Here is a 56834-nt window from a genome sequence, read left to right as displayed (position 1 = left end):
CGAAGAGCGGAGGCGCCTAGGATGAAATGACCACGACGGTTCGCTTGGCGGCGGACCTGACTTATGAGGGAGCAAGGCGATACAGATGGTAAAGCAGCCCGTATCCGTAAACGGCGTTGTCCGCTGGAAGGATGTGGGCCTCGCCGATCAGGCTAAGAGCGAACAAAAGGAGCGCAAGATGGTTGTACTTCGTCACGAAATTGGTGATGTCCTGCGCGATGTCCGCCAGCGTCAGGGGCGTACGCTCCGTGAAGTCTCGCACAGCGCCCGTGTCTCCCTCGGCTACCTCAGCGAAGTTGAGCGCGGACAAAAGGAAGCATCGTCCGAACTGCTGTCCTCGATCTGCTCGGCCCTGGACGTTCCGTTGTCCAGCATGCTCCGCGAGGTCAGCGACCGGGTGGCAGTCGCCGAAGGCGTTGCCGTACCGGACACCGTTCCGCAGGAATTCTCCCAGCGTTACGGCCGCGACCTGAACACAGAACTCAACGACGAACTGTCCACCGGCCTCCTCTCCGGCGCCCGCTAACAGTTCACCCGCCCGGTATCGGGTCTAGGGACACACGGAACCCCCGGCCACCGGCCGGGGGTTCCGTCGTTTCAGTCCTGGGGCGGCTCCTAGGCCCGGGGGCCTTCGGAATCACTGTCCTGCGGGAAGCCATCGCGTTCATAGGTGGCATTGAGCTTCGCCATATAGCGCGCCAGTTCCTGGAGGTCGCCCAGCGGCCATTCGCCCAGCCGTTCCCGGAATACCTGCCGGCGGGCGTCCTGCACTTCGTGCATCTTCTCCTCGCCCTTGGGGGTCAGCCTGATGGCCTGCGCCCGGCCGTCCAACGGATCGGCTTCCTTCGACACCAGGCCCAGGCCTTCCAGGAAGGCGATCTGCCGGCTGACCGACGGCTTGCCCACGCCGATGTTGATGGCGAGGTCCGTGAGCCGGATGGTGCCCTCTTTCCGTATGACGGAAAGCAGTCCGTAGGCGGCCGGTTCCATGTCCGGATGCACCTCGCGGGACAATTGATTGGAGATTGCCCGTGCCCGCCGCCAGAACAGGCTGATCTGGTGTTCCACGTTCTGCAGCGCGGAGTCCACGGTGTCCTCGGTCGGAGTGCTGCCCGGCAGGGCGTCGGGGGAGTTGCTCATGGCAACAATTCTAGGGTCCGGCGCATGAGAGAATCTTCCGATGCGATTGAGCGACTATTGGCGGCTGATGGATGACGAGTTCGGGGCGGGCTATTCCCGGGTCCTGAGCAGCACCCTGGTTCTGTCCGGCGTTGGCGGCAGGACAGCAGACCAGGCCCTGGCCGCCGGCGTGGAGCCCCGCAAAGTGTGGCTTGCCCTGTGCGACGTCCAGGATGTGCCGGCGGAACGGCGCCTGGGCAGGGATATCAAGCCGCGACGCGACTAGCAGCCCCACCCGGCTTTTTCGGCTGACACGCCGGGCAGCTGTTCGAATACCTGTTCGGATATGACTATGATTTTTACAGCGGGTTATCCACATAGCCGTTGTCATCCGGCCGGAATGTCAGTGGGTCCCCTTAGCGTCAGAGATGACCAATAAACGGCCGCGAAGGCCACCATCGAGAAAGCATTAGAGGTGTCAACCATGGCGGCAGCCCCGGATCGTGCAAAAGCGCTGGAAGCAGCACTGGCCCAGATTGACAAGCAGTTCGGCAAGGGCTCGGTCATGCGCCTGGGCGACGAAGTCCGTGCCCCCATCGAAGTCATTCCCACGGGCTCCATCGCCCTGGACGTCGCCCTGGGAATTGGCGGCCTTCCGCGCGGCAGGGTCATCGAGATCTACGGTCCGGAATCCTCCGGTAAGACCACCGTTGCCCTGCACGCTGTGGCCAACGCCCAGCGTGCCGGCGGAATCGCTGCCTTCATCGACGCCGAACACGCCCTGGACCCGGACTACGCCGCCAAGCTGGGCGTGGACACGGACGCCCTCCTCGTTTCGCAGCCGGACACCGGTGAGCAGGCATTGGAGATCATGGACATGCTGGTCGGTTCGGGCTCTCTGGACATCGTGGTCATCGACTCCGTGGCAGCCCTGGTACCCCGCGCGGAAATCGAAGGCGACATGGGAGACAGCCACGTCGGCCTGCAGGCCCGCCTGATGAGCCAGGCACTGCGTAAGATCACCGGCCGCCTGAGCCAGACCAAAACCACTGCCATCTTCATCAACCAGCTGCGTGAAAAGATCGGCGTCTTCTTCGGCTCGCCCGAAACCACCACCGGCGGTAAGGCCTTGAAGTTCTACGCGTCGGTCCGCATCGACGTCCGTCGGATCCAGACCCTCAAAGAGGGCGCCGATTCTGTTGGTAACCGGACCAAGGCGAAGATCGTCAAGAACAAGATGGCCCCGCCCTTCAAGATTGCCGAGTTTGACATCATCTACGGCCAGGGCATCTCCCGTGAGGGCGGAATCATCGATATGGGCGTGGAGCACGGCATCATCAAGAAGTCCGGTTCCTGGTTTACCTATGACGGTGACCAGCTGGGCCAGGGCATGGAGAACTCACGCCGGTTCCTGCGCGACAACCCCGAGCTTGCGGCCGAACTGGAGCGGCTGATCAAGGAAAAGCTCGGCGTCGGAGTCAAACCTGCCGACGCGGAATCCAAAGAGGATTCACCCAAGCTGAAGGCCGTCGACGGGTTCTAGCAGTTGACTGGCTTTGAAAAACGCCGGGGCGGGTCCGCAGGGTCCCGCCGCCGGCGAACCAGCGGCTCTTCGGCCGGCGCGGAGGAAAGGGAGCCTTCCGCTGATCCTGGCTCCCCGGGGTTCGGTGACCGCGAACCGGACCCCGTTACGGTGGCGCAGACCATCGTCTACCGGCAGCTCACGGTGTCGGCCAAGAGCCGGCTCCAGCTGGCCCGCAAGCTCGCCGAACGGAATGTCCCGGAGGACGTTGCCGAATCGGTTCTGGACAAATTCGAGGATGCCCGGCTGATCGATGACGCCGAGTTCGCCAATATGTGGGTCCGCAGCCGCTCGCAATCACGCAAGCTGGCGAAGGGTGCTCTGCGCCGGGAACTGGCAGAGAAGGGCATCGACGAGGAATCCGCTGCTGCGGCACTGGAACAGCTCTCTGACCAGGATGAGGAGGATGCTGCCCGGGCCCTCGTCGAACGCAAGCTTCGCCCCGGCACGGACCTCGAGGACCGTGCAGAACGGGACAAGGCCACCCGGCGGCTGGCATCGATGCTGGCCCGGAAGGGATACCAGCCGTCCCAGGCTTTCCGCATCGTCGGCGAGGTCCTTGACTCCCGGGCCGGCCAATCCTTCGATGACTGACAGGCAGTACCGCCAACACGCTGGGCAATCCGGCATAGCAGGGTCAAGCGGCCCACCCATTCACGAGGCGGTACCCACGAACCAGCCCCAACCTTGCGCAGCCGGTACCCTTAACAGGTGAGTTTGACCATTCCTTCCCCCTTGTCCGGCGCCCCCACCGAAGAACCGGTGACAGGCCTGCCACGTGAAGCCACGGCGCGTACCTACCAGGTGCGCACGTTCGGCTGCCAGATGAACGTCCACGATTCCGAGCGGATGGCCGGAATGCTCGAGGACGCCGGGTACGTCCCCGCAGAGGGTGACCGGGCCGACGTCGTTGTGTTTAACACGTGCGCCGTGCGTGAAAACGCGGACAACAAACTCTATGGAAACCTTGGCATCCTGGCGCCCGTCAAGGCCGCCAACCCGGGCATGCAGATCGCAGTGGGCGGCTGCCTGGCACAGAAGGACCGCGAAACCATCCTGAAGAAGGCCCCGTGGGTGGATGCCGTTTTTGGCACCCACAACGTCGGTGCACTCCCTGCCCTGCTGGAACGGGCCCGGCACAACGACGAAGCACAGCTGGAAATCCTGGAATCCCTGGACGTGTTCCCCTCCACTCTTCCCACCAAGCGCGACTCCGTCTACGCCGGCTGGGTTTCCATTTCCGTCGGCTGCAACAACACCTGTACCTTCTGCATCGTGCCGGCGCTGCGTGGCAAGGAAAAGGACCGCAGGCCGGGGGACATCCTGGCAGAAATCCAGGCTCTGGTGGACGACGGCGCCATTGAGGTCACCCTCCTGGGCCAGAACGTGAACTCGTACGGCGTGGAATTCGGGGACCGCCAGGCGTTCTCCAAACTCCTGCGCGCCTGTGGCGATATCGACGGCCTGGAGCGCGTCCGCTTCACCAGCCCGCATCCGGCAGCCTTCACGGACGACGTCATCGACGCCATGGCGGAGACCCCCAACGTCATGCCGCAGCTGCACATGCCGCTGCAGTCAGGGTCGGACGGCATCCTGAAGGCCATGAAGCGGTCGTACCGGTCCACGAAGTTCCTGGGCATCCTGGACAAGGTCCGGGAAAAGATCCCGCACGCTGCGATCTCCACCGACATCATTGTCGGCTTCCCGGGTGAGACCGAGGAGGACTTCCAGGCCACGCTGGACGTCGTAGAAAAATCGCGTTTCGCCACCGCCTTCACCTTCCAGTACTCCAAGCGTCCCGGCACACCCGCCGCGGACCTGCCGGACCAGCTGCCCAAGGCAGTGGTCCAGGAACGCTTTGAACGACTGACCGCACTGCAGGACAGGATCGCCGCGGAAGAAAACAAAAAACAACTGGGCCGCCGCGTTGAGGTCATGGTCACCGCGCAGTCCGGGCGGAAGGCTGAAGAAACCCACCGCCTGTCCGGACGTTCACGGGACCAGCGGCTGGTGCACTTCTCCGTCCCGGAGGGCGCGCCGGCACCCCGGCCAGGCGACCTGGTCACCGTCACCATCACGGACGCCGGCGCCTTCCACCTCATCGCGGATCCCGCGCTGGGGGAGTACAGCCTGCGCCGCTCCCGCGCGGGCGACGCCTGGGACAGGTCCCAGGCCGAGTCCTGCGGCGTCCCGGCACCGGGCACCGGCGACGGCCGCAAGGGCGTTTCGCTCGGCATGCCGTCGCTGCCCGTGCGCACTTCCTGATCCGTGGGCACCCCGCCCGTCATCGCCGTCGTCGGTCCCACCGGGTCCGGAAAATCCGATCTTGCCGTTAATCTGGCACTCGAGCTGGACGGCGAGGTCATTAACGCCGACGCCATGCAGTTCTACCGCGGCATGGACATCGGAACCGCCAAGATCACCCCTGCCGAGCGCCTGGGCATACCGCACCACCTCCTGGACGTCCTTGATGTCACGCAGGAAGCCAGCGTCTCGGACTTCCAGCAGCAGGCACGGCAGCTGATCAGGGACATCCACACCCGCGGAAAGCGGGCCATCCTGGTGGGCGGCTCCGGGCTTTATGTCCGCGCCGCCCTCGACGTACTCGAGTTTCCCGGTACCGATCCGGGTCTGCGCCGCAGCCTGGAAGCCGAGCTGGCTGCGCACGGAACGGCATCCCTGCGGGCGCGCCTCCAGGACGTGGACCCGGCCTCGGCCGAACGGTTGAACGATGACCGGCGCATCATCCGTGCCCTGGAAGTCCATGAACTTACCGGGCGTCCCTTCAGTTCCTTCATGCCCCGGCGGGAGTACTTCCAGCCTGCTGTCCAGATTGGCTTGTCCGTGGACCGCCCGGCGCTGCATGAACGTCTGGCCGCCCGGGTGCATGCCATGGTGGACGCCGGCCTGCTGGCTGAAGTCCGCCGGCTTGACGCACTGGGCCTGCGCACCGGGAAGACTGCGTGCCGCGCCCTGGGCTATTCGCAGTTCCTGCAGGTTATTGACGGCTCCGCGTCGGTGGCCGAGGCTGCTGAAAGCACCATCGTCGCCACCCGGCAGTTCGCCCGCCGCCAGCTGACCTGGTTCCGCGCCGACCCTCGAATTACGTGGATCGACTGGCAGGACCAGGATCTACTGGTCCGGGCCGCAGGACTTTGCGGCCGGTAGCCTGACGGTTTCCGGTGTGATTGGGCCTGCCGGTAGGCTTGACGGCATGGATGCAACCCTGACAGAGACCACCGGAACCGCCTTTCAAACACTGGCAGGGCTGAGGTTCTCCAAGGGGCATGGAACGGGCAACGACTTCGTCCTGGTGGCCGATCCGGAGGGCGCGCACACCATCGAAGCCGGCCACGTGGCTGCCCTGTGCAACCGGCACCTCGGCATCGGCGGAGATGGCCTGATCCGGGCTGTTCCGTCACGGTTCCTTCCAGAGGGCCGTGAGATCCTCGCCGCCAACCCGGACGCCGAGTGGTTCATGGATTACCGCAACGGCGATGGTTCGCTGTCCGAAATGTGCGGCAACGGTGTCCGTGTCTTCGTCCACTTCCTCCGGGCTGAGGGGCTGATCGATCTCCCGGTGGGCGGCGCCGTTGCCATCGGAACCCGCGGCGGCCTGAAGACAGTGGTACGCACCGCCGACGGCTATGCAGTGGACATGGGCCCGTGGGAGTTCATTTTCCCGGGCGAGGCCACGGCCAAAGCCATGGACTCGCTGGTCACCGCCGAAGGCCTGGAGGTCCCGCGCCCGGCCCTGTCAGTCAGTATGGGCAACCCGCATACCGTGGTGGCCCTCGCCGAACTCGCGGAGCTCGAAGCAACCCGCCTCTACACCGCCCCGGCCGTGGAACCGCTCCCCGCCAATGGCACCAACGTGGAATTCGTGGTTCCGTCCGAGCCGCTGGTCCTTGACGGCATCGGCTCCGTCACGATGCGGGTACACGAACGAGGCGTGGGGGAGACGCAGTCCTGCGGTACGGGAGCCTGTGCCGCCGCCGTCGCAATCCGTCACTGGGCCGGGGCCGGCGCCCCGGACGCCTGGCGCGTCAACGTTCCGGGCGGAGTGGTGGGGGTTAAATTCTTCGCAGGCCCCGGCGGCCACGAGCATGTAGAGCTCAGCGGCCCTGCCGTCATTGTGGCGTCGGGGACGCTTTCCTGACTTTCAGTACGCGGAACGATTTCGACGTCGACTCCCGCGTCACCGTGAAAGACGCGTCGAGCTCTGCCGCCAGCCAGCGCTGCAACGAATCCGACCCCAGGTTTTTTTGGACCACCAGGTAGGCAGTGCCCCCGGGGGTGAGCCGCGGCAGCCACAGCTTCAGCAGGGAGTGCAGCTCATCCTTGCCGATCCGGATGGGCGGGTTAGACCAGATGGTGTCGAACCGGACCGTGGGATCCACGTCCTCCGGCGTGCTCGCTGAAACATTCGACAGGCCGAGTGCTGCGGCGTTCCCGTTGGTCAGGGCAATGCAGCGTTCGTTCACGTCCACGGCGTAAACCTGCGCATGGGGTGCCTTCAGGGCCATCGTCAGGGCGATGGGGCCCCAGCCGCAGCCAATATCCAAGAGGTTGCCGGTAGCTGCGGGGGCGGGAACCTCCGCGAGAAGAACCGCGGTTCCCTTATCGATTCCGTCCGGGCTGAAGATGCCGCTCGAGGTCTGCAGCGTCCGCGTTTCTCCGGCGAGTTCCACCGTCAGCGGCTTCCGGGTGAAGGGGCCGGCGGGCGATGCGCTGAAATAGTGTGCGGACTCCATAACAGGCCAGAGTAGTTCCCCCCGCAGCGTAAAGGGAAACCGCGCCATGGCGCCTCTGCTAGTCTTGACAGCATGTTCTTGATCTTCGAGTAGCCGGCCCGGGCGCTTGCCCGTCCCGCTCTCTTGTCCGCGGTGTCCATTCCCGCCAGCGATTCTGCCCACAGCGACGCAGGCTCTCCGCCTTCCGCTTGTGCACCGGAGCAAACTTCACCGTTTGCTGCGGACGCCGGACAACACTCGAAGCTTGATTCCTTTCATGCTTCCTGCCGTGACGCCGGTCCCCATCCGTTCCGCCGCCTTTTCCCTTGCGGCGCCCAGACTGCCGCGGCATTGTTGCCCGGCTGCCAGTACAGGAGACACTGCATGACCGCAGCCCCTCAGCCCAGCGCGAATACTTCACCACATTCCACCGAACGGCACTATTCTGGAACTGCCGAAACTTCGAAGGAGACCATGACCAGCCAGCCCAACACCGGATCCGATCCGGCAGCCCAGGATATGAGCCCAGCGGAAATCCAGGCTGTGATCGACAGGATCCTCGCCAAGGACGTACCGGCCGGCTCCGGAACGTCCGAGGGCGCCGGCGACGCGAAGGCGGTCCTCGGCAAGGCCCAGGCCATCTCCCGACTGGAAGCCGAGCACTCCGAATACGACGGCGACCAGCAGGACCTCGAAGAGCGGCGCGCCCTGCGCCGCACAGCAGGCCTTTCCACCGAACTCGAAGACGTCACCGAAGTCGAATACCGCCAGCTGCGGCTGGAGCGCGTGGTCCTCGCCGGACTTTGGTCCGAAGGCACCCTGGCCGACGCCGAGAACTCCTTGCGGGAACTCGCAGCCCTGGCCGAGACCGCCGGCTCGGAAGTGCTGGACGGCCTTGTGCAGCGCCGTGCTAAGCCGGACCCCGGCACGTTCCTGGGCTCGGGCAAAGCGCAGGAGCTCAAGGACATTGTCATGTCCACGGGAGCGGACACAGTGGTGGTCGACGCCGAACTGGCGCCTTCCCAGCGGCGCGGGCTGGAAGACATTGTCAAGGTCAAGGTCATCGACCGCACCGGGCTCATCCTGGACATTTTCGCGCAGCATGCGAAGAGCCGCGAGGGCAAGGCCCAGGTTGAGCTGGCGCAGCTGGAGTACCTGCTTCCCCGCCTCCGTGGCTGGGGCGAGTCGATGTCCCGCCAGGCCGGCGGCCAGGTTGGCGGTGCCGCCGCAGGCATGGGTTCGCGCGGCCCCGGTGAGACGAAGATCGAACTGGACCGCCGCCGGATCCGCACCCGGATGGCCAAGCTGCGGCGGGAAATCGCCGCGATGAAGCCTGCCCGGGAAACCAAGCGCGCCAACCGCCGTCGTAATGAAGTGCCGTCCGTAGCGATCGCGGGCTACACAAACGCCGGAAAGTCTTCGCTGCTCAACCGGTTGACGGACGCCGGGGTACTGGTGGAGAACGCCCTGTTCGCCACACTGGACCCCACTATCCGCAAGGCCGAGACCTCAGACGGCCTGGGCTACACCCTGGCCGACACCGTGGGCTTCGTCCGGTCCCTCCCCACCCAGCTGGTGGAGGCCTTCCGGTCCACGCTGGAGGAAGTAGCCGACTCCGACCTCATCCTGCACGTGGTGGACGTGTCCCACCCGGATCCTGAAGGCCAGATCGCCGCCGTGCGGAAGGTCTTCGGCGAGGTTGATGCACGCAAGATCCCGGAGATTATCGTCCTGAACAAGGCCGACGCCGCAGATCCGTTTGTGGTGGAGCGGCTGAAGCAGCGCGAACCGCGCCATGTGGTGGTTTCTGCCCGCACCGGCGAGGGAATCGCGGAACTGCTCAGGACCATCAGCGATTCGATTCCGCGCCCCGGCGTCGAACTTGAGCTGCTCATCCCGTACAACCGCGGCGACCTGATCAGCAAGCTGCATGACTCCGACGCGGAGATCATCAGCATGGACCATGTCGAGGCCGGAACCCGGGCGGTGGTGAAGGTCCGCGAGGGCCTGGCCGCCGAACTGGAATCCTTTGCCGACAATGCCTGAGGCTGTGGCAACTGAGTCCAGGGAAACGGCCGGCGGGCAGCTCGTCATCGAGCTGCTCGACCGGGCCGTTTCCGCCATGGGCGGCCAGAGCCGTTCCGGGCAGCATGAGATGGCGCGGCAGGTGGCGCAGGCCATCGAAACCGGCAACCACCTGCTGGTGCAGGCCGGGACCGGTACCGGAAAGTCGCTGGCGTACCTGATCCCGCTGATCGCCCATGCTCTTGAAAGCAACAAGCCGGCGCTGGTGTCCACGGCTACGCTCGCCCTGCAGACACAGATCGTCGGCAGGGACCTGCCCCGGCTCCTCAAAGCCATCACCCCGGCCCTCGACCGGCCGGTCAAAGTGGCGCTGGTCAAGGGCCGGTCCAATTACGTCTGCAGGCACAAGCTGGAAGGCGGGTTCCCGTCCGAGGAACCCTCCGAAGGGCAGCTCTTCTCGCTCGGTGAGGACACCAGCGTGCCGCATTTCGCCGCAGCCGCCGGCGGGCCGCAGTCCCAGCTCGGAAAGGAAGTGGTCCGGCTCCGGGAATGGGCGGAAAAGACATCCACAGGAGACCGGGACGAACTCCTGCCCGGCGTGACGGACCGGGCCTGGAAGCAGGTTTCGGTAACGTCCATGGAGTGCCTGGGCTCCCAGAAATGCCCCCTGGCCGAGGAATGCTTCAGCGAGCTGGCCCGCCAGGACGCTGCCGAAGCCGACGTCGTAGTGACCAACCACGCCATGCTCGCGGTCAGCGCGTTCGAGGGACTCGCGGTGCTGCCGGAGTACGACGTCGTGGTGGTGGATGAGGCCCACGAGCTGCAGGACCGGGTGACCGGAGCCGTGTCCGGCCAGCTGTCCGTCGCCATGGTCCACGCCGCTGCCTCAGGCGCCCGTAAACACACGGCCATCACCGTGGACGCGCTCAATGCCGCCGCGGCGAACCTGGAGCTGGCCCTTGCCGGCGTGCCGAGTGGGCTGCTCCCCAACGGACTGAACGACGAACAGCTCGACTGCGTGGACCAGCTTCGCGAAGCCTGCAGGGCGGCGCTGTCCGATTCCAAGGGAGACAGCAGCAACGCTGCCGACGGCGGCAGGCAGCTTGCGCGTTCACGCCTGATGCTCATCCTTGAACTGTCCGAGCGGCTTTTGGCTGCCAGGGAGAACCGCGAGGTCGTGTGGATCTCGCGCGCCGGAACCTTTGATCCGGGACAGGGCTATTCCCAACCGGACGACAACGCTCCCGCGCTGGTCAACATCGCGCCGCTGTCCGTGGCCGGAAGGCTGCGGGAGGGGCTCTTCGCCGGGCATACAGTAGTCCTGACCTCCGCAACCCTGGCCATCGGTTCTGCCTTCGAACCCGCGGCCGGGGGATTGGGCCTGGTGGGCGAAGGGGCACCTGCCTGGACCGGGATCGACGTCGGCTCGCCGTTCGACTACCCCAAGCAGGGCATCCTGTACGTGGCCGGGCACCTGCCCAAGCCAGGCCGTGGCGCGTCGCCGGAATCGCTGGCGGAGCTGGAGGCCCTCATCCGCGCCTCGAACGGCGGGGCGCTGTGCCTGTTCTCCTCACGGCGGGCAGCCGAAGAGGCAGCCGAAGCGCTCCGGCCCAAGCTGGGCATGACGGTCCTCTGCCAAGGCGATTCCACCATGACGGCACTCGTCAAGCAGTTCGCCGACGAACCGGACACGTGCCTGTTCGGCACCATGTCGCTGTGGCAGGGCGTTGACGTCCCCGGAGTTTCCTGCCGACTGGTCGTCATCGACCGCATCCCCTTTCCCCGCCCGGATGATCCCCTCATGACGGCCCGCTCCCGGGCCGTGGCGCAGGCTGGCGGCAACGGGTTCATGTCCGTCTCGGCGACGCATGCCGCCATCCGGCTGGCCCAGGGCGCCGGCAGGCTGATCCGCTCCACCGGCGACAAAGGGGTGGTGGCGGTCCTCGATTCCCGCCTGGCCACGGAACGCTATGCCGGGTTCCTGCGCGGCGCCCTGCCGCCGTTCTGGGCTACGACCGACCGTACGACGGCGATCGCGGCCTTGGAGAGGCTTGCCGGGGAAACGCCGTAGGCGCCACGGGGAGATGCCGATAAGGAAGGCGCCGTTCCAAGGGAACGGCGCCTTCCTTATCGGCTGGACTGCTGTGGCCTGTTGTTGACCGGCGGCCGCGTTACAGCGACCGGAGGACCGAAACCACCTTGCCCATAATGGTGGCGTGGTCGCCGAGGATCGGTTCGTACTGCGTGTTCTGTGGCAGCAGCCACGTGTGGCCGTCGCGCTGGCGAAACGTCTTGACTGTGGCTTCGTCGTCCAGGAGGGCAGCAACGATGTCTCCGTTCGCGGCGTCGGCCTGGCGCCGGACCACTACCCAGTCGCCGTCGCAGATGGCGGCGTCCACCATGGAATCACCGGCCACCTTCAGCATAAACAGTTCGCCCTGGCCCACCAGCTGGCGGGGGAGCGGCATAACGTCCTCCACCACCTGGTCAGCAAGGATGGGGCCGCCGGCGGCGATGCGGCCGACGAGGGGCACCATGGCCGTGTCCAGAGCCGTGGGCAACTCCGTGACGGAGGCCGTGATCCCCGGGGAGGCCGCCGCCGCGGGTTCCGCTGCCTGACTGGCCGTCCTGCCGGTTGCCCCGCCGTCCAGGGTCAGCGGCATCAGGACTTCCATGGCCCGGGGCCGCTTCGGATCACGCCGGAGGTAGCCCAGCTTTTCCAGCTGCGAGAGCTGGTGGGTGACGCTCGAGAGGCTCGCCAGCCCTACGGTGTCCCCGATCTCGCGCATGGACGGCGGGTAACCGTTGACGTTGACCGAACGCTGGATGGTCTCGAGGATTTTCTTCTGCCGCGGCGTCAAGCCTTTGGCTGTTCTTTTCGGCTGCGAGGTCGCCCTGCCCCCGGTGGCTGCTGCTGCCATGTTCGCCGTTGCCTTTCGGTTGCCACCGGGCTTTCAACTGCACCGGACTGAGTGTTCCCGCCGTCAATGTCAGACCCTGCTGATCAACTTCAGGAGTGGATGTTCCTGCCTCCAAACGTAGGTCAGCCACATTGCTTTTTCAAACATTTGTTCTAGCGAGTCTCGACATTGTTCGTCCATAGGTGCTAAAACTGAATCAAGCATTATTCGAATATGTGTTCTAACGAGGCGAGTAGCCTTTCGAACACGGAGCCGGTCAGGCAGCATCTTGGGGCGGCACCAGCAGGCAACACCAACAGACGCAGTACGGTCCAGGAGGGCTAAGGTCATGTCAGCTACATCCGCTTTCAGGTCACACGGTTTCGACGTTTACGGCAACGGTGCCCGGGATAAGCAGGCGCCACGGGAAGGCCGGGTGCCTGTCCAGCGGAAGTCGGCCAAGGGGCACAGCGGCCAGGCGCCGCTGCCACCACTGCGCCTCACGCGGCGCGGCAAGGTGGTACTGATCGGGATTCCCCTGGTGCTGGTGGCGGCGCTCCTGCTGTCCCTGGCAGGCTTCTTCAACTCTCCGGCCAAGGCCTCCGACTCCGCAGCAGACCTCACCGTGACCCCCACCGTCACGGTGACTGTGCAGCCGGGTGAGTCACTGTGGGGGATCGCCGCCGACCTCGCACCGGAGCGGGACGCCAGGGACGTTGTGGCGGATATTGTGCAGCTCAACAACCTGTCCGCCGGGAAGATTCTCCCGGGGCAGCAGCTGTACATTCCCACGCGCTAAACCTGGCGTGGAGCGGCCCTTTCCGGCTGAAACAGCGTCCGGGTGGGGCAGGCGTGCCGCCCGGAGCGGATTTGCGCGGGCCGGAGCGAACCGTCACATTTTCGGGCGACAGTCCCTCCCACTAAACTGTTCAGGTGAATGACCAGCTTGAACGCCTGAACCGGCTTCCCCTCCGCAGCAACCTCCGGGGCATCACGCCCTACGGTGCCCCGCAGCTGGATGTCCCCATCCTCCTCAACGTCAACGAGAACACCCATGGTGTCCCTGCCGATGTCACGGCCGCCATCACTGCGGCGGTCGCCGAGGCTGCCGCCGGACTGAACCGCTACCCCGACCGGGAATTCACCGAGCTCCGCAAGGCCCTTGCAGAGTATCTGGGCCACGGCCTGGATGAGTCCAACGTGTGGGCTGCCAACGGCTCCAACGAAGTCCTGCAGCAGATCCTTCAGGCATTCGGCGGTCCGGGCCGCACTGCGCTGGGCTTTCCCCCCACGTACTCCATGTACCCCCTGCTGGCCAGCGGCACCGACACCGGATACATCAAGGGCGAGCGTGAGGACGGGTACGGCCTCAGCGCCGAATCTGCCGCCCGCCAGGTCCGGGAGCTGAAGCCCAACATCGTCTTCCTGTGCTCACCGAACAATCCCACCGGCACCGGCCTCGGCCTGGACGTGGTGGAAGCGGTCTACGAAGCCGGCGCCGAAAGCCAGGCCATCGTGATTGTGGATGAGGCTTACCATGAGTTTGCCCACGACGGCACACCCAGCGCCCTGACGCTGCTGCCCGGCCGGGAGCGGCTGATCGTCTCCCGCACCATGAGCAAGGCATTCGCGCTGGCAGGCGCCCGGCTGGGCTATATGGCAGCCGCGCCGGAAGTAACCGACGCGCTGCGCCTGGTCCGGCTCCCATACCACCTGTCCGCCATCACCCAGGCAACCGCCCTGGCGGCCCTGCAGCACCGCGAAGCCCTCATGGCGGATGTCGAGGACATCAAGAAGCAGCGCGACCGCATCGTGGCCGAGCTGACCCGCATGGGCCTCAAGCCGGCGGCGTCAGACTCAAACTACGTCTTCTTCGGTGGGCTGGAGAACCCGCACGAGGTCTGGCAGGGGCTGCTGGACGCGGGTGTGCTGATCCGCGACGTCGGCATTCCTGGCCACCTGCGGGTCACTGCCGGCACTGAGACGGAAACCACAGCCTTCCTGACCTCCCTGGAAAGCATCCTTGCCAGCCAGCCGGCCCTTCCCGCCTAGACTTGAAGAACCGGCGCTGGACGCCCTGACCACCCCTTCCTGCCACAAAGGACACCTGACCATGACTTCCACCGGATCGAACGCGGCCGCAGCCCGGACCGCACGCATGGAGCGTGCCACCAGCGAGTCGTCCGTGCTCGTGGAAATCAATCTCGACGGTACCGGCGTCTCGGACATCGACACTTCCGTGCCGTTCTACGACCACATGCTCACGGCCCTGTGCAAGCACTCGCTGATCGACATGACGGTCAAGGCCACCGGGGACACCCACATCGACGTCCACCACACCGTGGAGGACGTCGCCATCACCTTCGGCGAGGTGCTGCGGACCGCCTTGGGCAACAAGGCAGGCATCCGACGGTTCGGGGAAGCCACCGTGCCGCTGGACGAGGCCCTGGCCAACGCAGTGGTGGACGTCTCCGGACGCCCCTACCTGGTGCACGGCGGCGAGCCCGCCGGCCAGGAATACCACCTGATCGGCGGCCACTTCACCGGCTCCCTCACCCGCCATGTCTTCGAGGCCATCACCCTGCACGCCGGCATCTGCCTGCACATGAATGTCATTGCGGGGCGGGACCCCCACCACATCGTGGAAGCCCAGTTCAAGGCGTTCGCCCGTGCCCTGCGTGCCGCCGTCGAACCCGATCCGCGGGTTGAGGGCATCCCGTCCACCAAGGGTGCCCTGTGAGCGGCCAGATCCTGAAGGACGGGGCCATCACCGACCCGTCCGCTTCACGCAAGCCCGCATCCCCGGAGGGGAAGCCCACCGTTACGGTGCTCGACTACGGTTCAGGTAACGTCCGTTCGGCAGTGCGCGCCCTCGAACGGGCCGGCGCTGAGGTCATCCTCAGCGCCAGGCCCGAGGATGTCCTGAATGCGGACGGCCTGGTGGTTCCCGGCGTCGGAGCCTTCGAGACGGTCATGCGCGAGCTCAAAGCCGTGGATGGCATCAGGCTCATCGGCCGCCGGGTGGCGGGCGGACGTCCCGTCCTGGGGATCTGCGTGGGCCTCCAGGTACTTTTCGAGGCCGGCGTCGAGCACGGCACCGAGGCTGAGGGCATCGGCGAATGGCCAGGAAAAGTGGAGCTGCTGCCGGCCGACGTTGTTCCGCACATGGGCTGGAACACCGTCAAGGTCCCGGAGGGTTCAAAACTCTTCGCCGGTGTGGAAGGCGAGCGGTTCTACTTCGTCCACTCCTACGGCGTGCAGGAATGGAACTTCGACGTCATCCAGCCACTGATGGCCCCTCCGCTGGTGACCTGGTCCGAACACGGCGCACCCTTCATTGCCGCCGTTGAAAACGGACCGCTGTGCGCCACTCAGTTCCACCCTGAGAAGTCAGGTGATGCCGGCGCGCGGCTGCTCCGCAACTGGGTGGACGCGTTGCGCCGGCCCGCTGAAACCGGCAGCGGCGACCCTGCTGGCGGCGCCTGAATGTGGTCCATCGTCCTGATGGGACTGGCCGGCCTGCTGGTGGGCGGTGCCCTCTCCTTCCGGCAGCAGCACAAGCCCCTGTGGACCCAGGTTTCGTTCTACGTCCTGGCAGCGATGTCCCTGCTCGCCGCCTACCTGCTGACCCTCCCGGCCAGCTGACCGGCGCCTGGCCAACGAGTCCGGCCACTGACGCGCCCCGGCACCGTGCCGGCAGCCCGACACACCCCACCCCACAACACCAAGGATGAAGATGACCACCGCAAACGATCTGCCGGTACTTGAACTGCTGCCCGCCGTCGACGTCGTCAACGGCCAGGCCGTGCGGCTGGTCCAGGGTGAGGCCGGCAGCGAAACCAGTTACGGAACCCCGCTGGAGGCTGCGCTGAACTGGCAGCAGCAGGGCGCCGAATGGGTGCATCTCGTGGACCTGGACGCAGCCTTCGGCCGCGGCTCCAACGCCGAACTCCTCCGCGAGGTGGTTGGGCAGCTGGACATCAAGGTGGAACTCTCCGGCGGACTCCGGGACGACGAAACCCTCGAAGCCGCCCTTGGCCTCGGCGTGGCCCGCGTCAACCTCGGCACTGCCGCGCTGGAAAACCCGGAGTGGACGCGCCGGGCCATTGAGCGCTTCGGTGACAAGATCGCCGTCGGACTCGATGTGCGCGGAACCACCCTGGCCGGCCGCGGCTGGACCAAGGAAGGCGGCGACCTTTGGGACGTGCTGGCCCGCCTCGAGGATGCCGGCTGCTCCCGGTACGTTGTCACCGATGTGACTAAGGACGGCACCTTGCAGGGACCCAACGTTGAACTGCTGCGCCAGATGGTGGAAAAGACCGGCAAGCCCGTCATCGCCTCCGGCGGCATCTCCAGCCTCGATGACCTCAAGGTCCTGCGGTCGCTGGTCCCGCTGGGCGTTGAAGGTGCCATTGTGGGGAAGGCCCTGTACGCCGGCGCCTTCACCCTGCCCGAAGCCCTCGACGTGGCCGGCCGCCGCTAGGCTGCCGGAAGCCGACGCGATGGCCAGCAACGATTCAGGCGCCCCCGCACCCCGCCACCTTCCCGGCCACATCGCCGCGGCGTTGGCAGGAGCCGGTGGCGCGACCGACTCCGCAGGCCAGCCCTGGGCGGGCCGCAGCCTCGCCGGCGACGACGCGAAGATCCACAATTTCGAGGACGACGACGGCACGGCCAATGCGGGTTACCGCGCTGCCCTGGCGGGGTTGCGTGGGGGAACCGGCGACGAAGCCGCCGTCGTGGCCTCGCTGGCCACGGCGCGGGTGTTCATCCCGATCGTGGCCCAGCTGGCAGAAGAGGCGGAGTCTGACCACGGCCTGCACGGCGACAAACAGGCAGACATGGCTCTGGTGACGCTCAAGGCCGCCGACGGCAGGACCGCGCTGCCGGCCTTCACGTCAACGGAGGCCCTGAGCGCCTGGCACCCCGAGGCCCGCCCCGTGGCCGTCTACGCAGCACGCGCTGCGCTGTCCGCCGTGGCGGAAGGTGCAGAACTCGTTGTCCTTGACCCGGGCGCAGATGTCACTTTCGTGGTTCGCCGGCCGGCCGTATGGGCGCTGGCCCAGCAGAAAACCTGGCTGCCGTCCTACGCAGACGAAGAACTGGCAGCCGGGATGGGTGCGGCCGCCGCTGCGTTCCCTGCTGTCCGCCGGATCGAGCTCCTGCCCGGCGGGGGAGTGGCAGCCCGCGCAGCGGACGGGACCGTACTGCCGGGCGGCGGTGCCGGACCCGAACTGCAAGTGGTGCTGTACCTTGAGGACGGGCTGGACGCCGCCGGCGTGCAGCACCTGGTGGCCGCGCTGCAGGCAGAGTGGTCCCGGAATGTATTGTTTGGGGAGCGGGTCGATTCGCTCGAGGTCAAGCTGCGGCGCGCAACCGGCTAGTTGTCAGGAGCGGGGCTGCCCCGGGTTCCTGAGGCATACGTAAGGAACTTTTTTCGTGAACTTCGCGCTGTACCGGGAATTGCTGGCCGTCCGGCCGATCCGGAGGCTCTTGCTGGTGGGCATGGTTGCCCGCATTCCACATTCTGCAGCGGGGGTGCTTCTGACCCTTCACATCGTCCTCACCCTGGGGCAGGGGTACGCCGCTGCCGGTGCTGCCGCCGCCGTGATGACGATCGGTATCGCGGTTGGAGCTCCTTGGCGCGGGCGCCGGGTGGACACCGTCGGCCTCCGCCGCGCGCTGGTCCCGTCCGTGATTTCCGAAGCGGTCATCTGGTCCATCGTCCCGCACGTGTCCTACCAGTGGCTCCTGCCGCTGGTATTCGTCGGTGGCCTGTTGACGCTGCCCATCTTCAGTGTTGTACGCCAGTCCCTGGGTGTCCTGGCCGACGGCAAGCAGCGGCGCACCGCATTTGCCCTCGATGCCATCAGCACCGAGATGGTGTTCATGATCGGCCCGGCCGCCGGCGCAGTGGTGGCAACGAGCGGGCATACGACGGCGGGCCTCACCGTGGTGGGCCTCTCCACCTCCCTGGCGGGGCTGTTCCTGATCTGGTTCAACCCGCCCACCCGCAGCCCGGACCAAACCGCGGAATGCTTCGAGGACGAGCAACACGCGGCTGAAGCAGCAGTGGTCTCCGCTGCGCCCGCCCACCTGCAGGAAGCCGCGGCGGAGTTGCTGCCTGCCGGGGCGGAGCATTCCCCAGGTGTCAGGGGCAGAGTGGCGCACAGCTTCTCCTGGTTTACGCCTGCGGTGGGTGCGGTCTTCGCCGTCGCCGCGGGAGCCGGCATGGTTCTCAGCGGCAGCGACGTGGGCATCGTGGCGGCCCTGGAGATCGGCGGGCACCAGGGCGAGATCGGAATTGTGTTCCTCTTCTGGTGTGCGGCATCCGTGGTGGGAGGCCTGGTCTACGGCGCCATGCACAGGCCTGTGCCGCCCTTACTGCTGCTGCTGGGCATGGCCGCGTTCACCATTCCCATGGGTTTCGCCTCCGGAACCTGGACGCTGGCACTGCTGTCCATCCTGCCCGGGCTCCTGTGCGCACCAGTGCTGTCCGCCGCCTCGGAGAAAGTTGCCGACCTTGTGTCCGAAGAGCGCCGCGGCGAAGCGATGGGTTGGTACGGTTCGGCGCTGACCGCCGGGGTGGCCCTGGGGTCACCACTGGCGGGCGTCTTCATAGACGGTATTGGCCCCTCCGGCGGCTTCGTGTCCGTAGGGGTGGCCGGCGTCCTCCTGTGCCTCGCGGGCATGCTCCTGCAGCAGCGCCGGCGGCGCCAGGTCAAAGCCTGACCGGACCGCCCCTCCCTGAAGAGTTTTGGGCAGATACGGGGACTTCGGGGCCCGTGAAATCCCGTTATCTGCCCAAAAACTCTGCGCCGGGGAGTTAACGCACGACGGCGGGACGACCACTTAAGGGTCGTCCCGCCGTCGCACGCTGCGTGGGGGAGTGCTGGGCTAGTTGACTGCGCCCGTGAACTTTTCGCCCGGTCCCTTGCCCGGAGCATCCGGGATCAGCGACTCTTCACGGAAGGCCAGCTGCAGGGAGCGGAGGCCGTCGCGCAAGGGACCTGCGTGCTGCGATCCGATTTCCGGGGCTGCCGCCGTCACCAGCCCGGCCAGGGCGGTGATGAGTTTACGGGCCTCGTCCAGGTCCTTCAGGTCGGCAGCGTTCTCTTCCGCGGCCAGGCCGAGCTTGACGGCGGCGGCGGACATCAGGTGGACGGCGGCGGTGGTGATGACCTCGATGGCCGGAACTTCGGAGATGTCCCGGACCTGCTGGGAAACGTCGGCGGAGTTGCCGGCGCTGTCCTGGGCAGGCTCGAAAACGTACGAATTACTGTCTGGGGTGCTCATACTGGTAAGCTTGACACAGACCGACTGAATGTCGTTATTTCAGAGATTGCCCTCAAAGGCCAGGTTCCCAGCAGTGCCATTACGCGCTGACGGGAATTTTCTCTGTAGAATGACATGCAGTTTGCAAGCGGAGTTCTCTCCCACCCGCGTCAGCCGTTGTTCCGAGGTTCCGTCAGGATCCCGTGGAACGCAAGGTTGCCGGGTACACGGTTGGGCATTGGTCCGGCAGTTCGCCGAACCAATGCATGCAGGCCCGTCCCGGGCCGGCAGCACCAACCCGATCTGAGGCCTTCGATTGCTCCGGCAATTGGGGGCCTTCTCTATTTGCCGGGATACAACAACAAAAACAGGAGCTTTAACATTAGCGAGCCAAGAATCAATGAGCGTATCCGCGTCCCCGAGGTGCGGCTGGTCGGCCCTGCAGGTGAACAGGTAGGAATCGTCCGTATTGAGGATGCCCTGCGTCTGGCTGCCGAGTCCGACCTTGATCTCGTTGAAGTTGCACCTCAGGCGAAGCCTCCGGTGTGCAAGCTGATGGACTTCGGCAAGTACAAGTACGAAGCCGCGGTCAAGGCACGCGAAGCCCGGAAGAACCAGACGAACACCGTTCTGAAAGAAATCCGCTTCCGCCTGAAGATCGACACCCACGACTACGAAACCAAGCGCGGGCACGCACTGCGCTTCCTCGGTGCCGGTGACAAGGTCAAGGCCATGATCCAGTTCCGCGGCCGTGAGCAGCAGCGTCCGGAGATGGGCATCCGCCTCCTCCAGCGCTTCGCCGACGACGTCGCTGAAGTCGGCGTGGTTGAGTCCAGCCCGCGCATCGACGGCCGCAACATGGTCATGGTGGTTGGTCCGCTGAAGAACAAGGCAGAAGCGAAGGCGGAGGCACGCCGTGCCACCCAGCGCGCCGAAGCCAAGGCCGAGAATGAAGCCAAGGCTGCGGGCAGGCTAGACACGTCCGGCAAGGACCAGGCTCCCATGACCCAGTCGCTGGCGGATCTGCTGCCGGAGGGCTTCACGGTCTCGACTGAGGCTGAAGCTCCGGCCAAGGCTGAGCAGGCAGCTGTGGAAGCTCCCGAAGCGGCCGTTGCCGAGGCTCCGGCCAAGGCAGCTGAAGTGGCTCCCAAGCAGGAGGCACCGAAGCAGGAAGCTCCCAAGCAGGAAGCCCCGAAGGCTGCGGCCCCGGCGCCCAAGCAGGAAGCCCCGAAGGCTGCGGCCCCGGCGCCCAAGCCGGTGGCGGCTCCCAAGCCTGCAGCTGTCCCGGCGCCGCCGAAGCCGGTGGCCCGGCCTGCTGCGCCGAAGCCGGCCGCACGCCCTGTTCCGAAGGCAGCACCCAAGCCCTCGGGTAAGAAGACCACTTAGTCCACAGCTGCCGACGGCTCCGGCCATCGGCAGACAGCAACCAGCAAGCCGCCCCGGGGCGGCTGCGCGATAGAGCTGCAGGCATAGCCTGCGGATACGTAAGGAGATCGGTTCCCATGCCGAAGATGAAGACCCACAGCGGTGCTAAGAAGCGCTTCAAGCTGACCGGCAGCGGCAAGCTGCGCCGCCAGCAGGCCAACCGCCGCCACTACCTCGAGCACAAGTCCTCCAGGCTGACCCGTCGCCTCGCCGGCGACAAGATCGTCTTCAAGGGCGACGCCAAGGTCATCCGGAAGATGCTCGGCATCTAATTTCCAAGTTTCCTGGCTGACTGCCGTCCGGCAGCCGGTCAATTGCCAAAAAGCCTTCTCAGGCCACCGGAACATCCGGTGACAGATGCTTGGGATCAGATTTTCGAAGGAGTACGCACGTGGCACGTGTGAAGAGGGCGGTCAACGCCCACAAGAAGCGCCGGGTTATCCTTGAACGCGCAAAGGGCTACCGTGGACAGCGTTCACGCCTGTACCGCAAGGCCAAAGAGCAGCTGCTGCACTCGTTTGTGTACAGCTACGGCGACCGCAAGAAGAAGAAGGGCGACTTCCGCCGCCTGTGGATCCAGCGCATCAACGCGGCTTCCCGCGCCAACGGCCTGACCTACAACCGCCTGATCCAGGGCCTGAAGGCCGCTGAGGTTGAGGTTGACCGCCGCATGCTGGCTGAACTGGCCGTCTCCGACGCCAACGCCTTCGCTGCACTGGTCAAGGTTGCCAAGGACTCCCTGCCTGCCGACACCTCCGCTCCCGCTGTTCAGGCTGCCCCCGCCGCCGCCCCCAAGGCTGCGAAGAAGCCGGCTACGCGCAAGAAGGCTGTCGCTGCCGAGGCTGCTGCCGAGTAAGCACCCCGCTGCCCCCAGGGGCGGTTCAGGAACCGGTGGCACCAGCCACTAGAGTTCTTGTATGAACAAAACCGGGCGCCCGCAAGATTCCCCACTGTCCAATCCCCGAGCCGATCGGGTCCGTGACGTGGCGAAACTTGCAGGGCGCCCGGCGCGTTTAAAGCGCGGCCACTTCCTGGCCGAAGGTCCGCAGTCGGTGCGCGAGGCCCTGAGGCTCCATCAGGAGCGGCTTGCAGCGGGTTCCCCCGGCGTAGTCACCGACGTATATGCCAGCGAGGCGTGCCTGGACCGCTTTCCGGAGTTCGAGGAACTTGCCGAGGGGACCAACGCCTGGTTGGCCACGGATGAAGTCCTGGCAGCGATGGCGGATACGGTCAATCCCCAGGGGATCATTGCCGTCTGCAGGTTCGTTGACGTGTCCCTTGAGGCCGTGCTCGACGCCGGGCCCCGCCTCATTGCCGTCCTGTGCCAGGTGCGGGACCCCGGCAACGCCGGAACTGTCCTCCGCGCCGCCGACTCGGCCGGTGCCGACGCCGTGGTGCTCACCGGGTCCAGCGTCGATATCTATAATCCGAAGGCGGTCCGCTCAACTGCCGGCTCGCTGTTCCACCTTCCCGTGGTCCTGGGCGCTGAAGCGGCTGATCTGGCGGCGGCATGCAAGGCACGCGGAATCGGTATCCTTGCAGCAGACGGGTACGGAGCCTTGAACCTGGACGCCCTGCAGGATGAAAGCGCGCGGCGCAGGCTCACCGGGGCGGGTCCCGAATCGGCGTACGACCTGGGTGGCCCGACTGCCTGGCTGTTCGGCAACGAGGCGCAGGGGCTGTCCGCGGAAGAACTGGAGCTGGCGGACCACCGGGTAGCTGTGCCGGTCTACGGTGGTGCCGAAAGCCTCAACCTGGGAACGGCGGCCACCGTCTGCCTTTACGCGAGTGCCAGGTCGCAGCACAACTGAGATCTCCTTGCCCCGGGGAAAGAGTATCTGCCGCTCAGTGCGCCGGGACAAAAGTAAAGGCCCCGGAAGATCCGGGGCCCTGGATAGCGGCAGATTCCGCTGACGGTGCCCTCTAGGGCGCGCGGGTTGCCTTGCCGCGGCCAGTGATTGCTCCGTAGATGCCGGCAACCACCAGGCCGCCAACAATAGCGAGAATCCAGGTTCCGAGGTCGAAGAAGCCAAGATCGCCCCGGTTGAACAGGAGGCTGCCAATCCAGCCGCCTACGATGGCGCCCACCACACCCAGAACCAGGCTGGTGACCCAACCGCCGCCGACCCTGCCGGGCATGACGGCTTTAACAATGGCCCCAACAATCAGGCCGAGAATAATCCAAGCAAGAAAACCCATGTTTCCTCCTCATATATTCACGGGAACGTGATGGTCCCGATGAGGCTCAAGCTAACATAACGGGCCCGCAAAGTCAGCAGGGGGCGGGCCTTGCGCCTGCTGCATACGGGGGCGCACCGTGGGTACGGTATGCATGGCCGGAAACGAAGCCGGACCGGTGATGCGACAATCCCGAACCTGGAGGGGCCACCGTGGCTGCACATGGCGGAAACAAAGCGATCATTGCGGCGCTGGCCGCAAACCTGTCCATCGCCGCATTGAAGTTCATCGCCTATTTCCTGACCAGGTCATCGTCAATGCTCGCCGAGGCGATCCACTCTGTAGCTGATTCCGGAAACCAGCTCCTGCTTCTGGTGGGCGGCAAGAAGTCGCAGCGGGCCGCCAGTCCCCAGCACCCCTTCGGGTACGTACGGGAGCGCTATATCTACGCCTTCATCGTCTCCATCGTGCTGTTCAGCCTCGGTGGCCTTTTCGCCCTCTTCGAAGCCTGGGAGAAGCTCCGCGATCCGCACGCAATCGAAGGGGAATTCTGGTGGGTTCCGCTGGCTGTCCTGGTGGGCGCCATCCTCGCCGAGGGCTTTTCCTTCCGGACGGCGATCCGCGAATCGAACCGCTCCCGCGGCTCCCAGTCCTGGGTGAAGTTCGTCCGCAGCGCCAAACAGCCGGAGCTCCCGGTGATCCTGCTCGAGGATTTCGGCGCCCTGCTGGGCCTGGCGTTCGCCCTGATCGGGGTCGGCATGACCCTCCTGACCGGCAACGGACTGTGGGACGCCGCGGGAACGGCCATGATCGGACTGCTGCTTGTTGCCATCGCCGTTGTGCTTGCGTTGGAAACCAAGTCACTGCTCGTGGGGGAGTCCGCCACACGGCGGGACGTCGAAAAGATCACGGCCGCCATCGAGTCCGACGGCGGCCGGCTGATCCACCTCAAGACGCTGCACCTTGGGCCGGAAGAACTCCTGGTAGCGGCCAAGATAGCCATCAGCAGGTCCTCCACGGGAGAGCAGATCGCCACGGAGATCGACGCCACGGAGGCAAGGATCCGCACCGCTGTCCCCATAGCGCGTGTGATCTATCTCGAGCCTGACCTGCAGCGGACGTCCGCGCTGGAAGACCGATAGCCAAAGAACTCCGCCGGCCGCCGCGCCCCAGCGGAAGTTCAGGCCGCCAGCGGCTTCCGGCGCTCCAACACGCCGCTGAGGACGGCGACGCCGAAGCCAAGGATGGCCAGGACGGCACCTACCAGCGCGGGCGCCACATAGCCCCACCCGAGGGCGATCACGAGGCCACCAAGGAAAGCGCCCAACGCGTTGGCGACATTGAGCGCCGCGTGGTTCAGCGAGGACGCCAGCGATGGGGCGTCCCGGGAAGCATCCAGTAGCCGGGTCTGCAGCGAGGGGATCAGCATGGACCCGGAGGCGCCCACCACGAACACCATGACCAGTGCCGACCACGGCCAATGCACTGCCACGGCGTAAACCACCAGGGCCACCGCAATGGCGGGCAGGACTTTGTACAGCGTTCCCATCACCGATTTGTCGGCGAGCCTCCCGCCCACGAAGTTGCCTGCCACCATGCCCAGGCCGTACAGGGCCACCACCAGGGGAATCATCGACGACGGGATCCCGGCCACCATGGTCATGGTGTGGGCGATGTAGGTGTATGTGGCAAAGAAGCCGCCAAAACCCACCACACCGATGAGGATGGCCAGCCACACCTGCAGCCGCTTCAAGGCGCCGAGCTCACGCCTGATGCTCGCGTCGGGGTGGGCAGCCTGGAAGGGCACAAAGCGCCAGACCATCACCAGGGTCAGCAGCCCGATGAAACCGACCAGGACGAACAGCAGCCGCCAGCCGTACGTCTGCCCCAGCCAGGTGGCGAACGGTACGCCCACTACGTTGGAGATGCTCAGGCCGGCCATCACCATCGAAATCGCCCAGCCGCGGCGGGTGGGCGGAACGAGGGACGCGGCGATAACCGCGGCAACACCGAAGAACGCGCCGTGCGGAAGGCCGGCGGCGAAGCGCGACACCAGCATGGTGCCGTAGTCGGGAGCCACGAACGACGTCAGGTTTGCCACAGTGAAGAACAACAGCAGGCCCAGGGCGAGCTGCTTGCGCGGCAGCCGCGCGCCGACGGCCGCCAGCAGCGGTGCTCCCACCACCACGCCCAGGGCGTAGGCGGAAATCAGGTGGCCAGCTTCCGGCGTGCTGATGCCCAGCCCTTGTTCCACCTCTTTCAGCAGGCCCATCATGGTGAACTCGGTTACCCCGATGCCGACGCCGCCCATGGCCAGCGAAAGGATCGCCAGGGCCAGGTTGCGGGAGGTCAGGGGACCCGCCGTGGACGTTTGGGTGGCGCTGCTCATAAGCCTGCTTTCCGAAGTGGATTGCTGATGGACGAAACACATGCCACGACGGTGGGGCTGCACGGCCCGGATGAACCACGGGCCCGGATTTGGTCAACTGCCTCCCGGGGACGGATATTCCCCGGGAAGCCCGGCCGGTGTTCCCATTGTCCCCCATAGACTGAAGCTGTGACTGAACTGATACAGGTGGTGGGCGGAGCCGTGGTGGACCGGCTGGCCCAGCCGACGCTGCTGCTCGTGGCAAGGCGGAATGCCCCCGAAAAACTGGCCGGCCTTTGGGAGTTCCCCGGTGGCAAGGTTGAACCCGGAGAGGAACCCGAGGCCGCACTCCGGCGGGAACTGCTGGAGGAACTGGGCGTTGTTGTCCGCCTGGGGGCGGAGCTTCCGGCCGACGGACCCGGCGGCTGGCCGCTGAACGACCGGGCCGCGATGCGCGTCTGGTCCGCAGAGGTTGTCTCCGGCGACCCCAGTCCGCTGGAGGACCATGATCAGTTGCGCTGGCTGCCCCTCAACGACCCGGATGCCGTCCTGGCGTTGCCGTGGATACCGGCGGACTTCCCGATTGTCCGTGCATTGCTCGCTGCCCTGGCCGTTCCGGCCGCGGGGCGCTGACCTAGAAGAGGGCCTGCTGAGTGCCCGCAGCACCACCGTGTGGGGCGGAACCGGCTGCACCGCGCACCGTCCGGGCTTCGGGGATGATGCCTGCAGGGTACACGGCTTCCTCATCACGGGGATCAAGGTCCCGGTGGCTGAACCCGGACGAGAAGGCAAAGCCGTGCCGTGCCTTGAAATAGCGCACCTTGCCCGCCAGCCAGGTCCTGTACTCCTTGGACGCGTAGGAGCCTGACCCGTAGAGGCGGCGGTAGCGGCCTGCCAGCCCGGGGTGGTTTGCGGCAATCCACTTCATGAACCATTCCCGGGTGCCGGGTTTGAGGTATAGGGCGCCCGCGCTGACGCCGGTGGCTCCGGCTGCGGCCAGCGAAGCGAAAAGTGCGTCCAGGGCTTCGTCGCTGTCCGAAAGCCACGGCAGGATGGGCATCGCCATGACCCCGCACGGAAGGCCCGCCTCCCGGAGCCTGGACACGAGCTTGAGCCGTGCCCGCGGACCCGGCGTTCCCGGTTCTATGGCCTCGGAGAGGGCCTCGTCCGTCATGGCCAGTGATATGCCCAGGCCAACAGGGACTTGTGCTGCGGCGCTCTTCAGCAACGGAATGTCCCGCGCCAGCAGCGTTCCCTTGGTCAGGATGGACAGGGGAGTGCCGGAATCAGCCAGCGCAGAAATGATGCCGGGCATCAGCCGGTACCTGCCCTCCGCACGCTGGTAGGGGTCGGTGTTGGTTCCCAGCGCAACCTGCGGCCGTGTCCAGGACGGCTTGGCCAACTCCTTGCGCAGGACCTCCGCCGCGTTGACCTTGACCACCACCTGGCTGTCGAAGTCCAGGCCGGCGTCAAAATCGAGATAGGTGTGGCTCTTGCGGGCAAAACAGTAAACGCAGGCGTGGCTGCAGCCGCGGTAGGGATTCACGGTCCACTCAAACGGCATTTTTGAACCGGCCGGCACCCTGTTCAGCACGGATTTTGCGGTGACCTCGTGAAAGGTGATGCCCGCAAACTCCGGTGTGGTGACGGAACGGACCAAGCCGGCAAGGGGAAGAAGTGCGGGAGCGGCAGCGGAACCGTCCCCGGGTGCCTGCAGCAGTGCCTGCGCGTCCCATCTCATGCATTTATTCGAAGACATGTTCGAATGAATGTCAAGGCAGCGCAGCCCGCTAGTGTCCGGCCTTAAGCTCCCACACCACGGTGACGGCCGCGTCCACCCGGCTTTCCCCCGGCTCCACGGACACGCTTTCCGCGGCAGCCATGCGTTGGATCCCCGCCACGGGGACGGGGCCCTGAGCCGCAGGGACCTCGGCCACTGACAGGACGCTGCCCAGCGTGGCAGAGGCAAGGGCGGCGTACTGCGAGGCAGCGGCCCTGGCGTCCTCCCACGCTGCTGCGCGGGCACGCTCTTTCACCGCTGAAGGATCCGAAATTGAGAAGGTCAGGCCGTTCAGCCGGACATCGTTGCCGCCAGCCGCCGTGGCGTCGGAAATCATCCGCGAAGCCGCCGCAACATCCCGCAACTGCACAGCAAGGGTGCTGGCAGCGACATACCCCGCCACCCGCTGGCCTTCGCCCTCGCGCCATACGAGGTCTGCCCTGACGTTCAGACCGGCCGTCCGCAGGTCCGCAGCGGCAACGCCGTGACCGCGGAAAGCTGCCGTGACGGCAGCCAGTGCGCTCCCTGCAGCAGAGTAGGCAGCCTCAACAGACTCGCGGCGGCATTCAACTCCAATGGAAACAACCGCCACGTCCGGGGCAGCATCCGCCCAGCCAGACCCGGTGACGGAAACGCTGCCCTCGTGCACGGGTACCGGAGTGTCCGCCGGCGTCATGCCCAGGCCCGCTTGCCCTGCGCCGGATAGCCACCCGCCAGCAGGCCCGCCTGCCGCTCGAAGACGTTACCCGTCCCCGGATTACCGGTCCGCAGCGTCGACCATCCCGCGGCCAGCAGGTACAGCGGGATGAAGGGAAGGCCCAGGCACCAGGCGTATTGGGAGCAGTGCTTCTCCTCGTGCCCCAACAGTTCCGGCCGGTCCAGCAAGGCCTCCGCAGAGCAGCGGGACAGCACCACGTTGCCCAGGGTGAATGCCCCGGCAACCGGCAACGGCCATCCATAACCAGCGGCCAGGAACAGCCCGCGCGGACCGCGATGCAGGCGGGTGCGGGCAGCGCGGGCCACGGCCAGGCCCAGCAGAGTGCTGCCGTTGGCCAGGTTGGCGGCCTGCCTGACCCGTTGGCCGGCCGTCAGGGAGCGCCGGCGCCGGCGGCAGCGGCGAAGGAGGACGTGGCGTAAGTGTTGCAGGCGCAGGTACTGCTTGCGCCCGGGGCGCTGCCGCAATGTCATGAGGCCATGGTAGCCGGAGCGTTCTACTAGACTGGAGGGCAGTGGCTGCCGGTTTTCCGGCTGGCCCTGCCCTGGTCATTGAATGCACGGGATTACTGAACTGAATCCACGGGCGTTCATCCATGACCTGCCAGTGACGGACGCGCCGCCGGGAAACCGTGCAGGCTGCCCTGTTCGCCGGCAGCCAACGAACTCGAAGCTAAGAACAGTAGATGACTGAAACTTTGCCGGGCGATGCCATCCCGAACCCCACGGATGAATCCGCCATCAACGCCGCTGTAGACCAGGCCGTCACCGCCATCGCCGGTGCGGCCACCCTTGACGAGCTGAAGGCGGTGAGGCTGGCACATACGGGGGAGAAGTCCCCGCTCAGCCTGGCCAACCGTGAAATCGGCAGGCTCCCCAAGGACCAGAAAGCGCTCGCCGGGAAGCTGATGGGCGCGTCCCGCGGCCGGGTCAACAATGCGCTCGCCGACCGTACCGCGGTGCTGGAAGCCGAAAACGACGCACGGATCCTCCTCGAAGAGACCGTGGACGTCACCGCCGCGCCCCGCCGCCGTCGTGCCGGTGCCCGGCACCCGCTGTCCACCCTGCAGGACCGCGTTGCGGACATCTTCGTCGGCATGGGCTGGGAAATCGCCGAAGGCCCGGAAGTTGAATCGGAGTGGTTCAACTTCGACGCCCTGAACTTCAAGCCGGACCACCCCGCACGGGAAATGCAGGACACGTTCTTCGTGGAGCCGCCCGAGGCACACCTCCTCATGCGCACGCACACGTCCCCGGTCCAGGTCCGCTCCATGCTGGAACGGGACCTGCCTATCTACGTCCTGTGCCCGGGCAAGGTGTTCCGCACCGATGAACTCGACGCCACGCACACGCCGGTATTCCACCAGTTCGAGGGCCTGGCCATCGACAAGGGCCTGTCCATGGCGGACCTGCTCGGCACCCTGGAGCACTTCACCCGGCAGATGTTCGGTGACGAGGCGAAGGTCCGGCTGCGGCCCAACTACTTCCCGTTCACCGAGCCGTCCGCGGAGTTGGACATCTTCCACCCGGGCGCCAAGGGCGGTCCGCGCTGGATCGAGTGGGGCGGCTGCGGCATGGTCAACCCCAACGTCCTCCGCGCGGCCGGCATCGACCCGGATGTCTATTCAGGTTTTGCCTTCGGCATGGGCATTGAGCGTGCCCTCATGTTCCGCAACGAAGTCAGCGACATGCGCGACATGATCGAAGGCGACGTACGTTTCAGCGAGCACTTCGGGATGGAGATCTAACAGTGCGTATCCCACTTTCCTGGCTGCGTGAATTCGCAGAAGTACCGGCCGGCGCCACGGCCGAAGATGTCATGGAAGAGCTGGTTAAGGTCGGCTTCGAGGAAGAGGACGTCCACCGTCCCACCGATGCCCTGCAGGGGCCGGTTGTGGTGGGCCAGGTCCTGAGCCTGGTCAAGGAACCGCAGACCAACGGCAAGACCATCAACTGGTGCCAGGTCCGCGTTGTCCCCGAAGGCGCGGAACAGACCCTCACCGGCGAGGGCATCGATCCTTCCGGCGTCCAGGGCATCATCTGCGGCGCCCACAACTTCGTGGAAGGCGACAAGGTAGTGGTCACCCTGCCGGGCGCCGTGCTGCCGGGCGATTTCCGCATCTCCGCCCGCAAGACCTACGGACACCTCTCCGCGGGCATGATCGCCTCCGTCCGTGAGCTTGGCATCGGAGAAGACCACGACGGCATCCTGGTCCTCTCCCGCATCGGCCTTGATCCTGAAATCGGCACGGACGCGATGGAACTGCTGGGCCTCTACGACCAGGCGGCCGAAATCAACGTCACCCCGGACCGCGGCTACGCCTTCTCCATCCGTGGCGCGGCCCGCGAGTACGCGCACGCCACGGGAACCACCTTCACGGACCCTGCCAGCAAGGTACAGGCCCCTGAGGTGCTGTCCGGCGGCTACGGCGTCAAGCTCAACGACGACACCCCCATCTACGGCAAGCCCGGCTGCGACCGCTTCGTGGCGCGCACCGTCCGCGGCGTGGACCCCAGCCGGCCCACCCCGCCATGGATGGCTTCCCGCCTGCGCCTCGCCGGCATCCGCTCCATATCCCTGCCGGTGGACATCTCCAACTACGTGATGCTCGAACTGGGCCAGCCCACGCACTGCTACGACCTGGACAAGCTCTCCGGCGACATCGTGGTGCGCCGTGCAGCCGCAGGCGAGAAGATCACCACCCTCGATGACAAGGAACGCACCCTCGATCCCGAGGACCTGCTCATCACCGACGACTCCGGTGCCATCGGCATCGCAGGCGTCATGGGCGGCGCGGCTACCGAGGTGGGCGGCACGACGTCGAACATCCTGGTCGAAGCGGCCCACTTCGATGACGTATCCATCGGCCGTTCCCGGCGCCGGCACAAGCTGCCGTCCGAAGCGTCCAAGCGCTTCGAACGCGGCGTCGACTGGCACGTGGCCGGCATCGCCGCGCAGCGGGTCGTGGACCTCCTCGTGGAACTGGCCGGCGGCACCGCGGACGAGGCGGGCACCGACGTCGGAACCGCCCCGGAAACTGTCACCATTGACCTGCCGGCAGGCTTCGCGGCCGCACGCATCGGCATCGACTTCACCGAAGAGCAGATCGTGACGTCGCTGGCGGACCTCGGTGCAGCGGTAGACAAGGTCGACGGCGGCTGGACGGTCACGGCGCCCAGCTGGCGGCACGACCTGGAGACCAAGGAAGACCTGACCGAGGAAATCGCCCGGCTGGTGGGCTACGACAAGATCCCCGCCACGCTGCCGGTTGCCCCTCCCGGACGTGGCCTGACGCGCGTCCAGCAGCAGCGCCGCCGGCTCATCCAGTCGCTGGCAGACGCCGGGCTGACCGAAGTCCTGTCCTACCCCTTCGTCTCGAAGGCGGCCAATGACACGTTCGGCGTGGCCGAACAAGGCGGCGACCGCCCCGCACTCAAGCTGGCCAACCCGATCAGCGAAGAGCAGGGGTTCCTGCGCACGTCCATCCTTCCGGGACTGATCGAGGTGGCCAAGCGCAACCACTCCCGCGGCTTCCGCGACCTCGCCATCTTCGAATCCGGCCAGGTGTTCCTGCCCGGCGAGACCATGGGAACCGAGTCGATCCCGCCGCTGGGCGCCAAGCCCGCCGATGAGGTGCTGGACGCGCTGTACGACGGCGTCCCGGACCAGCCGTTCCACGTCGCCGCGGTCCTGACCGGGCACGACTCCCCGGCGGCTGCAGCGCACGCCCCCAGGGTGTGGGACTGGGCGGATGCCCTGGACATCGCCCGCCTTGCCGGCGACGTCCTCGGCGTGGACCTGGTTGCCAGCCAGGGAACCCACCAGGCATTCCACCCGGGCCGGGCCGCGAAGTTGTCGCTCCGGACCGGGGAGACCGTGGGCTACGCCGGCGAACTGCACCCCAAGCTGCTGGCAGCGTCTGATATGCCCGCCCGCTCGGTAGCGCTGGAGCTCAACGCCGACGCCCTGTTCGAGGCCGCACCGGACGTGATCGTGGCCCGCCACATCTCCACGTTCCCGGTGGCGACCCAGGACGTGGCGCTGGTGGTCCCGGCCGAGGTTCCGGCAGACGACGTGCTCGACGCACTCCGCGAAGGCGCCGGCGAACTGCTGGAGGACGTCGCCCTGTTCGATGTGTACGCCGGCAAGGGCATCGAGGACGGCAAGAAGTCGCTGGCGTTCGGCCTGCGGTTCCGCGCCGCGGACCGCACCCTGACAGCTGACGAGGCGTCCGCCGCCCGCGAGGGTGCCGTGGCACTGGCAGCGGAGCGTTTCGGGGCTTTCCAGCGCTAGCCGCTGGTCCGGCTGGCAATTCAAAGGGCGGGGCGGCATGACTCCACATCTCGTGGTTCGTGCCGTCCCGCCCTTTTTGCTGCCCGGGCAAGACGGTTCAGCGGAGATGGAAAGCGCCTTCCTGGCAGAGGCAGAAGGGATCCTTGACGACGCCGAGCTGCAGCGCGGGCGCGCCATGGAGCCGGCTGCCGGCCTCCGTTTCCTGGTGTCACGAGTGGCCCAGCGCAGGTTCGCTGCCGGTCTGCTGGGGCTGCCGGAAGCCGGCCTCCGTGCTTCCTCCAGCTGCCCGCAGTGCGGAACCGGCGTGGACGTCAGCCACGGCCGGCCCGGTTACTCTTGCCGGGGCACCCGGCTGCCGCTGGCACTGAGCCTCTCCCGGGCCGCCGGCTGGACCTTGCTGGCCGCGGTACCGGACGCCGGACCGGAAGTCCGGCTGGGGGTGGACATCGAAGACCCGGACCGCACTGATTTCAAAGGATTCACCGAGCTTGCCCTGGCCCCGGCGGAGCGGGAAGCCATGAGGGACGTGGCGCCGAAGGCGCTGCCGGCGGAACATGCGAGGCTGTGGGCACGGAAGGAAGCCTGGCTGAAGATGACCGGAGCCGGACTCCGCACCGCCCCGTCCTCCCTGGACGTCCGGACATTGCCGGGCCTGAGGGACCTGGCCCCTGCCGAAACCGGGCTGCCCGCGCGCCTGGCGGCCGCCGTCGCGCTTTCCCCGTCCGGATAGTCCTTTAGCGACGTCAGCCGGCGGGCAGCGGCGGCAGCAGCTCCTCGTACAGCCACGGGTGGAGCAGCGCCTCCGTGTCGATGGCGGTGGCACGGTCCACGGCCATGATGAAGTCGTGGGTGCTGACCGAGCCGTGCCGGTGGGCGGATGTCCACTCCTGCAGCAGCGCGAAGAAGGCAAGGTCACCCACCGCAACGCGGACCGCGTGGACGGCCAAGGCGCCCCGCTTGTAAACCCGGTCATCAAACATGTGCTCTGGCCCGGGGTCGCCCACCAGGAGGTCCTGCGCTTCGGCCTTGAGGCGCCGCCACGCCGCGCCGGCGCGGGCGGCAACGGACATCACGCCGGCTTCCTCGGACCAGATCCACTCGGCGTAGCAGGCGAAGCCCTCGTGGAGCCAGATGTCCTGCCAGCTGGCCACCGTGAGGGAGTTACCGAACCACTGGTGCGAGAGCTCATGGGCAATCAGCCGCTGCGATTCCCAGTCGGCGTTCAAATGGTTTGGGCCCAGGATGGACATCCCCTGGGCTTCCAGGGGAATTTCCAGTTCGTCCTCGGTGACCACCACCGTATAGCCGGTAAAGGGATACGGTCCGAAGCAGCTGCTGAACGTCCGCATCATGGCCGGCTGCAGAGCCAGCCCGGCGCGTGCCTGGTCGGCGAGGGCGGGGGAGACCGCAACCGACTGCGGCACCTGAGTTCCGGACCGCCCGGCGTCGAGTTCCAGCAGCCCGTACCGGCCGATTTGCACCGTGGCCAGGTATGCGGGCATCGGCTCAGCCTGTTCGTAGGTCCAGGTTTCGCGGCTGGACCGGGTGGTCCTGGACTGCAGGGCCCCGTTGCAGACGGCGCGGTAGTTCGCGTCGGTGGTCACCGTGAACCTGTAGCTGGCCTTGTCGCGGGGATGGTCGTTGCACGGAAACCAGGATGGTGCGCCGTTGGGCTGCCCGGCCACCAGCACGCCGTCGGTCAGTTCTTCCCAGCCCACTTCGCCCCACAGGCCCCGCCGCGGCGACGGGCTGCCCCCGTAGCGGACGTCGAGGGTGAAGGGCTCGTCCGCCTGGAGGGGAGCAGGGGTTGAGACCACCAGCTGCTCGGCGCGCTGGTTGAACCGCGCTTGCCTCCCGTTGAGCTGGACCTTGGTGGCGCGAAGGCCCACCAGGTCGAGGACAATGGCCGACGTCGGCAGGCAGGCAACGCCGTGCAGCACCGCCCTGCCGCTCAGGCGGTTGCTGGCCACGCGGTAATCGAGGTCCAGTTCGTAGCGTTCCACCGTGTAGGCGTTGGTGCCCGCACCCGGCATGTAAGGATCGGGGGCAGCACCGCTGGACGCGGCCACGCTGCCGCGGGCGGCTGATGCTGGAGAACTCATGGCGACCTTCGGTTGCTAGGCAGACGGTGTTGCAGGGCCGTTCCATGGGCTGACCGGGTTGCCCATCCAGTACGTGGCGGCCGGGACGGACTCGCCGCGCATCACCAGGGACGCGGGACCCACCGTTCCGCCGGCACCCACGCTGGCCTGGGGCAGGATGACCCCGTGCGGGCCCATGGTGGCCCCGTCTTCGAGGGTAACAGCGTCAATGCTCATCACCCTGTCGTGGAACAGGTGCGTCTGGACCACGCAGCCCCGGTTCACGGTGGCGTTCCGGCCGAGGGTCACCAGGTCCGCCTCGGGCAGCCAGTAGCTTTCGCACCAGGTGCCCGTGCCGATCTTCGCTCCGAGCGCACGCAGCCACCAGACCAGCGCAGGGGTACCGGACGCGGCCCGGGCGAACCACGGTGCGCTGACCAGTTCGATGAAGCTGTCCACCACTTCGTTGCGCCAGATAAACGAGCTCCAGAGGGGGTGCTCGCCAGCCCGGATCCGTCCCACCAGGATCCACTTGGCGGCGACGGCGAAGAGCGCCGCGACAAAACCGGCCAGCAGCATGACGACCCCGCTGAGCAGTGCTGCCACTCCGTAGCTGAAGGTGGCGGCCAACCAGTCGAAGACCAGCATGGCGCCGCCGGCGATGCCCACCGTGAGCATGACGGGAACGAACCGGCAGAGCTCCCACAGCGTCCTGGCAACCTTGAGCTTCAGCGGAGGCTGGAAGGTCCGGGTGTCATCCGAGGCGATGGCTGTGCGGCGGAGGCGGACAGGCGGACTGCCCAGCCAGGAGGTGCCGGACTTGGCCTTGGCCGGCGTGGCGGACAGGACAGCCACCAGCGAGTTCTTGGGGACGTTCCGGCCCGCCGCGGTCATGCCGGAGTTGCCCAGGAAGGACCGTTTGCCGATCTTGGCCGGGGCAACGCGCAGCCACCCGCCATCCAGCTCGTAGGAGGCCACCATGGTGTCGTCCGCAAGGAAGGCGCCTTCCCCCACCGTGGTCATCGTGGGGATCAGCAGCACCGTGGAGGCTTCCACGTTCCTGCCGATTTTGGCTCCCAGCAGGCGCAGCCACACCGGTGTGAAAAGGCTGGCGTAGATGGGAAACAGCAGGTCCCTGGCAAGGTCGAGGACCCGTTCGGTGGCCCAGATTTGCCAGCCCACCCTGCTGCGGACCCGGTGGTAGCCCTCGGTGATGCCAACGCTGAGGAGCCGTGTCGCGGCCAGGATGAGGAGGGCGTTCGCGGCAAACCAGGTGAGCGCGGCCGGTGCCAGGGCCGGCAGGAGCCGGGGCAGTGAGCCGCTGAGGGACGCCCCGCCCTGGATGAACAGGTACGCCACCCAGGCTGCCGCCGCTGCGGACACGAAAGGGATAAGGGACAGTACTGCCGAGGCCAGCGCGAAGCCGCCGAACCAGGCTTTCGCGGCCACGGGGCCCAGGACCGGCGCTTCCGGAGCGGAATGCTTGGCTTTTCCCTGCCGGCGGGCCGGCGAGCCCGCCACCAGCTGCCCGGCCTTGACCTTCCCGGAGACCGCCGAGCCCGTTTCCACCTGCGCCCCGGCGCCGATGGACGTTCCAGGCATCAGCGTGCTGCGGGCCCCCACCGACGCGCCGGCGCCGATGCGGACGGCGCCGATGTGGACGTGGTCGCCGTCGATCCACCACCCGGACAGATCCACCTCCGGCTCCACGTTGGCGCCCCGGCCCAGCGTCAGCAGCCCGGTAACCGGCGGCAGCGAATGCAGCTGGACGTCCCGGCCAATCTTCGCGCCCAGCGCGCGGGCGTAATAGGGAACCCATGGTGCGCTGGCCAGGCTGATGGCTCCGGCAAGGTCCTGGATCTGCTCCGCCAGCCACAGCCGGAGGTGGACCCGCCCGGAACGCGGATACGTGCCGGGCCGAACACCGCGCAGCAGGAACCGTGCGGCGGCAACCGCCAGCAGCATCCGTCCTGCCGGGCTGACAAACACCAGCCAGGAGGCCGCCACCCACCACCACGAAACAGTTGGTGCTGCGGTGAACCCGGCCAGCGATGCCAGCAGGTTGTTGGCCGCCATCAGGTAGGTCAGCCAGCGCATGCCCACCAAAATGTGCAGCGGCACGCCCATCAGCGTCTGGAACACCTGGGATTTGCGTGCAGTGGGCCGCACGGTGCGGTCCCTGGCTGGGCCCAAGGAGCCATCGGGCTGCGACTGCCGTGCCAACTCCACCAGTGCTCCCACCCGGGGTGTGGCGTAAATATCGGCCACCGTAATGGTGGGATAGCGGACCCGGAGCGCGGAGACCAGCTGCGCGGCGGACAGGGATCCGCCGCCGTACGCAAAGAAGTCCGCGTCCAGCGATGTCACCGGACTGCCCAGGATGCTGCTCCATTGCTCCACGATCCAGGCGGCGTCCCCTGGCAGGTTCAGGGGTGCAGCGTCCGCCTCCGCTGCGCCGGCACCGGCGAGTGGCCAGGGCAGGGCGTGCCTGTCCACCTTGCCGCTGGTCTTGGTGGGCAGCGAATCCACCACCGTCAGGAGGGGCACCAGCGCAGCCGGCAGGCTTCCTGCAAGGTGCCCGCGTGCCTCAGCAAGGTCCAGGTCCGCTCCGGCAGCAGGAGCCAGGTAGCCCACCAGGATTTGGTTGCCGGCCGCCGTCGTCTGTACGGCGGCGGCCGCACCGGCAACCCCTGGCAGCGACTGCATGGCGGAGTCGATTTCGCCGAGCTCGATCCTGCGGCCGCCCAGTTTGACCTGTTCGTCGGCGCGGCCCTGGAAGATGAGGCCTGCCTGCTCGAAGCGGACGAGGTCACCGGAGCGGTACGCACGCTCCCAGCCCAGGCTGGGCATGGGAGCGTATTTTTCGGCGTCCTTGGCGGGGTCGAGGTAGCGGGCCAGCCCCACGCCGCTAATGATCAGCTCACCCGTCCCGCCTTCGGGCACCGGAACGCCAAGGGCGTCGACGACGGCGAGGTCCCAGCCGTCCAGGGGCAGGCCAATCCGCACGGGGCCGGAACCGCCCAAGGGGGCGGCGCAGGCAACCACGGTCGCTTCGGTGGGACCATAGGTGTTCCAGACCTCGCGGCCCTCCACTGCAAGGCGCTCCGCCAGTTCGGGTGGGCAGGCTTCGCCGCCGAAGATGAGCAGGCGGACGTTTTCCAGGGATTCAGCGGGCCACAGCGCCGCGAGGGTGGGGACTGTGGAAACGGCGGTGATGCCGTGATTGATCAGCCAGGGGCCAAGGTCCATGCCTGTACGGACCAGCGCGCGGGGTGCGGGTACCAGGCAGGCGCCATGCCGCCAGGCCAGCCACATCTCTTCGCAGGAAGCGTCGAAGGCCACGGAGAGCCCGGCCAGCACCCGGTCCTGGGGACCCAACGGCTCGCCCTGAAGGAAGATCCTTGCCTCGGCGTCCACGAACGCGGCGGCCGAGCGGTGCCGGACCGCCACTCCCTTGGGTGTTCCGGTGGAGCCGGAGGTGAAGATGATCCACGCATCGTCGTCCGGCACAGGCGGGCGGGCGCCCGCAAAGGGCCCTGGGCGGCGGCCTCCAGCCGTGCCGGGGCTGATCACCTGCCCGCCTTCCACCACGGCGGCGACCTTGGCTTCGTTAAAAACCAGCCGGGCCCGTTCGTCGGGATCGTCCGCGTCGACCGGGACGTAGGCCCCGCCCACCAGCAGGACGGCAAGGATCGACACATACAGCTCGTTGGTGCCCGAAGGAATCCGCACGCCGATGCGGTCGCCGGCACCCAGGCCCGCCCGGTGGAGGCGGCGGCCGGCGGACCGTACCTCGTCCATAAGCTGCGCGTAACTGAGCGACACACGGCCGTCGTCGAGCGCCGATGCGTCGGGAAAGCGGGCGGCGGAGTCCTGGAGGATATCAATCAGCGTCCGGATGGGCGGTGCGGCCGATGCACCCGGAAACTGCGGAGCGTGCGCGCCCTGAGGCTGGGCCGTACCCGGGGTTGAGGCGCCCGCGGGCACCGGTTCCGGGGACCCAGCGGGCTGGAAACCGCCGGACTGATGGGGCGTGGCCGGCACGGCGCCGGAATGGATATCCCCCAGAGGGACCTGCTGCTGAGTCACCCGGGCATTTTGCCCCGGCAAGGTGAACAACAGGTGTCCGGCGCGCCGGGTTCCGCCAGCCTGGCGGGACTGGCTGTTCACCGCACGTTCAGCCGTGGCGGCCCGGCCTCAGGGAACCAGGACTACCTTTCCGGTGGTGCGGCGGCCTTCGAGGTCCCGGTGCGCCTGCTCCGCCTGGGACAGCGGATAGCGTGCGCCGATGCGGACCTTCAGGGTGCCGTCCGCCGCCGCCGCAAAGATTTCGCCGGAACGCCAGCGCCTTTCGGCGGCATCCTGGAGGTAATGCCCCATGGTGGGCCGGGTCAGGAACAGCGAGCCGCCGGCGTTGAGGCGCTGCGGATCCACCGGCGGGACCGGGCCTGACGCGGCGCCGAAGAGAACCAGGGTTCCGCGGATCCGGAGAGCCTCCAGTGAGCCGTCGAACGTGTCCTTGCCGACGCCGTCATACACCACATCCGCGCCGGTGCCACCGGTGATTTCCCGGACCCTGGCGGAGAAGCCGTCATACCGCAGCACGTGGTCAGCACCGGCTTCACGTGCCAGCTGTTCCTTGTCGTCGGTGGAAACCGTGGTGATGACCTCAGCGCCGCGGGCCTTCAGCAGTTGGATGAGGAGCAGTCCCACGCCGCCGGCGCCGGCATGCAGCAGGACGGTGTGGCCGGGTTCCACCTTGAAAGTGGAGTTCATCAGGTAGTGCGCGGTCATGCCCTGCAGGGGGAGGGCTGCGGCCGTAAAGTCATCCAGCCCGGCTGGAACCGGGAGCGCGGCGTCCTCATCTACCAGCGCATACTCGGCGTAACAGTTGACGCCCTCGGCCGTGGCCACGCGGTCCCCTGCCGCGAACGCGGTCACACCCTCACCCACCGCTTCCACCGTGCCGGCGGCTTCGGAGCCGGGGATGAAAGGGTACTGGACCTTGTAGACACCGCCGCGCTTGTAGGTATCAATGAAGTTGACCCCGGCCGCCCCAACCCTGACCAGCAGCTGTCCTGGGCCCGGGACCGGGCGGTCAACCTCCGTGTACTCCAGGACTTCCGGTCCGCCTGCCTGGCGTGCGACGATTGCGTGCGTCATTGCTTCCCCTTCCCGGGCCGGCGTTTCCGGCCTCCGGCTGCTCCAACCATCCTAGGGATTCCCTTCATTCCCAGGTCTGCGAACGCTTACGGGAGCTGCATGCATAAGTATCGGTGACTATGCATAAATATTGTTGTATAGTCGGATCATGACTATTTCTGTTGCAGTGTCGGGCGCCAGCGGCTACGCGGGCGGGGAAGTGCTCCGCATCCTTGCCGGACACCCGGACGTCACGATCGGTGCCATCACCGCCCACAGCAACGCCGGATCGCGGCTTGGCGAGCTGCAGCCGCACCTGCACGGGCTGGCCAGCCGCATCCTTGAGGACACCACCGTGGAGAACCTCTCCGGCCACGACGTCGTCTTCCTTGCCCTGCCGCACGGTGCGTCCGCAGAAATCGCTGCGCAGCTGCCGGAAGGCACCGTGGTGATCGACGCCGGCGCAGACCACCGCCTCGAAGACCCCGCAGCCTGGGAGAAGTTTTACGGCTCGGCCCATGCCGGCACCTGGCCCTACGGCCTTCCCGAACTGCCCGGCCAGCGCGAGGCCCTCAAAGGCGCCACCCGGATCGCCGTGCCTGGGTGCTACCCCACGTCCGCGCTGCTTGCCCTGACCCCGGGGTTCGCCGCAAACCTCCTGGAGCCCGACGACGTCGTGATCGTTTCCGCGTCCGGCACCTCCGGCGCGGGCAAGGCCGCCAAGGTCAACCTGATCGGCGCCGAAGTCATGGGCTCCATGAGTCCCTACGGTGTGGGCGGCGGCCACCGGCACACACCGGAAATCGAGCAGGGCCTGTCCAATGCGGCGGGGGAGCAGGTCACCGTTTCCTTCACGCCCACCCTGGCTCCGATGAGCCGCGGCATCCTGACCACTGCCACAGCGAAGGTGAAAGCCGGTACAACGGCGGAGCAGCTGCGCCAGGCCTGGGCAGACGCCTACGACGACGAACCGTTCGTCCACCTGCTGCCCGAAGGCCAGTGGCCCGGTACGAAGTCCGTCCAGGGCTCCAACCACGCCGCCATGCAGCTGGCCTTCGATGCCCACACCGGCCGGGTGATCGTCACCTGCGTGATCGACAACCTCGCCAAAGGCACTGCCGGCGGAGCCGTCCAGTCCATGAACATCGCACTCGGCCTGCAGGAAACCGCCGGCCTCAACCTGCAGGGAGTAGCCCCGTGACCATTACCGCACCCCAGGGATTCCGGGCCGCCGGCGTCACTGCCGGGCTGAAGGCCTCGGGAAACCCGGACCTCGCCCTGGTGGTCAATGACGGCCCGTCCAAGGCCGCAGCCGCCGTCTTCACCAGCAACCGCGTTGCGGCGGCTCCGGTGCACTGGTCCCGCCAGGTTGTGTCCGACGGCCGCGTGGACGCTGTCATCCTCAACTCCGGCGGGGCCAACGCGTGCACCGGACCCACCGGTTTCCAGAACACCCACAGCACGGCCGAGAAGGTGGCGGAGGTGCTGAAGATTTCCGCGACGGATGTCTTTGTCTGCTCCACTGGCCTGATCGGCGAGCAGCTCCCCATGGACAAGATCCTCCCCGGCGTCGAGGCAGCCGCCGCTGCCCTCAGCGCCGACGGCGGCCCGGACGCCGGCACGGCCATCATGACCACTGACAGCGTCCCCAAGTCCGCGCTGTTCATCGGAACCGATGCGGACGGCCAGGAATTCACCATTGGCGGGATCGCCAAGGGCGCCGGCATGCTGGCCCCCGGCCTGGCCACCATGCTGGTGGTGCTCACCACGGATGCCGCCGTCGAGCCCGAAATGCTCGACGTCGTCCTCCGCGACGCCACCCGTGTCACCTTTGACCGCGCCGACTCCGACGGCTGCATGTCCACGAACGACACCGTGGTCCTGCTCGCCTCGGGCGCCTCCGGCGCGGTGCCGGGAGCGGAAGCGTTTGGTGCCGGCCTGACCCAGGTCTGCGCCGAGCTCGCCCGGAAGCTGATCGGCGACGCCGAAGGTGCCAGCCACGACATCGCCATCCGGACGTTTAATGCCGCGAGCGAAGCGGACGCTGAAACGGTCAGCCGCTCGGTGGCCCGGTCCAACCTGTTCAAGGCAGCCATTTTCGGCAAGGACCCCAACTGGGGCCGTGTGTTGTCCGCCGTTGGCACCACCGACGCCGTTTTCGAGGCTGACAAGCTCAATGTGGCCATGAACGGCATCCAGATCTGCCGCAACGGCAGCATCGGCGACGACCGGGGCCTGGTGGACCTGGAGCCGCGCGAAGTCCTGGTGGAAATCGACCTGCAGGCCGGCGACGCCGAGGCGACCATCTGGACCAACGACCTCACCCACGACTACGTGCACGAAAACAGCGCCTACTCGAGCTAGGCGCTCCACGTTTCCAGCACGTTTGCCTACTTTTGCGGAAGAGACAGCATGAACACCCAGACGCGTGAGACCACCAGCATGTCCGACGCCCAGGACAAGGCTGCAACCCTCATCGAGGCCCTGCCCTGGATCCAGCGGTTCGCCGGCACCACCATGGTGATCAAGTACGGCGGCAACGCCATGGTCAACGACGAACTCCGCCGGGCCTTCGCCGAGGACATTGTCTTCCTGCACCATGTGGGTATCCACCCCGTGGTGGTCCATGGCGGTGGCCCGCAGATCAACTCCATGCTGGGCCGGCTGGGCATCGAATCCGAATTCAAGGGCGGCCTCCGCGTCACCACCCCTGAGGCCATGGACGTGGTCCGCATGGTCCTCACCGGCCAGGTGGGCAGGGAACTTGTGGGCCTCATCAACTCCCACGGCCCCTACGCCGTGGGCATGTCCGGCGAGGACGGCGGCCTGCTGCGCGCCGTCCGCACCGGGACCGTGGTGGACGGCGAAGACGTGGACCTCGGGCTGGTAGGCGAGGTGGTCGGCGTCGACCCCGCAGGCATCGTGGACATCCTCGACGCCGGCCGCATCCCGGTCATCTCCACCGTTGCTCCGGAAATCGTCGACGGCGGTGACGGCGTTCCCGGCGCCGCCCGCTTCCAGCCCACCGGCCAGGTCCTGAACGTCAACGCGGACACTGCAGCTGCCGCGGTGGCGTCCGCACTGGGTGCCTCGAAACTGGTGATCCTGACCGACGTCGAAGGCCTCTACGCCAACTGGCCGGACAAGTCCTCCCTGATCTCATCCCTGACCGCATCCGAGTTGCGGGACATGCTGCCCCGGCTTGAATCCGGGATGATCCCCAAGATGGCTGCATGCCTGAAGGCCATCGACGAAGGCGTGGAACGTGCGCACATCGTCGACGGGCGCCTGGCGCACTCCATGCTTCTGGAAACATTTACGACGGCGGGCATCGGCACCCAGGTGGTCCCGGACGAGGAGACAAACGCATGAGCAAGCACACCGCGGCGGTTGAACCTGCTGCAACCCCCGTTTCCGAGCTGGTTGAAACTACCGGCCACGCCGGGTCCGAATGGCTCTCCCGCTACTCCTCGTCGCTGATGGGTGTGTTCGGCGCCCCGCAGCGCGTCCTGGTCCGCGGCGCCGGCTGCCTGGTGTGGGACGCCGACGGCAAGGAATACCTGGACCTTCTGGGTGGCATCGCCGTCAATGCCCTGGGCCACGCCCACCCATTCGTCACATCGGTCATTTCGAGCCAGCTGGCCACCCTGGGCCACGTGTCCAACTTCTTCACCAGCCCCACCCAGGTGGCTCTCGCGGAAAAGCTGCTGGAACTGGCGCAGGCGCCGGCCGGGTCCAAGGTGTTCTTCAGTAACTCCGGAACTGAAGCGAACGAGGCCGCCTTCAAGCTGGCCCGCCGCAACACCGGCACCGGCGACACCAAACGGACCAAGATCATCGCCCTTGAGGGAGCATTCCACGGTCGGACCATGGGCGCCCTCGCCCTGACAGCCAAAGAGGCGTACCGCACCCCGTTCGAGCCGCTGCCCGGCGGCGTGGTGCACATTCCCTTCGGCGATGTCGAAGCCCTCAAGGCAGCTATTGACGAGACCGTGGCAGCAGTGTTCCTGGAGCCCATCCAGGGCGAGGCCGGCGTGCGCCCGCTGCCACTGGGCTACCTGAAAGCTGCCCGGGAGCTGACCGCCCGGACGGGTGCGCTGCTCATCCTGGACGAGGTCCAGACCGGCATCGGCCGCACCGGCAAATGGCTTGCCAGCGAGGACGCCGGCATCATGCCCGACGCCGTCACGCTGGCCAAGGGACTGGGCGGCGGGTTCCCCATCGGAGCCCTGCTCACGTTCGGCGAGCAGACGTCATCGCTGTTGTCCGCGGGCCAGCACGGCACCACCTTCGGCGGCAATCCGGTGGCGACCGCGGCGGCCCTGGCCACGCTGCACGCGCTGGAAAGCCAGCACGTGCTGGCGAACGTTGCCGCGGTGGGGGAGCACCTGCGCTCCGCGCTGGCAGCCATTCCCGGCGTCACGGAGGTCCGGGGCGAAGGCCTGCTGATCGGCTTCGACCTCGACGCCGAGGTGGCACCCGGCGTCGTGCAGGCAGGACTTGACGCCGGCTTCATCGTCAACAGCCCCGGCCCGCGCACCATCCGCCTGGCGCCGCCGCTCATCCTCACCACGGCCCAGGCCGATACCTTCCTCGAAGCCTTCCCGGCCATCCTCCAAGCAGCTAAGGACGCATCGTGACCACCGCAACCCGGCACTTCCTCAAGGACACAGACCTCAGCCCCGCCGAGCAGGCGGAAGTACTGGAGCTCGCTGTCCGCATGAAGGCCGCGCCGTACAGTGTCCAGCCGTTCGCCGCAGAGGGCAGCGGACGCAAGACCGTTGCTGTCATCTTCGACAAGACCTCCACCCGCACCCGGGTTTCCTTCGCCACCGGCATCGCCGACATGGGCGGCAACGCCCTGATCATCAACCCGGGCGAGGCGCAGATCGGCCACAAGGAATCAGTGGAGGACACTGCCAAGGTCCTCGAACGGATGGTTTCCACCATCGTGTGGCGGACCGGAGCGCACGCAGGCCTGGTGGCCATGGCCGGGAATTCAAAGGTTCCGGTCATCAACGCCCTGTGCGACGACTACCACCCGTGCCAGCTGCTGGCAGACCTCCTCGCCGTCAAGGAGCACAAGGGCGAACTGAAGGGGCTCACCATGAGCTACCTGGGGGACGCCGCCAACAACATGGCCAACTCCTACTTGCTGGCGGGCGTCACCGCAGGCATGCACGTCCGCATCGCCGGACCGGAGGGGTACCTGCCGGCCGCGGAGATCGTGGCAGCCGCGGAGGAACGCGCGGCCGAAACGGGCGGCTCGGTACTCATCACCACGGATGCCAAGGAAGCCCTGCGGGGCGCCGACGTCGTGGCCACCGACACCTGGGTCTCGATGGGTCAGGAAGCCGAAAAGGAAGCCCGGCTCCAGCTGTTCCGCGACTACTCCGTGGACGAGTCCGCCCTGGCACTTGCCGCGGACGACGCCGTCGTACTCCACTGCCTGCCCGCCTACCGCGGCTACGAAATCTCCGCCGGCGTCATTGACGGCCCGCAGTCGATCGTCTGGGACGAGGCCGAGAACCGGCTGCACGCCCAGAAGGCGCTCATGGCGTGGCTGATGCACCGGTCAGGCCTGGCCTTCGTTGACGGACTGGCTCCCGTTGAAGGTACCGGGGAGAGCACGTTCTAGTGTCCACCAACCCGTCGGTTCCGGGCTCCAGCCCGGCCACCAAAACTGCCCGGCTGGCGCGCATCACTGCCATCCTCACGGGCCAGTCGGTGCGGTCACAGGCCGAGCTTGCGGCCCTGCTGGCGGACGACGGCGTCCAGGTCACCCAGGCGACGCTGTCGCGTGACCTGGTGGAACTGGGGGCCGTCCGCGTCCGCGGCAAGGAAGGCGCCCTGGTCTACGCTGTACCGGCTGAGGGCGGCGAGCGGTCGGCGCGAAGCGGCGTGAGCCAGGAGATCCTGGACGCCAGGCTCGCCCGGCTGTGCAGCGAACTGCTGGTGACGGCGGAAGCATCTGCCAACCTGGTGGTCCTGCGCACCCCGCCGGGCGCCGCGAACTTCCTGGCCCTGGCCATTGACCACTCGGTGATGCCGTCCATCCTGGGCACCATCGCCGGTGACGATACTGTCCTGCTGGTCTCCCGCGACCCGCTGGGCGGCCCGGACCTCGCAGCCCGCTTCCTGCAGCTGGCCGAAGACGCCGGGCAATAAGCTTGAAGACAATCAACCAACCAACCCCAACAAGGAGCATCTGAAGTGACTGAACGCATTGTGCTTGCCTACTCCGGCGGCCTGGACACGTCCGTAGCCATCGGCTGGATCGGTGAAGCCACCGGTGCAGAGGTCATCGCTGTGGCCGTCGACGTCGGACAGGGCGGCGAGTCCCTCGAGACCATCCGCCAGCGTGCCCTCGGCTGCGGCGCCGTGGAGGCCTACGTTGCCGACGCCCGTGACGAATTCGCCAACGAATACGCCATGCCCACGCTGAAGGCCAACGCCCTGTACCAGGGCCACTACCCCCTGGTCTCCGCCATCTCCCGCCCGGTCATCGTCAAGCACCTGGTCAAGGCCGCCCGCGAATTCGGCGCCACCACCGTTGCCCACGGCTGCACCGGCAAGGGCAACGACCAGGTCCGCTTCGAAGTGGGCATCCAGACCCTCGGCCCGGACCTGAAGTGCATCGCACCCGTCCGTGACCTCGCGCTCACCCGCGACAAGGCCATCGCCTTCGCCGAGGAAAAGGGCCTGCCGATCGAGACCACCAAGAAGAACCCGTACTCGATCGACCAGAACGTCTGGGGACGCGCCGTCGAAACCGGCTACCTTGAGGACATCTGGAACGCCCCCACCAAGGACATCTACGACTACACCGCCACGCCGGAATTCCCGCCGGCTCCGGACGAGGTCACCATCTCCTTCCAGGCCGGCGTGCCGGTGGCGATCGACGGCGTCAAGGTCACCCCGCTGCAGGCCATCCAGGAACTGAACCGCCGTGCAGGCGCCCAGGGCGTGGGCCGGATCGACGTCGTCGAGGACCGCCTCGTGGGCATCAAGTCCCGCGAAATCTACGAAGCCCCGGGTGCCATGGCCCTGATCACCGCCCACAAGCACCTCGAGGACATCACCATCGAGCGCGAGCAGGCCCGCTTCAAGGCAACAGTCGGCCAGCGCTGGGCCGAGCTGGTCTACGACGGACAGTGGTTCTCGCCGCTGAAGCGCTCCCTGGACGCCTTCATCGAGGACACCCAGAAGTACGTCTCCGGCGACATCCGCATGGTGCTGCACGGTGGCCAGGCCATCGTCAACGGCCGCCGCTCGGACACCTCGCTCTACGACTTCGACCTCGCCACCTACGACACCGGCGACACCTTCGACCAGTCGATGGCCCGCGGCTTCATCGAGCTGTGGGGCATGTCCTCCAAGGTCGCCTCCGGCCGCGACCTGCGGGTCGCAGGGGAGTAATCCCTGTGGCTGAGCAAAAAACCGAGGCAACTAACGCAGGTGCGCTGTGGGGCGGCCGGTTCGCCGGCGGCCCCGCCGACGCCCTGGCGGCGCTGAGCAAGTCCACGCACTTCGACTGGCGGCTGGCCCGCTACGACATCGCCGGCTCCAAGGCGCACGCCCGCGTGCTGCACAAGGCCGGGCTGCTGGATGACGCCGAGCTCGAGGGCATGCTCGCCGCGCTCACGCAACTGGACGAGGACGTGGCCTCCGGCGCCTACCTGCCGGCGGAATCCGACGAGGACGTCCACGGCTCGCTGGAACGCGGACTCATCGAACGCGCCGGCCCCCAACTGGGCGGCAAGCTCCGCGCCGGCCGCTCACGCAACGACCAGGTGGCAACGCTGGGCCGGATGTTCCTCCGGGACCACGCCCGGATCATCGCCCGCGGCGTTCTGGCCACCATCGATGCGCTTGTGGAACAGGCAAAGGCGCACCAGGGTGTGGCCATGCCCGGCCGCACCCACCTGCAGCATGCCCAGCCGGTCCTGCTCAGCCATCACCTGCTGGCCCACGCCTGGCCGTTGCTGCGCGACGTGCAGCGGCTCCAGGACTGGGACAAGCGGGCCGGCGTCTCCCCGTACGGCTCCGGTGCTCTGGCCGGTTCGTCCCTGGGGCTGGACCCGGAAGCGGTGGCAGCGGACCTCGGCTTCTTCTCCGCCGCGCACAACTCGATCGACGGCACCGCCGCCCGCGATGTCTTCGCCGAGTTCGCCTGGGTCTGCTCGATGATCGGCGTGGACCTGTCCCGGATCTCCGAGGAAGTCATCTTCTGGGCCACCAAGGAGTTTTCCTTCGTCACGCTGCATGATTCCTACTCCACGGGGTCCTCGATCATGCCGCAGAAGAAGAACCCGGACGTTGCCGAGCTGGCCCGCGGCAAGGCAGGGCGCCTCATCGGCAACCTGACCGGGCTGCTGGCCACGCTCAAGGGACTGCCGCTGGCATACAACCGCGACCTGCAGGAGGACAAGGAACCGGTGTTCGATGCCGCCGACACCCTGGAGCTGCTGCTCCCGGCCGTGTCCGGCATGGTCGCCACGCTGACGTTCAACCGGGAGCGGATGGAGTCGCTGGCTCCGCAGGGTTTCGCGCTGGCCACGGACATTGCCGAATGGCTGGTCCGCCAGGGTGTGCCGTTCCGCGAAGCACACGAGCTGTCCGGTGCCGCCGTCAAGCAGGCCGAATCCCGCGGCGTTGAGCTGTGGGACCTGACGGATGAGGAGTACGCCGCGATCTCGGCACACCTCACCCCGGAGGTCCGCACTGTGCTCTCCACCGAGGGGTCGCTGAACAGCCGCAACTCGCAGGGCGGAACGGCGCCGGCCGCCGTCGAACGCCAGCTGGCTGCCCTCGAAAGCGAGCTTGCCGGCGTGCGGGAGTACGCGGGGCGGTAGCCTTTCGTTTCGACAAGCTCAACCACCACCGCCGGTTGAGCTTGTCGAAACCTCTCCCCGGTTAGCATGGCGCCATGAGCGAATCCTTCCGCACGTTCCTCCGAGCCCTCCCGGATTTCCCGGCCAACCTTCCGGAGTTCGACCCCGCCACAGCGCCGCGGGACCCCGCCGAACTGTTCAGGCAGTGGCTGGATGAGGCCCTCGCAGCGGGCGAACCGCAGCCACACGCTTTCAGCCTCGCGACAGTCGGCGAGGATTCCGGCGGAAGGCAGCAGCCGTCGTCGCGCATGCTGATCCTGAAGAACATCGACGGCGACGGCTGGCACTTCGCCACATCCCGCACCTCCCGCAAAGGCAAGGAACTTACCGCCGAGCCGCAGGCGGCGATGAACTTCTATTGGCCGTCCCTGGGGCGGCAGGTCCGGGTGGCCGGTCCGGTGGCCGAACTGTCGGCTGAGGCATCCGCCCTGGACTGGGCGGAGCGCCCGCACAGCGATGGCAGCAGTAACCCGGGCTGGCAGCTGTACGCCGTCCAGCCGACGGAGTACGAGTTTTGGCAGGCCAGCAACGACCGCCAGCATGTGCGGCACAGGCTGGGGAGCAACGGCACACCCGCGGACTAGGATGAGCCCCATGACAGCTCCAGCACCGGATAACCTGCTTCCCGCACTCCACAAGGCCGCCGGCCACCTCACCACCGACGTCGCCAAACTCAAGGACGCGGACGTGAAGGCGCCGTCCGCGCTTCCCGGGTGGACCCGCGGCCACGTCCTGGCGCACCTCACCGGAATCTCCAACGCGATGGCCCGGCAGCTTGAGTTCGCGGCCCGCGGAGAGACGGTAGAACTTTACGACGGCGGCATGGACGGCAGGAACCGGGCCACCGACATGGCGTCGGGCCACGACGCCGCCACCCACCAGGCCGATCTGTCCACCGCCCTTGACCGGGCGCTGCGGGCATTCGATGCACTCCCCGGGGTCAAGGATTCGTCCGCCAACCGCAATGGATGGTGGGCTCCCATCGCCTACCGTGGGGGAGTGGTGCTCGACGGCGGGCTGGCCCTGTGGCGCGAACTCACCATCCACAACGCTGACCTGCTCACCGGCAGGGGACCCGAAACCTGGGGGAGGGACTTCTGCGGCCACCTCTTCGAATTCCTCGAACCGAGGGTGCAGCCCGGCGACAAACTCCTCCTGCAGCCCCTCGGACTGCCGCCGGTTTCCCTGGGCAGCGGGAACCACTCCACCGTGGTCAACGGCATGCTCACCGACCTCGCCGCCTGGCTGGCCGGCCGGGAACCCACCCTCGGCAGCCTCCGCGCATCGGCCAATGCCGACGGCACGGACCTTCCGGAGCTGCTGCCCTGGCCCGCCGCCACTCCGGCCACCAAGTAGATCCCCTCGTTGCCCTATCACTTTTGGTCCCTAAACCGGGGTTTTAGGAACCAAAAGTGATGGCGCAACGGGACGTGGAAGCTGTGTCAGGCAGCCTCGCGCGCCAGCAGGCTTTCCTTGACCTGCAGCCCCCAGCGGAACCCGCCGAGGCTGCCGTCCGTCCGGATCACCCGGTGGCACGGAACAAACAGGGCCGCCGCGTTGAACGCACAGGCACTGGCCGCGGCCCGGACGGCCCTGGGGTTGCCCGCCAGCGCCGCGTACTCGCTGTACGTCACCGGGAACCCGGGCTTGACCTGCCGCAGGACATCCCAGGCATGGGAGCGGAACGGCCCGGACTGCTGCTGGACGGGCACGGCCATCGCGGGTGCCGGATCTCCGCTGTAGAAAGCCTCCACGGCGTCCGATATGCCGCCCAGCGTTGTCACCTCTTCAAACGAGACAGGGAGCAGCGCGGGGTGGATCTGTCCGGTCAATGCGCCGGGACCGGCGGTCCACCCGGACGCCAGTACCACGCCGTCGCGGGCGAGGATGGTGAACGGTCCGTCCGGGGTGGACAGTTGCAGCAGTTGGGCTGTCATGGCATCACTTTCACGGGAGGATTTGTGTCACTTTTGGGTGTTGGCTTCTTGGGCGTAGCGGCCGCCCGCCACAGGTGCATGGTGGCGTAGGAGCGCCACGGGCTGACCTCGCGGAAGTCCGGGGCGGCGGCACCTCCGCCGGGGTCAAGGGCGCGTATTCCATTGCGGACGGCTGCGTCGTTGGCCAGGAAAATGTCCGGGGCGCCCAGGACGCGCATGGCCACGTAGCCTACCGTCCAGGGCCCGACGCCGGGCAGCGGCAACAGTGCCGCGGTGAGGCTTGCGAGGTCATCGCCGTAGCCGAACTGGAGCCTGCCGTCAGCCATGGCTGAGGCAGCGTGCAGGAGGGACTCGGTCCGCCGGCGGGGGCCGCGCAGCAGATGCCCTGCTGCCGCGGTTTCCGCGGGTGTGGGAAACATCCGGTCCAGCCCTTCTGCGGGGGAACTGCTGGGACTGCCCGCGGCGGCAAGCTGGGTCAGCGCCGTGCGGGCCGCGGCCACAGTGATCTGCTGGCCCACCATCGCGCGGACCAGCAGTTCCTGCGGATCGAGGGCGCCGGGCATCCGAATTCCCGGTATTTCGGCCACCGCCGCCGCGAGCCTCCGGTCCACGCCGAGGGTGCCGTCGATCGCCTCCGGGTCGGCGTCCAGGTCGAAAAGCCGCCGGACCCGGCTCAGCAGTGCGGGCAGGTCGCGCAGGTCCACCGCGCCGACGGTGAGTGTCAGCGGCCGCCCCCGGGCGCCGTCGTCGTACGCCACCGTAAACCGGGCATCGCCATGGGGAAGGCGCAGCGTGCGTGTGTAGGAGGTGGGCGTTCCCACCTCGATGCCGGGAATGGCGCGCACGGCCAGGAAGGAGAAGATACCCGGATCAAAGGGCCGCCGGTAAGGAAGGCTGAGGCTCAGGGCCGTGGTTCCGCCGGCAGCGGCGCCTGGCCGTGCGGTGGCACGGAGCGCGGAGGGAGTCATGGCGAAGACTTCAGCCACCGTTTCATTGAACTGCCGGACGCTGCTGAACCCTGCGGCAAACGCGATGTCGGCCAGCTTCATGCCCGTCGAGACCAGGAGCGTCCGGGCGGTCTGCGCACGGGCCGCCCGGGCCAGGGACAGGGGGCCCGCGCCCAGTTCCTGGGTCAGGATCCTGTTCAGCTGCCGCGACGAGTACCCCAACCGGGCGGCGAGGCCCTCCACGCCGTCCCTGTTGATCACGCCGTCGTTGATCAGGCGCATGGCCCGGCCGGCGACGTCCTGGCGGATATTCCAGGCCGGCGTGCCGGGCACAGCCTCCGGGAGGCAACGCTTGCAGGCCCGGTAGCCGGCGTCGTGCGCCGCGGCAGACGTTTCGTAGAACGTCACGTTCGACGCCTTGGGTGTGCGCGCCGGGCAAGACGGGCGGCAGTAAATCCCGGTGGTCCGGACAGCCGTGAAGAACTGCCCGTCGAACCGGGTGTCCCGTGCATCGATGGCACGGTAGCGCTGCCAAAAGTCCATTCCTCCATCCTGCCAGCCCCGGGCGGCCTTCACTAGCGGAAATCGGACACCTCCGTGCAGCCCGGTTGGCCGTGGTGTTCCGGTAAGTTCCGGGGGATATGGGTAGGGTCTGGCCATGACTGAATATCCTTCGACGGCGGGCCGTCCGCTGCGGGAGGTCCTCACCGGAGACGCGCGGGAGCTGGCCCCGCTCCTGCTGGGGGCCGTGCTGACCCACGAATCACGCGAGGGACCAGTAGCAGTCCGGCTCACCGAGGTGGAGGCCTACCTCGGCCCCGAGGACTCCCTGCACCCGGATCCGGGATCGCATACCTTCCGCGGCCAAACCCCGCGGAATGCCCCCATGTTCGGGCCGGCCGGGCACCTGTACGTCTACTTCACCTACGGCATGCACCACTGCACCAACATCGTCTGCGGGCCCGAAGGCGTTGCCTCCGCACTGTTGCTGAGGGCCGGCGAAATCGTGGAGGGCGTTGGCCTTGCGCGGCTAAGGCGGTCCACGTCGAAGACGCCCGCGGACCTTGCCCGCGGCCCGGCCCGGCTCGCCAAGGCATTGGGACTGACGACGGCGGACAGCGGCCGGGATGCCCTGGCCCCGCCGTTCCGGCTGGTGCTTCCGTCCGGGCCGGCGCCGGACATCAGTTCCGGTCCCCGGGTGGGTGTATCCGGCGCCGGCGGCTCCGAGGAGTACGCCTGGCGTTTCTGGCTTACCGGCGACCCCACAGTGTCCGCCTACAAGGCGGCCCAGCCGCGGTCCAGGCCGCGAAAGCCTCCCGTGTCCGGGAGCGCCGGGTTTCACCAGCGTTAACGGAAATGGTTGTAGAATGGACGGTCTGTCTTGCGCGATAGGGGAACGTTAAATGCTCGACGCCGATTTGGCCCACGAACGTGAGTATGTAGCCGGCCTGTATGCCCGGCTGGAAGAGCTCCGTGAGGAGAAACGCCGGCAGTTGGCGCAGGTGCGCCGGTCCGGTGCCGTGGGCACCATGCAGAACGTCTCCGAGCGCGACGCGTTCGCGGCACTGTACGAAGACCGCCTGGCGCAACTTGACGCCGTCGACGACCGCCTGGTCTTCGGACGCCTGGACCTGGACTCCGGCGAGGAACAGTACATCGGCCGGATCGGCCTCACCACCGAGGACCTGCAGCGGCTCATGGTGGACTGGCGTGCCCCCGAGGCCGGGCATTTCTACCAGGCCACCGCCTTCGACCGGCAGGGCGTCCGCCGGCGCCGCCACCTGATCCTGCAGGGCCGCGAAGTCAAGGCCATTGAAGACGATGTGCTGGATGCCTCGATGCTCTCGGATGATGAATCCCTGCAGGGCGAGGGCGCCCTGCTGGCCGCGCTGAACTCCAAACGGACCGGCCGGATGTCGGACATCGTCAGCACCATCCAGTCTGAACAGGACCGGATCATCCGTTCTTCCATCTCGGGCGCCCTGGTGGTGCAGGGCGGGCCCGGCACGGGCAAGACCGCCGTGGCGCTGCACCGTGCCGCCTACCTGCTGTACACCCACCGGGACCGGCTCAAGAGTGCAGGCGTGCTGCTGGTGGGCCCGTCGTCGTCGTTCATGAAGTACATCGAACGCGTGCTCCCCTCGCTGGGCGAGACCGGCGTCGTCATGGCCAGCGTGGGCCGCCTGATGCCCGGAATCCACGCGGTCCCCGAAGCCGACCCCGACGTCGCCGCCATCAAGGGCCGCCTGGACATGGCGAAGATCGTGGCCAACGCCGTCTCCAACCGCCAGCGGACTCCTGCTGCCAACCGCATCCTTGAGGTGGACGGCCGCAAGCTGACCCTGACGCCGCGGCAGGTCCGCCGCGCACGCGAGCGGGCGCGTTCCACCGGGAAGCCCCACAACGAGGCACGCGTGACGTTCGTCAAGATCCTGCTGCGTGAACTGACCGAACAGCTCACCGACATGATCGAAGCGGACAACATCGGCAACAACGCCGACCGCTCCTACCTTGCCGAAGACGTCCGCACCGCCCGGGACGTGCGGATCGCACTGAATCTGTGCTGGATGCCCATGACGCCGGAAAAGCTGATCTCAGAGCTGTTCAGCAAGCCCGCCATCCTGGAGTTCTGCACCCCGCTGCTCTCCCCGGCGGAGCGGGAGCTGCTGCGGCGGCCCGCGGACGCGCCGTGGACCGAAGCGGACGTGCCGCTGCTGGACGAGGCAGCGGAACTGCTTGGCGAACTGGACCCCGCCGCGGGGCGTGGGCTTGCCCAGCAGGAACACGACCGCGCCCGGGACCTCGCCAACGCCAAGCAGACCCTCGAAAACATGCAGATGGCGGGCGTGGACCCGCTGATGTCGGCGGAGGAGCTGGCCGAGCAGAACCGGGAGCAGGAAGCCCGGCAAACCGCTGCGGAGCGCGCCACCAGCGACCGCACCTGGGCCTTCGGGCACATCGTGGTGGACGAAGCCCAGGAACTCTCGCCCATGCAGTGGCGGCTCCTCGTCCGGCGCTGCCCGCTGAAGTCCTTCACCATTGTTGGGGACATTGCCCAGACCAGTTCCGTGGCCGGCGCCAACTCCTGGCAGGGCGCCCTGGCCCCGATGTTCGGTGAACGCTGGCAGCTTGAGGAGCTGACCGTCAACTACCGCACGCCGTCCCAGATCGCGGAGGCCGCGGTCCGGATGGCAAACGCCGCCGGCCTGGTGGTGTCCGCGCCCAAGGCCGTCCGCGAGGGCCGCTGGTCACCCATCGTTGACGAAGTGGACGCGGGACAGGTGGTCAGCCGCCTCGTCGAGGTCCTGCCCGAGGAACTGGAAGCTCTCGACGGCGGGCTGCTCGCCGTGATTGCCGACGGTGAGCTGCTGCCCGCCGCCACGTCCGCGTTGTGTTCGGCGTACGGGCGCCGCATCGGTACCGGTGCCGGCAGCTACGAGCAGGACATCGTGGTCATCAGCCCCCGCGAAGCGAAGGGCCTGGAGTTCGACGGCGTGGTGGTACTGGAGCCGTCCACCATGCTGAACCACGAGCACGGCAAGGTGGGCGACCTGTACGTGGCGATGACCCGCGCCACGCAGCGCCTGCGGCTGATCGCGGCGCAGCCTGTCCCGGCCGGCATCGTCCGCTGATCCAGGGCCTTCGATACTGCTAACTTAGAAGGCGTGCCAGACATCAACAGCCTCGAAACGCAACAGAACGACCCCACCTTCGCCAACGTTTGGCAGGAGCTGAAGTGGCGTGGCCTCGTCCACGTCTCCACCGACGAAGCCGAGCTTGAGAAGCTTCTCGCCGGCGGACCGGTCACGTACTATTGCGGCTTCGACCCCACCGCACCCAGCCTGCACCTGGGCAACCTGGTCCAGTTGCTGGTCATGCGGCGGCTGCAGCTCGCCGGGCACAAGCCCCTGGGCCTCGTGGGCGGTTCCACCGGCATGATCGGTGACCCGCGGCCGACGGCGGAACGCACCCTGAACACCAAGGACACCGTCGCGGAGTGGGTGGGGTACCTCCAGGCCCAGGTACGCCGTTTCCTCAGCTTCGAGGGTGACAACGCCGCCCGGATGGTGAACAACCTGGACTGGACTGCGCCGCTGAGTGCCATCGACTTCCTGCGCGAAGTGGGCAAGCACTTCCGCGTAGGCACCATGCTGCGCAAGGACGCCGTTGCGTCCCGCCTCAGCTCGGACGAGGGCATCAGCTACACGGAGTTCAGCTACCAGATCCTCCAGGGCATGGACTACCTGCAGCTCTACCGTGATTACGCGTGCATGCTGCAAACCGGCGGTTCGGACCAGTGGGGCAACCTGACCAGCGGCACTGAGCTCATCCGCAAGGTGGAAGGTAAGAGCGTCCACGCCTTGGGAACGCCGTTGATCACCAACTCCGACGGAACCAAATTCGGCAAGAGCGAAGGAAACGCCATCTGGCTCGATGCCGCCATGTGCAGCCCCTACGCCTTCTACCAGTTCTGGCTCAACACGGCAGATGCCGATGTTGTGGACCGGCTCAAGGTTTTCACCTTCCTCAGCCGCGCGGAGATCGAGGAGATTGCCACGTCCGTAGCCGAGCGCCCCTTCGCCCGTGAAGGCCAGCGGAAGCTCGCCTTCGAAGTGACGTCGCTGGTTCATGGCGTTGACGCCACCGAGAAAGTTATCGCCGCGTCCGCTGCCCTTTTTGGCAACGGTGACCTTGCCGCGCTGGACAAGCCGACGCTGCAGGCGGCCACCTCCGAGCTCCCCACCGCCACAGTGCAGGTGGACGCGCTGGGAATTGTGGACCTGCTGGTGGCGTCCGGCCTGTCGGAAAGCAAGTCGGCGGCCCGGCGCACTGTTGGTGAGGGCGGCGCCTACGTCAACAACGAAAAGGTGCTGGACCCGGAAGCGGTTATTGCTGAATCAGAACTCCTCCACGGCCAGTACCTGCTGCTCCGCCGGGGCAAAAAGAACCTGGCAACGGTGGAAGTCCTGGTCCCGTAACGGGGGAGCGAAACCTACCACCTGCACGCCCCTCTGCGGCCGATTTGCGCGGCCACGGAGGGGCGTGTATTGTTTTCTGAGTCGCCGCCGCTGAGTGGTGACAAACCCCCAACCGATATTGAGAAGCGATTCTTGGCCATGCGGTGCATGGAACGAAGAAATGCTTCACTTTTCGCTGGGCGGATTCAGTTCTGCAGAGTGAATTCTCGGGAAAACAGCCGGATTTGCAAAAGTGAAACTGAATGAAATAAGATTGAAACATCGCAGCGAAGAAATACGAAATAGATATTCATTGCTAAATGAATTGTTTCGGGAATATTCGAATGTGTCTGTTGTTTGAGAACTCAATAGTGTGCCAAGTTTGTTGATACCGATTATGTAATGTGATTGGTTGAATTTGCTGTGTTGTCCATCCCGTGGATGGCATGGTTTTTACAGCTGGTTTCAAATTTTGTGCAGCC

53 protein-coding genes are annotated in these 56834 nt (G+C 66.9%); 39 read left to right on the top strand and 14 right to left on the bottom strand.

Going from position 1 to position 56834, the window contains the following annotated elements:
* Nucleotides 1-85 precede the first annotated feature (85 nt).
* A complete protein-coding gene (locus tag UC32_RS05950; RefSeq protein ID WP_045730345.1) occupies nt 86-526 on the top strand; it encodes a helix-turn-helix domain-containing protein in 441 nt (146 codons plus the stop codon).
* A gap of 89 nt (nt 527-615) precedes the next feature.
* On the opposite strand, the gene UC32_RS05945 is transcribed toward UC32_RS05950, so the two are convergent.
* Entirely contained in the window at nt 616-1140 is a 525-nt protein-coding gene (locus UC32_RS05945) for a MarR family winged helix-turn-helix transcriptional regulator (RefSeq protein WP_045730344.1), read from the bottom strand.
* A 40-nt stretch (nt 1141-1180) separates the two neighbouring features.
* Here UC32_RS05945 and UC32_RS05940 point away from each other — a divergent pair, with 40 nt between their 5' ends.
* The 6 genes from UC32_RS05940 (at nt 1181) to dapF (ending at nt 6860) form a co-directional block, all read left to right on the top strand.
* The gene (locus UC32_RS05940; protein ID WP_045730343.1) at nt 1181-1405 is read left to right on the top strand and encodes a DUF3046 domain-containing protein; all 225 of its coding nucleotides are present in this window, start codon (nt 1181-1183) and stop codon (nt 1403-1405) included.
* A 198-nt stretch (nt 1406-1603) separates the two neighbouring features.
* Nucleotides 1604-2662: a recombinase RecA gene (gene recA, locus UC32_RS05935; protein ID WP_015936673.1), complete on the top strand. Its 1059-nt coding sequence runs from the start codon at nt 1604-1606 to the stop codon at nt 2660-2662.
* Nucleotides 2663-2812: 150 nt separating this feature from the next.
* Nucleotides 2813-3295 carry a regulatory protein RecX gene (locus UC32_RS05930; RefSeq protein WP_045730476.1) on the top strand — a complete coding sequence of 161 codons (483 nt, stop codon included), beginning with the start codon at nt 2813-2815 and terminating at the stop codon, nt 3293-3295.
* A 117-nt stretch (nt 3296-3412) separates the two neighbouring features.
* Complete coding sequence (miaB, locus tag UC32_RS05925) at nt 3413-4966, top strand: tRNA (N6-isopentenyl adenosine(37)-C2)-methylthiotransferase MiaB (protein WP_082071952.1); 1554 nt, start codon at nt 3413-3415, stop codon at nt 4964-4966.
* Nucleotides 4967-4969: 3 nt separating this feature from the next.
* Nucleotides 4970-5869, top strand: a complete 900-nt coding sequence (gene miaA / locus UC32_RS05920; RefSeq protein WP_045730342.1) for a tRNA (adenosine(37)-N6)-dimethylallyltransferase MiaA — start codon at nt 4970-4972, stop codon at nt 5867-5869.
* A 46-nt stretch (nt 5870-5915) separates the two neighbouring features.
* Nucleotides 5916-6860: a diaminopimelate epimerase gene (gene dapF / locus UC32_RS05915; RefSeq protein ID WP_045730341.1), complete on the top strand. Its 945-nt coding sequence runs from the start codon at nt 5916-5918 to the stop codon at nt 6858-6860.
* Here dapF and UC32_RS05910 read toward each other — a convergent pair.
* Nucleotides 6832-7455, bottom strand: a complete 624-nt coding sequence (locus UC32_RS05910; protein ID WP_045730340.1) for a class I SAM-dependent methyltransferase — start codon at nt 7453-7455, stop codon at nt 6832-6834. The two genes, dapF and UC32_RS05910, sit on opposite strands and share 29 nt — an antisense overlap.
* A 453-nt stretch (nt 7456-7908) precedes the next feature.
* Here UC32_RS05910 and hflX point away from each other — a divergent pair, with 453 nt between their 5' ends.
* Entirely contained in the window at nt 7909-9480 is a 1572-nt protein-coding gene (hflX, locus tag UC32_RS05905) for a GTPase HflX (protein WP_045730339.1), read from the top strand.
* Nucleotides 9473-11530, top strand: a complete 2058-nt coding sequence (locus tag UC32_RS05900) for an ATP-dependent DNA helicase (RefSeq protein ID WP_045730338.1) — start codon at nt 9473-9475, stop codon at nt 11528-11530. The genes hflX and UC32_RS05900 overlap by 8 nt, the downstream gene beginning before the upstream one ends.
* Before the next feature lie 100 nt (nt 11531-11630).
* On the opposite strand, the gene lexA is transcribed toward UC32_RS05900, so the two are convergent.
* Nucleotides 11631-12380: a transcriptional repressor LexA gene (gene lexA / locus UC32_RS05895; RefSeq protein WP_045730337.1), complete on the bottom strand. Its 750-nt coding sequence runs from the start codon at nt 12378-12380 to the stop codon at nt 11631-11633.
* A gap of 328 nt (nt 12381-12708) precedes the next feature.
* Here lexA and UC32_RS05890 point away from each other — a divergent pair, with 328 nt between their 5' ends.
* The 8 genes from UC32_RS05890 to UC32_RS05860 all read left to right on the top strand — a co-directional run bounded on the left by UC32_RS05890 (nt 12709) and on the right by UC32_RS05860 (nt 19091).
* Nucleotides 12709-13158, top strand: a complete 450-nt coding sequence (locus UC32_RS05890) for a LysM peptidoglycan-binding domain-containing protein (RefSeq protein ID WP_235423597.1) — start codon at nt 12709-12711, stop codon at nt 13156-13158.
* A 134-nt stretch (nt 13159-13292) separates the two neighbouring features.
* Nucleotides 13293-14411, top strand: coding sequence for a histidinol-phosphate transaminase (locus UC32_RS05885; protein ID WP_045730336.1), 1119 nt, complete (start codon nt 13293-13295; stop codon nt 14409-14411).
* Between the two features lie 61 nt (nt 14412-14472).
* A complete protein-coding gene (gene hisB, locus UC32_RS05880) occupies nt 14473-15099 on the top strand; it encodes an imidazoleglycerol-phosphate dehydratase HisB (RefSeq protein ID WP_015936684.1) in 627 nt (208 codons plus the stop codon).
* On the top strand, nt 15096-15845 hold the full coding sequence (hisH, locus tag UC32_RS05875) for an imidazole glycerol phosphate synthase subunit HisH (RefSeq protein ID WP_045730335.1): 750 nt from the start codon (nt 15096-15098) through the stop codon (nt 15843-15845). Before hisB ends, hisH begins: the two co-directional genes overlap by 4 nt.
* Nucleotides 15846-16004 carry a hypothetical protein gene (locus UC32_RS20760; RefSeq protein ID WP_200896328.1) on the top strand — a complete coding sequence of 53 codons (159 nt, stop codon included), beginning with the start codon at nt 15846-15848 and terminating at the stop codon, nt 16002-16004.
* A gap of 91 nt (nt 16005-16095) precedes the next feature.
* Complete coding sequence (gene priA, locus UC32_RS05870; protein ID WP_045730334.1) at nt 16096-16842, top strand: bifunctional 1-(5-phosphoribosyl)-5-((5-phosphoribosylamino)methylideneamino)imidazole-4-carboxamide isomerase/phosphoribosylanthranilate isomerase PriA; 747 nt, start codon at nt 16096-16098, stop codon at nt 16840-16842.
* Nucleotides 16843-16861: 19 nt separating this feature from the next.
* Nucleotides 16862-17743, top strand: coding sequence for an SseB family protein (locus UC32_RS05865; protein ID WP_045730333.1), 882 nt, complete (start codon nt 16862-16864; stop codon nt 17741-17743).
* Nucleotides 17744-17798: 55 nt separating this feature from the next.
* Nucleotides 17799-19091: an MFS transporter gene (locus UC32_RS05860; RefSeq protein WP_045730332.1), complete on the top strand. Its 1293-nt coding sequence runs from the start codon at nt 17799-17801 to the stop codon at nt 19089-19091.
* A gap of 165 nt (nt 19092-19256) precedes the next feature.
* Here UC32_RS05860 and UC32_RS05855 read toward each other — a convergent pair whose 3' ends face one another.
* Complete coding sequence (locus UC32_RS05855) at nt 19257-19655, bottom strand: DUF1844 domain-containing protein (protein ID WP_045730331.1); 399 nt, start codon at nt 19653-19655, stop codon at nt 19257-19259.
* Nucleotides 19656-20057: 402 nt separating this feature from the next.
* On the opposite strand from UC32_RS05855, the gene infC reads away from it, so the two are divergent.
* The 4 genes from infC (at nt 20058) to UC32_RS05835 (ending at nt 22870) form a co-directional block, all read left to right on the top strand.
* Nucleotides 20058-21020, top strand: a complete 963-nt coding sequence (gene infC / locus UC32_RS05850) for a translation initiation factor IF-3 (protein WP_045730330.1) — start codon at nt 20058-20060, stop codon at nt 21018-21020.
* Between the two features lie 116 nt (nt 21021-21136).
* Nucleotides 21137-21331, top strand: a complete 195-nt coding sequence (gene rpmI / locus UC32_RS05845) for a 50S ribosomal protein L35 (protein ID WP_009358635.1) — start codon at nt 21137-21139, stop codon at nt 21329-21331.
* A 119-nt stretch (nt 21332-21450) separates the two neighbouring features.
* Nucleotides 21451-21915 (top strand): 50S ribosomal protein L20, encoded by a 465-nt coding sequence (gene rplT / locus UC32_RS05840; RefSeq protein WP_045730329.1) that lies wholly within the window; start codon nt 21451-21453, stop codon nt 21913-21915.
* Nucleotides 21916-21976: 61 nt separating this feature from the next.
* A complete protein-coding gene (locus UC32_RS05835) occupies nt 21977-22870 on the top strand; it encodes a TrmH family RNA methyltransferase (protein WP_045730328.1) in 894 nt (297 codons plus the stop codon).
* A 112-nt stretch (nt 22871-22982) separates the two neighbouring features.
* Here UC32_RS05835 and UC32_RS05830 read toward each other — a convergent pair whose 3' ends face one another.
* Nucleotides 22983-23258 carry a GlsB/YeaQ/YmgE family stress response membrane protein gene (locus UC32_RS05830; RefSeq protein ID WP_015936694.1) on the bottom strand — a complete coding sequence of 92 codons (276 nt, stop codon included), beginning with the start codon at nt 23256-23258 and terminating at the stop codon, nt 22983-22985.
* A 191-nt stretch (nt 23259-23449) separates the two neighbouring features.
* Between UC32_RS05830 and UC32_RS05825 the strand changes: the two genes are divergently transcribed.
* Entirely contained in the window at nt 23450-24379 is a 930-nt protein-coding gene (locus tag UC32_RS05825; protein WP_045730327.1) for a cation diffusion facilitator family transporter, read from the top strand.
* A 38-nt stretch (nt 24380-24417) separates the two neighbouring features.
* On the opposite strand, the gene UC32_RS05820 is transcribed toward UC32_RS05825, so the two are convergent.
* Nucleotides 24418-25626, bottom strand: a complete 1209-nt coding sequence (locus UC32_RS05820) for an MFS transporter (protein ID WP_045730326.1) — start codon at nt 25624-25626, stop codon at nt 24418-24420.
* Between the two features lie 168 nt (nt 25627-25794).
* Between UC32_RS05820 and UC32_RS05815 the strand changes: the two genes are divergently transcribed.
* On the top strand, nt 25795-26238 hold the full coding sequence (locus UC32_RS05815) for a (deoxy)nucleoside triphosphate pyrophosphohydrolase (protein ID WP_045730325.1): 444 nt from the start codon (nt 25795-25797) through the stop codon (nt 26236-26238).
* Between the two features lies 1 nt (nt 26239).
* Here the strand turns inward: UC32_RS05815 and UC32_RS05810 are convergent, their stop codons facing one another.
* Genes UC32_RS05810 through UC32_RS05800 form a run of 3 tightly spaced genes read right to left on the bottom strand, consistent with a single transcriptional unit; the run spans nt 26240 to nt 28477 of the window.
* Nucleotides 26240-27346 (bottom strand): Rv2578c family radical SAM protein, encoded by a 1107-nt coding sequence (locus tag UC32_RS05810; protein WP_045730324.1) that lies wholly within the window; start codon nt 27344-27346, stop codon nt 26240-26242.
* 49 nt (nt 27347-27395) lie between these two features.
* On the bottom strand, nt 27396-28061 hold the full coding sequence (locus tag UC32_RS05805) for an SIMPL domain-containing protein (protein WP_045730323.1): 666 nt from the start codon (nt 28059-28061) through the stop codon (nt 27396-27398).
* Nucleotides 28058-28477, bottom strand: coding sequence for a hypothetical protein (locus UC32_RS05800; protein WP_045730473.1), 420 nt, complete (start codon nt 28475-28477; stop codon nt 28058-28060). Before UC32_RS05800 ends, UC32_RS05805 begins: the two co-directional genes overlap by 4 nt.
* A 308-nt stretch (nt 28478-28785) precedes the next feature.
* Between UC32_RS05800 and pheS the strand changes: the two genes are divergently transcribed.
* From pheS to UC32_RS05785, 3 genes are read left to right on the top strand one after another with little or no spacing between them, the layout of a single operon-like run.
* A complete protein-coding gene (pheS, locus tag UC32_RS05795) occupies nt 28786-29847 on the top strand; it encodes a phenylalanine--tRNA ligase subunit alpha (protein WP_045730322.1) in 1062 nt (353 codons plus the stop codon).
* A gap of 2 nt (nt 29848-29849) precedes the next feature.
* Nucleotides 29850-32393 carry a phenylalanine--tRNA ligase subunit beta gene (gene pheT / locus UC32_RS05790; protein WP_045730321.1) on the top strand — a complete coding sequence of 848 codons (2544 nt, stop codon included), beginning with the start codon at nt 29850-29852 and terminating at the stop codon, nt 32391-32393.
* Nucleotides 32394-32430: 37 nt separating this feature from the next.
* Nucleotides 32431-33123, top strand: a complete 693-nt coding sequence (locus UC32_RS05785; RefSeq protein ID WP_045730320.1) for a 4'-phosphopantetheinyl transferase family protein — start codon at nt 32431-32433, stop codon at nt 33121-33123.
* Nucleotides 33124-33136: 13 nt separating this feature from the next.
* Here the strand turns inward: UC32_RS05785 and UC32_RS05780 are convergent, their stop codons facing one another.
* The 3 genes from UC32_RS05780 to UC32_RS05770 form a co-directional block, all read right to left on the bottom strand.
* Nucleotides 33137-34495: a M1 family metallopeptidase gene (locus UC32_RS05780; protein ID WP_045730319.1), complete on the bottom strand. Its 1359-nt coding sequence runs from the start codon at nt 34493-34495 to the stop codon at nt 33137-33139.
* A 15-nt stretch (nt 34496-34510) separates the two neighbouring features.
* A complete protein-coding gene (locus tag UC32_RS05775; RefSeq protein ID WP_045730472.1) occupies nt 34511-38461 on the bottom strand; it encodes a Pls/PosA family non-ribosomal peptide synthetase in 3951 nt (1316 codons plus the stop codon).
* Between the two features lie 210 nt (nt 38462-38671).
* The gene (locus UC32_RS05770) at nt 38672-39637 is read right to left on the bottom strand and encodes a quinone oxidoreductase family protein (protein WP_045730318.1); all 966 of its coding nucleotides are present in this window, start codon (nt 39635-39637) and stop codon (nt 38672-38674) included.
* Between the two features lie 148 nt (nt 39638-39785).
* Here UC32_RS05770 and argC point away from each other — a divergent pair, with 148 nt between their 5' ends.
* The 10 genes from argC (at nt 39786) to UC32_RS05720 (ending at nt 49866) form a co-directional block, all read left to right on the top strand.
* Nucleotides 39786-40817: an N-acetyl-gamma-glutamyl-phosphate reductase gene (gene argC, locus UC32_RS05765; RefSeq protein WP_045730317.1), complete on the top strand. Its 1032-nt coding sequence runs from the start codon at nt 39786-39788 to the stop codon at nt 40815-40817.
* Nucleotides 40814-41980, top strand: a complete 1167-nt coding sequence (argJ, locus tag UC32_RS05760) for a bifunctional glutamate N-acetyltransferase/amino-acid acetyltransferase ArgJ (RefSeq protein ID WP_045730316.1) — start codon at nt 40814-40816, stop codon at nt 41978-41980. Before argC ends, argJ begins: the two co-directional genes overlap by 4 nt.
* A 48-nt stretch (nt 41981-42028) precedes the next feature.
* Entirely contained in the window at nt 42029-42988 is a 960-nt protein-coding gene (gene argB / locus UC32_RS05755; protein WP_045730315.1) for an acetylglutamate kinase, read from the top strand.
* The gene (locus tag UC32_RS05750; RefSeq protein ID WP_045730314.1) at nt 42985-44256 is read left to right on the top strand and encodes an acetylornithine transaminase; all 1272 of its coding nucleotides are present in this window, start codon (nt 42985-42987) and stop codon (nt 44254-44256) included. The genes argB and UC32_RS05750 overlap by 4 nt, the downstream gene beginning before the upstream one ends.
* Nucleotides 44253-45254 carry an ornithine carbamoyltransferase gene (gene argF / locus UC32_RS05745; protein ID WP_045730313.1) on the top strand — a complete coding sequence of 334 codons (1002 nt, stop codon included), beginning with the start codon at nt 44253-44255 and terminating at the stop codon, nt 45252-45254. Before UC32_RS05750 ends, argF begins: the two co-directional genes overlap by 4 nt.
* Nucleotides 45254-45784 (top strand): arginine repressor, encoded by a 531-nt coding sequence (locus UC32_RS05740; protein WP_045730312.1) that lies wholly within the window; start codon nt 45254-45256, stop codon nt 45782-45784. The genes argF and UC32_RS05740 overlap by 1 nt, the downstream gene beginning before the upstream one ends.
* Before the next feature lie 45 nt (nt 45785-45829).
* Nucleotides 45830-47035 (top strand): argininosuccinate synthase, encoded by a 1206-nt coding sequence (locus tag UC32_RS05735; protein WP_045730311.1) that lies wholly within the window; start codon nt 45830-45832, stop codon nt 47033-47035.
* Between the two features lie 5 nt (nt 47036-47040).
* A complete protein-coding gene (gene argH / locus UC32_RS05730) occupies nt 47041-48471 on the top strand; it encodes an argininosuccinate lyase (protein WP_045730310.1) in 1431 nt (476 codons plus the stop codon).
* 74 nt (nt 48472-48545) lie between these two features.
* Nucleotides 48546-49094, top strand: a complete 549-nt coding sequence (locus tag UC32_RS05725; RefSeq protein WP_045730309.1) for a pyridoxine/pyridoxamine 5'-phosphate oxidase — start codon at nt 48546-48548, stop codon at nt 49092-49094.
* Between the two features lie 10 nt (nt 49095-49104).
* On the top strand, nt 49105-49866 hold the full coding sequence (locus tag UC32_RS05720) for a maleylpyruvate isomerase family mycothiol-dependent enzyme (protein WP_045730308.1): 762 nt from the start codon (nt 49105-49107) through the stop codon (nt 49864-49866).
* 86 nt (nt 49867-49952) lie between these two features.
* Here the strand turns inward: UC32_RS05720 and UC32_RS05715 are convergent, their stop codons facing one another.
* Both UC32_RS05715 and UC32_RS05710 read right to left on the bottom strand, forming a co-directional pair.
* Nucleotides 49953-50447, bottom strand: a complete 495-nt coding sequence (locus UC32_RS05715) for a methylated-DNA--[protein]-cysteine S-methyltransferase (RefSeq protein WP_045730307.1) — start codon at nt 50445-50447, stop codon at nt 49953-49955.
* Complete coding sequence (locus UC32_RS05710; protein WP_045730306.1) at nt 50444-51937, bottom strand: DNA-3-methyladenine glycosylase 2 family protein; 1494 nt, start codon at nt 51935-51937, stop codon at nt 50444-50446. Before UC32_RS05710 ends, UC32_RS05715 begins: the two co-directional genes overlap by 4 nt.
* Before the next feature lie 115 nt (nt 51938-52052).
* On the opposite strand from UC32_RS05710, the gene UC32_RS05705 reads away from it, so the two are divergent.
* The 3 genes from UC32_RS05705 to tyrS are packed head-to-tail and all read left to right on the top strand — an operon-like array spanning nt 52053 to nt 56373.
* Nucleotides 52053-52745 carry a DNA-3-methyladenine glycosylase gene (locus UC32_RS05705; RefSeq protein WP_045730305.1) on the top strand — a complete coding sequence of 231 codons (693 nt, stop codon included), beginning with the start codon at nt 52053-52055 and terminating at the stop codon, nt 52743-52745.
* A 52-nt stretch (nt 52746-52797) separates the two neighbouring features.
* Nucleotides 52798-55026, top strand: coding sequence for a HelD family protein (locus tag UC32_RS05700; RefSeq protein WP_045730304.1), 2229 nt, complete (start codon nt 52798-52800; stop codon nt 55024-55026).
* Between the two features lie 33 nt (nt 55027-55059).
* Nucleotides 55060-56373 (top strand): tyrosine--tRNA ligase, encoded by a 1314-nt coding sequence (gene tyrS / locus UC32_RS05695; RefSeq protein ID WP_045730303.1) that lies wholly within the window; start codon nt 55060-55062, stop codon nt 56371-56373.
* Nucleotides 56374-56834 lie beyond the last annotated feature (461 nt).

The organism is Pseudarthrobacter chlorophenolicus (assembly GCF_000962805.1).
GTDB lineage: Bacteria > Actinomycetota > Actinomycetes > Actinomycetales > Micrococcaceae > Arthrobacter > Arthrobacter chlorophenolicus_A.
Note: the sequence above shows the minus strand (reverse complement) of the source record. Positions and strands in the feature narration are given on the sequence as shown.

What these genes read in the sequence shown, in the direction of transcription:
- UC32_RS05715 (WP_045730307.1), bottom strand. Translation starts at nt 50,447, where the DNA reads ATGACAGCCCAACTGCTGCAACTGTCCACCCCGGACGGACCGTTCACC.
- argC (WP_045730317.1), top strand. Translation starts at nt 39,786, where the DNA reads ATGACTATTTCTGTTGCAGTGTCGGGCGCCAGCGGCTACGCGGGCGGG.
- UC32_RS05865 (WP_045730333.1), top strand. Translation starts at nt 16,862, where the DNA reads ATGGCCAGCAACGATTCAGGCGCCCCCGCACCCCGCCACCTTCCCGGC.
- pheS (WP_045730322.1), top strand. Translation starts at nt 28,786, where the DNA reads ATGACTGAAACTTTGCCGGGCGATGCCATCCCGAACCCCACGGATGAA.
- priA (WP_045730334.1), top strand. Translation starts at nt 16,096, where the DNA reads ATGACCACCGCAAACGATCTGCCGGTACTTGAACTGCTGCCCGCCGTC.
- UC32_RS05705 (WP_045730305.1), top strand. Translation starts at nt 52,053, where the DNA reads ATGACTGAATATCCTTCGACGGCGGGCCGTCCGCTGCGGGAGGTCCTC.
- UC32_RS05820 (WP_045730326.1), bottom strand. Translation starts at nt 25,626, where the DNA reads ATGAGCAGCGCCACCCAAACGTCCACGGCGGGTCCCCTGACCTCCCGC.
- UC32_RS05810 (WP_045730324.1), bottom strand. Translation starts at nt 27,346, where the DNA reads ATGAGATGGGACGCGCAGGCACTGCTGCAGGCACCCGGGGACGGTTCC.
- UC32_RS05700 (WP_045730304.1), top strand. Translation starts at nt 52,798, where the DNA reads ATGCTCGACGCCGATTTGGCCCACGAACGTGAGTATGTAGCCGGCCTG.
- UC32_RS05830 (WP_015936694.1), bottom strand. Translation starts at nt 23,258, where the DNA reads ATGGGTTTTCTTGCTTGGATTATTCTCGGCCTGATTGTTGGGGCCATT.
- rpmI (WP_009358635.1), top strand. Translation starts at nt 21,137, where the DNA reads ATGCCGAAGATGAAGACCCACAGCGGTGCTAAGAAGCGCTTCAAGCTG.
- UC32_RS05720 (WP_045730308.1), top strand. Translation starts at nt 49,105, where the DNA reads ATGACAGCTCCAGCACCGGATAACCTGCTTCCCGCACTCCACAAGGCC.
- hflX (WP_045730339.1), top strand. Translation starts at nt 7,909, where the DNA reads ATGACCAGCCAGCCCAACACCGGATCCGATCCGGCAGCCCAGGATATG.
- UC32_RS05725 (WP_045730309.1), top strand. Translation starts at nt 48,546, where the DNA reads ATGAGCGAATCCTTCCGCACGTTCCTCCGAGCCCTCCCGGATTTCCCG.
- UC32_RS05780 (WP_045730319.1), bottom strand. Translation starts at nt 34,495, where the DNA reads ATGAGTTCTCCAGCATCAGCCGCCCGCGGCAGCGTGGCCGCGTCCAGC.
- UC32_RS05950 (WP_045730345.1), top strand. Translation starts at nt 86, where the DNA reads ATGGTAAAGCAGCCCGTATCCGTAAACGGCGTTGTCCGCTGGAAGGAT.
- hisB (WP_015936684.1), top strand. Translation starts at nt 14,473, where the DNA reads ATGACTTCCACCGGATCGAACGCGGCCGCAGCCCGGACCGCACGCATG.
- UC32_RS05890 (WP_235423597.1), top strand. Translation starts at nt 12,709, where the DNA reads ATGTCAGCTACATCCGCTTTCAGGTCACACGGTTTCGACGTTTACGGC.
- UC32_RS05750 (WP_045730314.1), top strand. Translation starts at nt 42,985, where the DNA reads ATGAGCAAGCACACCGCGGCGGTTGAACCTGCTGCAACCCCCGTTTCC.
- UC32_RS05910 (WP_045730340.1), bottom strand. Translation starts at nt 7,455, where the DNA reads ATGGAGTCCGCACACTATTTCAGCGCATCGCCCGCCGGCCCCTTCACC.
- UC32_RS05710 (WP_045730306.1), bottom strand. Translation starts at nt 51,937, where the DNA reads ATGGACTTTTGGCAGCGCTACCGTGCCATCGATGCACGGGACACCCGG.
- UC32_RS05805 (WP_045730323.1), bottom strand. Translation starts at nt 28,061, where the DNA reads ATGACGCCGGCGGACACTCCGGTACCCGTGCACGAGGGCAGCGTTTCC.
- UC32_RS05940 (WP_045730343.1), top strand. Translation starts at nt 1,181, where the DNA reads ATGCGATTGAGCGACTATTGGCGGCTGATGGATGACGAGTTCGGGGCG.
- UC32_RS05945 (WP_045730344.1), bottom strand. Translation starts at nt 1,140, where the DNA reads ATGAGCAACTCCCCCGACGCCCTGCCGGGCAGCACTCCGACCGAGGAC.
- UC32_RS05770 (WP_045730318.1), bottom strand. Translation starts at nt 39,637, where the DNA reads ATGACGCACGCAATCGTCGCACGCCAGGCAGGCGGACCGGAAGTCCTG.
- UC32_RS05785 (WP_045730320.1), top strand. Translation starts at nt 32,431, where the DNA reads ATGACTCCACATCTCGTGGTTCGTGCCGTCCCGCCCTTTTTGCTGCCC.
- lexA (WP_045730337.1), bottom strand. Translation starts at nt 12,380, where the DNA reads ATGGCAGCAGCAGCCACCGGGGGCAGGGCGACCTCGCAGCCGAAAAGA.
- dapF (WP_045730341.1), top strand. Translation starts at nt 5,916, where the DNA reads ATGGATGCAACCCTGACAGAGACCACCGGAACCGCCTTTCAAACACTG.
- UC32_RS05835 (WP_045730328.1), top strand. Translation starts at nt 21,977, where the DNA reads ATGAACAAAACCGGGCGCCCGCAAGATTCCCCACTGTCCAATCCCCGA.
- UC32_RS20760 (WP_200896328.1), top strand. Translation starts at nt 15,846, where the DNA reads ATGTGGTCCATCGTCCTGATGGGACTGGCCGGCCTGCTGGTGGGCGGT.
- UC32_RS05900 (WP_045730338.1), top strand. Translation starts at nt 9,473, where the DNA reads ATGCCTGAGGCTGTGGCAACTGAGTCCAGGGAAACGGCCGGCGGGCAG.
- argB (WP_045730315.1), top strand. Translation starts at nt 42,029, where the DNA reads ATGAACACCCAGACGCGTGAGACCACCAGCATGTCCGACGCCCAGGAC.
- recA (WP_015936673.1), top strand. Translation starts at nt 1,604, where the DNA reads ATGGCGGCAGCCCCGGATCGTGCAAAAGCGCTGGAAGCAGCACTGGCC.
- UC32_RS05855 (WP_045730331.1), bottom strand. Translation starts at nt 19,655, where the DNA reads ATGAGCACCCCAGACAGTAATTCGTACGTTTTCGAGCCTGCCCAGGAC.